At 37.4% G+C, this 57,671-nt stretch carries 59 protein-coding genes and 1 riboswitch; of the genes, 21 read left to right on the forward strand and 38 right to left on the reverse strand.

What is annotated here, in order from left to right; genetic code table 11:
* Positions 1 to 289 precede the first annotated feature (289 nt).
* From DS031_RS14525 to DS031_RS14545, 5 genes are read right to left on the reverse strand one after another with little or no spacing between them, the layout of a single operon-like run.
* The gene (locus tag DS031_RS14525) at positions 290 to 535 is read right to left on the reverse strand and encodes a hypothetical protein (RefSeq protein WP_113806799.1); all 246 of its coding nucleotides are present in this window, start codon (positions 533 to 535) and stop codon (positions 290 to 292) included.
* 14 nt (positions 536 to 549) lie between these two features.
* The gene (locus DS031_RS14530; RefSeq protein WP_113806800.1) at positions 550 to 1,146 is read right to left on the reverse strand and encodes an HMA2 domain-containing protein; all 597 of its coding nucleotides are present in this window, start codon (positions 1,144 to 1,146) and stop codon (positions 550 to 552) included.
* A gap of 2 nt (positions 1,147 to 1,148) precedes the next feature.
* Positions 1,149 to 3,260, reverse strand: coding sequence for a heavy metal translocating P-type ATPase (locus tag DS031_RS14535; protein ID WP_113806801.1), 2,112 nt, complete (start codon positions 3,258 to 3,260; stop codon positions 1,149 to 1,151).
* The gene (locus DS031_RS14540; RefSeq protein WP_113806802.1) at positions 3,261 to 3,788 is read right to left on the reverse strand and encodes an HMA2 domain-containing protein; all 528 of its coding nucleotides are present in this window, start codon (positions 3,786 to 3,788) and stop codon (positions 3,261 to 3,263) included.
* A gap of 24 nt (positions 3,789 to 3,812) precedes the next feature.
* Positions 3,813 to 4,118, reverse strand: coding sequence for an HMA2 domain-containing protein (locus DS031_RS14545; RefSeq protein WP_113806803.1), 306 nt, complete (start codon positions 4,116 to 4,118; stop codon positions 3,813 to 3,815).
* A 284-nt stretch (positions 4,119 to 4,402) separates the two neighbouring features.
* Here DS031_RS14545 and DS031_RS14550 point away from each other — a divergent pair, with 284 nt between their 5' ends.
* From DS031_RS14550 to DS031_RS24480, 4 genes are all read left to right on the forward strand, one after another.
* On the forward strand, positions 4,403 to 4,792 hold the full coding sequence (locus tag DS031_RS14550) for a GtrA family protein (protein ID WP_113806804.1): 390 nt from the start codon (positions 4,403 to 4,405) through the stop codon (positions 4,790 to 4,792).
* A gap of 450 nt (positions 4,793 to 5,242) precedes the next feature.
* Complete coding sequence (locus tag DS031_RS14555) at positions 5,243 to 6,283, forward strand: M48 family metalloprotease (protein ID WP_113806805.1); 1,041 nt, start codon at positions 5,243 to 5,245, stop codon at positions 6,281 to 6,283.
* The gene (locus DS031_RS24475; protein ID WP_142675780.1) at positions 6,199 to 6,495 is read left to right on the forward strand and encodes a M48 family metalloprotease; all 297 of its coding nucleotides are present in this window, start codon (positions 6,199 to 6,201) and stop codon (positions 6,493 to 6,495) included. Before DS031_RS14555 ends, DS031_RS24475 begins: the two co-directional genes overlap by 85 nt.
* Before the next feature lie 89 nt (positions 6,496 to 6,584).
* Positions 6,585 to 6,710, forward strand: coding sequence for a hypothetical protein (locus DS031_RS24480; RefSeq protein ID WP_281269128.1), 126 nt, complete (start codon positions 6,585 to 6,587; stop codon positions 6,708 to 6,710).
* A gap of 183 nt (positions 6,711 to 6,893) precedes the next feature.
* Here DS031_RS24480 and DS031_RS14565 read toward each other — a convergent pair whose 3' ends face one another.
* From DS031_RS14565 to DS031_RS14585, 5 genes are all read right to left on the reverse strand, one after another.
* Positions 6,894 to 8,099, reverse strand: coding sequence for a type III PLP-dependent enzyme (locus tag DS031_RS14565; RefSeq protein ID WP_113806807.1), 1,206 nt, complete (start codon positions 8,097 to 8,099; stop codon positions 6,894 to 6,896).
* 20 nt (positions 8,100 to 8,119) lie between these two features.
* A complete protein-coding gene (locus DS031_RS14570; RefSeq protein ID WP_113806808.1) occupies positions 8,120 to 10,168 on the reverse strand; it encodes an IucA/IucC family protein in 2,049 nt (682 codons plus the stop codon).
* A 4-nt stretch (positions 10,169 to 10,172) separates the two neighbouring features.
* A complete protein-coding gene (locus tag DS031_RS14575; RefSeq protein ID WP_113806809.1) occupies positions 10,173 to 12,164 on the reverse strand; it encodes an IucA/IucC family protein in 1,992 nt (663 codons plus the stop codon).
* Between the two features lie 83 nt (positions 12,165 to 12,247).
* Positions 12,248 to 13,468, reverse strand: a complete 1,221-nt coding sequence (locus tag DS031_RS14580) for an MFS transporter (protein WP_113806810.1) — start codon at positions 13,466 to 13,468, stop codon at positions 12,248 to 12,250.
* Positions 13,469 to 13,746: 278 nt separating this feature from the next.
* A complete protein-coding gene (locus DS031_RS14585) occupies positions 13,747 to 16,875 on the reverse strand; it encodes an efflux RND transporter permease subunit (RefSeq protein ID WP_113806811.1) in 3,129 nt (1,042 codons plus the stop codon).
* A 177-nt stretch (positions 16,876 to 17,052) separates the two neighbouring features.
* On the opposite strand from DS031_RS14585, the gene DS031_RS14590 reads away from it, so the two are divergent.
* The 4 genes from DS031_RS14590 to DS031_RS14605 all read left to right on the forward strand — a co-directional run bounded on the left by DS031_RS14590 (position 17,053) and on the right by DS031_RS14605 (position 21,634).
* A complete protein-coding gene (locus DS031_RS14590; protein ID WP_113806812.1) occupies positions 17,053 to 17,925 on the forward strand; it encodes a TetR/AcrR family transcriptional regulator in 873 nt (290 codons plus the stop codon).
* 210 nt (positions 17,926 to 18,135) lie between these two features.
* Entirely contained in the window at positions 18,136 to 19,749 is a 1,614-nt protein-coding gene (locus DS031_RS14595) for an MDR family MFS transporter (protein WP_113806813.1), read from the forward strand.
* Between the two features lie 191 nt (positions 19,750 to 19,940).
* Positions 19,941 to 20,828: an ABC transporter ATP-binding protein gene (locus tag DS031_RS14600; protein WP_113806814.1), complete on the forward strand. Its 888-nt coding sequence runs from the start codon at positions 19,941 to 19,943 to the stop codon at positions 20,826 to 20,828.
* Positions 20,825 to 21,634, forward strand: coding sequence for an ABC-2 family transporter permease (locus DS031_RS14605; protein WP_113806815.1), 810 nt, complete (start codon positions 20,825 to 20,827; stop codon positions 21,632 to 21,634). Before DS031_RS14600 ends, DS031_RS14605 begins: the two co-directional genes overlap by 4 nt.
* Positions 21,635 to 21,815: 181 nt before the next feature.
* Here DS031_RS14605 and DS031_RS14610 read toward each other — a convergent pair whose 3' ends face one another.
* Complete coding sequence (locus DS031_RS14610) at positions 21,816 to 22,244, reverse strand: DUF1801 domain-containing protein (protein WP_113806816.1); 429 nt, start codon at positions 22,242 to 22,244, stop codon at positions 21,816 to 21,818.
* 110 nt (positions 22,245 to 22,354) lie between these two features.
* Positions 22,355 to 22,579 (reverse strand): hypothetical protein, encoded by a 225-nt coding sequence (locus DS031_RS14615; protein ID WP_113806817.1) that lies wholly within the window; start codon positions 22,577 to 22,579, stop codon positions 22,355 to 22,357.
* A gap of 182 nt (positions 22,580 to 22,761) precedes the next feature.
* On the opposite strand from DS031_RS14615, the gene DS031_RS14620 reads away from it, so the two are divergent.
* Complete coding sequence (locus DS031_RS14620) at positions 22,762 to 22,992, forward strand: hypothetical protein (RefSeq protein WP_113806818.1); 231 nt, start codon at positions 22,762 to 22,764, stop codon at positions 22,990 to 22,992.
* Positions 22,993 to 23,133: 141 nt separating this feature from the next.
* Here the strand turns inward: DS031_RS14620 and DS031_RS24485 are convergent, their stop codons facing one another.
* From DS031_RS24485 to DS031_RS24490, 14 genes are all read right to left on the reverse strand, one after another.
* On the reverse strand, positions 23,134 to 23,268 hold the full coding sequence (locus tag DS031_RS24485; protein ID WP_281269130.1) for a hypothetical protein: 135 nt from the start codon (positions 23,266 to 23,268) through the stop codon (positions 23,134 to 23,136).
* A gap of 13 nt (positions 23,269 to 23,281) precedes the next feature.
* Positions 23,282 to 23,425 carry a BH0509 family protein gene (locus DS031_RS14625; protein WP_113806819.1) on the reverse strand — a complete coding sequence of 48 codons (144 nt, stop codon included), beginning with the start codon at positions 23,423 to 23,425 and terminating at the stop codon, positions 23,282 to 23,284.
* A 298-nt stretch (positions 23,426 to 23,723) separates the two neighbouring features.
* The gene (locus DS031_RS24675; RefSeq protein ID WP_181833177.1) at positions 23,724 to 23,876 is read right to left on the reverse strand and encodes a hypothetical protein; all 153 of its coding nucleotides are present in this window, start codon (positions 23,874 to 23,876) and stop codon (positions 23,724 to 23,726) included.
* Positions 23,877 to 23,972, reverse strand: a complete 96-nt coding sequence (locus DS031_RS24680) for a Fic family protein (protein WP_425451972.1) — start codon at positions 23,970 to 23,972, stop codon at positions 23,877 to 23,879.
* Positions 23,973 to 23,983: 11 nt separating this feature from the next.
* Entirely contained in the window at positions 23,984 to 24,175 is a 192-nt protein-coding gene (locus DS031_RS14635; protein ID WP_113806821.1) for a hypothetical protein, read from the reverse strand.
* A 207-nt stretch (positions 24,176 to 24,382) separates the two neighbouring features.
* Positions 24,383 to 24,468: riboswitch (cyclic di-GMP riboswitch) on the reverse strand.
* 290 nt (positions 24,469 to 24,758) lie between these two features.
* A complete protein-coding gene (locus tag DS031_RS14640) occupies positions 24,759 to 26,432 on the reverse strand; it encodes a ribonuclease J (protein ID WP_113806882.1) in 1,674 nt (557 codons plus the stop codon).
* A 206-nt stretch (positions 26,433 to 26,638) separates the two neighbouring features.
* Positions 26,639 to 27,298, reverse strand: a complete 660-nt coding sequence (locus tag DS031_RS14645; RefSeq protein WP_113806822.1) for an O-methyltransferase — start codon at positions 27,296 to 27,298, stop codon at positions 26,639 to 26,641.
* Positions 27,285 to 27,626 (reverse strand): antibiotic biosynthesis monooxygenase family protein, encoded by a 342-nt coding sequence (locus DS031_RS14650; protein WP_113806823.1) that lies wholly within the window; start codon positions 27,624 to 27,626, stop codon positions 27,285 to 27,287. The genes DS031_RS14645 and DS031_RS14650 overlap by 14 nt, the downstream gene beginning before the upstream one ends.
* A gap of 105 nt (positions 27,627 to 27,731) precedes the next feature.
* Positions 27,732 to 28,703 (reverse strand): siderophore ABC transporter substrate-binding protein, encoded by a 972-nt coding sequence (locus DS031_RS14655; RefSeq protein WP_113806824.1) that lies wholly within the window; start codon positions 28,701 to 28,703, stop codon positions 27,732 to 27,734.
* Between the two features lie 58 nt (positions 28,704 to 28,761).
* Positions 28,762 to 29,520, reverse strand: a complete 759-nt coding sequence (locus DS031_RS14660) for an iron ABC transporter ATP-binding protein (RefSeq protein WP_113806825.1) — start codon at positions 29,518 to 29,520, stop codon at positions 28,762 to 28,764.
* Positions 29,514 to 30,464, reverse strand: a complete 951-nt coding sequence (locus DS031_RS14665) for an iron chelate uptake ABC transporter family permease subunit (RefSeq protein WP_113806826.1) — start codon at positions 30,462 to 30,464, stop codon at positions 29,514 to 29,516. The genes DS031_RS14660 and DS031_RS14665 overlap by 7 nt, the downstream gene beginning before the upstream one ends.
* Entirely contained in the window at positions 30,457 to 31,407 is a 951-nt protein-coding gene (locus DS031_RS14670) for an ABC transporter permease (protein ID WP_113806827.1), read from the reverse strand. The genes DS031_RS14665 and DS031_RS14670 overlap by 8 nt, the downstream gene beginning before the upstream one ends.
* Before the next feature lie 356 nt (positions 31,408 to 31,763).
* Positions 31,764 to 32,138, reverse strand: a complete 375-nt coding sequence (locus DS031_RS14675; RefSeq protein WP_245947441.1) for a MarR family winged helix-turn-helix transcriptional regulator — start codon at positions 32,136 to 32,138, stop codon at positions 31,764 to 31,766.
* Positions 32,139 to 32,196: 58 nt separating this feature from the next.
* Positions 32,197 to 32,325, reverse strand: a complete 129-nt coding sequence (locus DS031_RS24490; RefSeq protein ID WP_281269131.1) for a hypothetical protein — start codon at positions 32,323 to 32,325, stop codon at positions 32,197 to 32,199.
* 77 nt (positions 32,326 to 32,402) lie between these two features.
* Here DS031_RS24490 and DS031_RS14680 point away from each other — a divergent pair, with 77 nt between their 5' ends.
* The 3 genes from DS031_RS14680 to DS031_RS14695 all read left to right on the forward strand — a co-directional run bounded on the left by DS031_RS14680 (position 32,403) and on the right by DS031_RS14695 (position 34,193).
* A complete protein-coding gene (locus DS031_RS14680; protein WP_113806829.1) occupies positions 32,403 to 33,176 on the forward strand; it encodes a HipA family kinase in 774 nt (257 codons plus the stop codon).
* A gap of 122 nt (positions 33,177 to 33,298) precedes the next feature.
* Entirely contained in the window at positions 33,299 to 33,553 is a 255-nt protein-coding gene (locus DS031_RS14685) for a hypothetical protein (protein ID WP_113806830.1), read from the forward strand.
* Between the two features lie 382 nt (positions 33,554 to 33,935).
* Positions 33,936 to 34,193: a hypothetical protein gene (locus tag DS031_RS14695; protein WP_113806832.1), complete on the forward strand. Its 258-nt coding sequence runs from the start codon at positions 33,936 to 33,938 to the stop codon at positions 34,191 to 34,193.
* A 118-nt stretch (positions 34,194 to 34,311) separates the two neighbouring features.
* On the opposite strand, the gene DS031_RS23765 is transcribed toward DS031_RS14695, so the two are convergent.
* On the reverse strand, positions 34,312 to 34,455 hold the full coding sequence (locus DS031_RS23765) for a hypothetical protein (protein WP_181833178.1): 144 nt from the start codon (positions 34,453 to 34,455) through the stop codon (positions 34,312 to 34,314).
* 42 nt (positions 34,456 to 34,497) lie between these two features.
* Positions 34,498 to 35,781 (reverse strand): ATP-binding protein, encoded by a 1,284-nt coding sequence (locus tag DS031_RS14700; RefSeq protein WP_113806833.1) that lies wholly within the window; start codon positions 35,779 to 35,781, stop codon positions 34,498 to 34,500.
* Positions 35,782 to 36,180: 399 nt separating this feature from the next.
* Here DS031_RS14700 and DS031_RS14705 point away from each other — a divergent pair, with 399 nt between their 5' ends.
* Entirely contained in the window at positions 36,181 to 37,803 is a 1,623-nt protein-coding gene (locus tag DS031_RS14705; RefSeq protein WP_245947443.1) for an ABC1 kinase family protein, read from the forward strand.
* Positions 37,804 to 37,896: 93 nt separating this feature from the next.
* On the opposite strand, the gene DS031_RS14710 is transcribed toward DS031_RS14705, so the two are convergent.
* Positions 37,897 to 39,090, reverse strand: a complete 1,194-nt coding sequence (locus DS031_RS14710; protein WP_245947445.1) for an MFS transporter — start codon at positions 39,088 to 39,090, stop codon at positions 37,897 to 37,899.
* Positions 39,091 to 39,403: 313 nt separating this feature from the next.
* Entirely contained in the window at positions 39,404 to 41,647 is a 2,244-nt protein-coding gene (locus DS031_RS14715) for an ATP-binding protein (protein ID WP_113806835.1), read from the reverse strand.
* Positions 41,648 to 42,173: 526 nt separating this feature from the next.
* On the opposite strand from DS031_RS14715, the gene DS031_RS14720 reads away from it, so the two are divergent.
* The 4 genes from DS031_RS14720 to DS031_RS14735 all read left to right on the forward strand — a co-directional run bounded on the left by DS031_RS14720 (position 42,174) and on the right by DS031_RS14735 (position 44,145).
* Entirely contained in the window at positions 42,174 to 42,563 is a 390-nt protein-coding gene (locus DS031_RS14720; RefSeq protein ID WP_113806836.1) for a sporulation protein, read from the forward strand.
* 25 nt (positions 42,564 to 42,588) lie between these two features.
* Positions 42,589 to 42,873, forward strand: coding sequence for a YkvA family protein (locus DS031_RS14725; protein ID WP_113806837.1), 285 nt, complete (start codon positions 42,589 to 42,591; stop codon positions 42,871 to 42,873).
* Positions 42,874 to 42,899: 26 nt separating this feature from the next.
* Positions 42,900 to 43,685, forward strand: coding sequence for a TerC family protein (locus DS031_RS14730; RefSeq protein ID WP_113806838.1), 786 nt, complete (start codon positions 42,900 to 42,902; stop codon positions 43,683 to 43,685).
* Between the two features lie 238 nt (positions 43,686 to 43,923).
* Positions 43,924 to 44,145 (forward strand): hypothetical protein, encoded by a 222-nt coding sequence (locus tag DS031_RS14735; RefSeq protein WP_113806839.1) that lies wholly within the window; start codon positions 43,924 to 43,926, stop codon positions 44,143 to 44,145.
* A gap of 92 nt (positions 44,146 to 44,237) precedes the next feature.
* Here the strand turns inward: DS031_RS14735 and DS031_RS14740 are convergent, their stop codons facing one another.
* The 6 genes from DS031_RS14740 to DS031_RS14765 all read right to left on the reverse strand — a co-directional run bounded on the left by DS031_RS14740 (position 44,238) and on the right by DS031_RS14765 (position 51,240).
* Entirely contained in the window at positions 44,238 to 44,501 is a 264-nt protein-coding gene (locus DS031_RS14740; RefSeq protein WP_113806840.1) for a hypothetical protein, read from the reverse strand.
* A gap of 113 nt (positions 44,502 to 44,614) precedes the next feature.
* Positions 44,615 to 45,334 carry a pyruvate formate-lyase-activating protein gene (gene pflA / locus DS031_RS14745; protein WP_113806841.1) on the reverse strand — a complete coding sequence of 240 codons (720 nt, stop codon included), beginning with the start codon at positions 45,332 to 45,334 and terminating at the stop codon, positions 44,615 to 44,617.
* Between the two features lie 5 nt (positions 45,335 to 45,339).
* Complete coding sequence (pflB, locus tag DS031_RS14750; protein WP_113806842.1) at positions 45,340 to 47,610, reverse strand: formate C-acetyltransferase; 2,271 nt, start codon at positions 47,608 to 47,610, stop codon at positions 45,340 to 45,342.
* 94 nt (positions 47,611 to 47,704) lie between these two features.
* Positions 47,705 to 50,308, reverse strand: a complete 2,604-nt coding sequence (gene adhE, locus DS031_RS14755; protein WP_113806843.1) for a bifunctional acetaldehyde-CoA/alcohol dehydrogenase — start codon at positions 50,306 to 50,308, stop codon at positions 47,705 to 47,707.
* A 218-nt stretch (positions 50,309 to 50,526) separates the two neighbouring features.
* Positions 50,527 to 50,676 carry a Fur-regulated basic protein FbpA gene (locus DS031_RS14760; protein WP_113806844.1) on the reverse strand — a complete coding sequence of 50 codons (150 nt, stop codon included), beginning with the start codon at positions 50,674 to 50,676 and terminating at the stop codon, positions 50,527 to 50,529.
* A gap of 129 nt (positions 50,677 to 50,805) precedes the next feature.
* Positions 50,806 to 51,240, reverse strand: a complete 435-nt coding sequence (locus tag DS031_RS14765; protein WP_113806845.1) for a universal stress protein — start codon at positions 51,238 to 51,240, stop codon at positions 50,806 to 50,808.
* A gap of 243 nt (positions 51,241 to 51,483) precedes the next feature.
* Here DS031_RS14765 and DS031_RS14770 point away from each other — a divergent pair, with 243 nt between their 5' ends.
* Positions 51,484 to 51,966: a universal stress protein gene (locus DS031_RS14770; protein ID WP_181833179.1), complete on the forward strand. Its 483-nt coding sequence runs from the start codon at positions 51,484 to 51,486 to the stop codon at positions 51,964 to 51,966.
* A gap of 562 nt (positions 51,967 to 52,528) precedes the next feature.
* On the opposite strand, the gene DS031_RS14775 is transcribed toward DS031_RS14770, so the two are convergent.
* Positions 52,529 to 53,284: a Crp/Fnr family transcriptional regulator gene (locus tag DS031_RS14775; RefSeq protein WP_113806847.1), complete on the reverse strand. Its 756-nt coding sequence runs from the start codon at positions 53,282 to 53,284 to the stop codon at positions 52,529 to 52,531.
* A gap of 389 nt (positions 53,285 to 53,673) precedes the next feature.
* Between DS031_RS14775 and DS031_RS14780 the strand changes: the two genes are divergently transcribed.
* The 3 genes from DS031_RS14780 (at position 53,674) to DS031_RS14790 (ending at position 55,985) form a co-directional block, all read left to right on the forward strand.
* On the forward strand, positions 53,674 to 54,111 hold the full coding sequence (locus DS031_RS14780; RefSeq protein WP_113806848.1) for a GAF domain-containing protein: 438 nt from the start codon (positions 53,674 to 53,676) through the stop codon (positions 54,109 to 54,111).
* A gap of 118 nt (positions 54,112 to 54,229) precedes the next feature.
* Positions 54,230 to 54,883, forward strand: coding sequence for a response regulator transcription factor (locus DS031_RS14785; RefSeq protein ID WP_113806849.1), 654 nt, complete (start codon positions 54,230 to 54,232; stop codon positions 54,881 to 54,883).
* Positions 54,876 to 55,985 carry a PAS domain-containing sensor histidine kinase gene (locus DS031_RS14790; protein WP_113806850.1) on the forward strand — a complete coding sequence of 370 codons (1,110 nt, stop codon included), beginning with the start codon at positions 54,876 to 54,878 and terminating at the stop codon, positions 55,983 to 55,985. The genes DS031_RS14785 and DS031_RS14790 overlap by 8 nt, the downstream gene beginning before the upstream one ends.
* Positions 55,986 to 56,112: 127 nt before the next feature.
* Here DS031_RS14790 and DS031_RS14795 read toward each other — a convergent pair whose 3' ends face one another.
* On the reverse strand, positions 56,113 to 57,531 hold the full coding sequence (locus tag DS031_RS14795; RefSeq protein WP_113806851.1) for an NAD-dependent succinate-semialdehyde dehydrogenase: 1,419 nt from the start codon (positions 57,529 to 57,531) through the stop codon (positions 56,113 to 56,115).
* Between the last annotated feature and the right edge of the window lie 140 nt (positions 57,532 to 57,671).

Below are 57,671 nucleotides of genomic sequence, written 5' to 3' on the forward strand. Positions count from 1 at the left end.
TTATACCAAACATTTGTTCTTGAATGAAGGTTCAGGAAGCTTTTTCTAAAAAACAAGGAATAAGACCTATGAAGACCTGTCCATTCACCCCCTCCTTATCGTTTTCACGCTTGAAGAAGGGGTACTCTGGAAACCCTTGATAGAATAGACAACACGCTTAGGAAATTTTCCTAAGCGCGTTTTATGCTGCCCTCGTTTATTTTACAGAAATTCGTCTAAATCATTTTGCCTTATGTCAGGCATACATAATAAAAAGCAGAAGGCGTTATTTGTACCTTCTGCTTCACCATCACGACTTTGAATTTATCACTGATTTTTCAGCGATTAAATCTTCAAGGCGTTCTTTTTGTTCCATTAACTGCTCAATTGTCGGCTCTTGTCTTACCGCGCCTCCGTTAAAGGAAAGCGGAACATGCTGATTTGGCTGAATAAGGCGCTGCAGCTGGGCACCATTTTGTTCATAAACGCGATAACCTACCGCTCCAACAACTGTTCCCGATAAAAAACCCATTAAAAAATCTTTATTAAATGTCATAATCATTCCCCCCTTCAGTTTGCTGTTTGCATATAAAAAGAAGTATTTCTACTTCTAGTTATTTCATTAAAAATCTCTAATACATTGACAGCCCACGTGACCATTGAAACGTGAAGCATATTTTGCGCCCCTAGAGACAGCATACTGACAATGCCTGTTAACACATCTGGATGCTGGAGGCGTTTTTTACCATGATTTAAGACGGTATACGCGGTTGAAATTAATGCTGCATAATCTAAAACGTGCGGTGTTGGGTTCGCAATTTTTCTCGTATAAGCCACAAGTAAAATGACGCCGGTGACAAGCGAACGAATTAAATCTTTACGAATGTGCGGCTTCACCTGCATGAGGACTTGATCTAATGGATCATAACCGCTTTGCTGAAAAAAGATATTTAAATAGCGTAAAATCGTATTTCGCTTAATGACACTATGATCATATTCAACCGTCATCGATTGAATAACCGAGACAACTTTTACAGCTTTAATGCCTGATAAAGAAGAAAACATATTTTCAATTTCTTCGTGCTGCTGTTTATCCCACAAGGCTGGAATAATAACACGAAGACGCCCAGGGATGTCATGTGCGATATAATAACTCTGCGCGCTCATATCTAACTCTCCTTCATCCATAAAATTTTCGCACTGTTGGCGACAACCCCAATCGTTGCTGCATTATGAATGCCCGCTCCAACAACAGGTGAAATAATGCCTAACGCTCCTAAAAGAATCGCTGCACTATTAATTAAAATGGTGGCCGCAAAATTTCGCTGAATTGTCTTCATCGTTCGTTTTGATAAACGGACGACTTCAGGAAGCATTAGCGGATCATCTGATGAAATAATCACATCGCTTGCTTCGACGGCAATATCGGTTCGTTTCGCGCCAATCGTCAGCCCAATATCCGCATAAGCAAGTGCGGGTGCATCGTTAATCCCTTCACCAACCATCATCACCGTATTGTTTTTTTCACGAAACGCTCTGACAAACTCTGCTTTTTCTTCCGGCAGTACTTCTGCTTTATAACTGTCAATTGATAGCGAACGCATTAAGCTTTTTGCCGCTTCTTCTTTGTCGCCTGTTAACATCAGCACTTCATCGACTCCAGCTCGGCGCATTTGATAAATCGCGCGGTTCATCCCAGGACGAATTTTATCTTCTACTGTAATGACGCCGATTAATGAGGAGTTACAGGCAACATAAACAGAATTGCCCTGCTTATTTAATTTGTTTTCTAGCTCTTCCATGACGGGAAGCTGGACACCTTCTTCTTTCATATACGCCATGTTTCCAACTAATAGTACCTGCTTCTCCACAACAGCACGAATTCCTCTTCCAACGACCATTTCAATTGACTCATGATCATGCTCAGGAACATCGACTTTCCACTTTTCCGCCTGTTTGATAATCGCATGGGCTATCGGATGGGACGAATGTTCTTCAGCCGATGCTGCATAGCGAATCACATCTTCTTTTGAAAAATCACCATAAGCGATCACATCTTTTACAATCGGCCTGCCTTCTGTAATTGTTCCTGTTTTATCTAGTATTAACGTATCCACTTTTGAAAGCTTTTCTAAATAGTGGCCGCCTTTAATTAACATTCCTTTTTGCGCCGCTTTTCCAATTGAAGCAGAGATCGCTGCCGCGGTTGAAAGCTTAATGCCACAGACAAAATCAATGACCAGCATGTTTAACACCCGGTCCCAGCTCCGCGTTGTTAAATAAATAAGTCCAGCAATCGCAAACGATACCGGGACAAGCTTTTCCGCGGTGCGATCGGCATACATTTGAATCGGCGCCTGCTTCGTTTGTGCTTCTTCAATTAAATGGATAATTCGGTTTAACGCGGTCGCATCGCCAACTTTTTCAACTTTCATGACAAGCATCCCGCTTTGAAGCACACTTCCGGCAAAAGCAGGAGCGCCAATTCCTGCTTCTTTCGGCAAATACTCACCCGTAATTGGTGATTCATCAAGTGTGCCGTATCCATTTATAATCGTACCGTCAACTGAGACCTTTTCACCTTCAAATACGGCAATGACGTCACCAGGTTTCAGTGAATCAACCACTACTTTCGTTTCATTTCCGTCTTCATTGACTAACCATGCGCACGGCGCATCAAGCGCTAACATATCACGCACATATCGTCTCGTTCTGTACATCGTATACTGTGTTAACAGCTCGCTGATGCTTGACATAATTTGAATCATCATCGCTGAACGAGGACTGTTTTTAAGAAGAGAAGCTGCAATCGCCGCCGCTGAGAGCGTATCGGCGTTTGGCTTATGCTCAGCTATTAATGATTTAATGCCGTTTTTAAAAATTTCCCGTGAAGCGAATAAGGCAAGAAGCGTCGGCAGCTGTGCGGCGATTCCGAAGCGGCTTACAAATAGCGGCGACGATTTTAACACAACATCTAAAAGCAGTGAAGCAGACGCAATGCCGACAGTAATCATTTCATGCTTTGTAGAAAGCTGTTCCGACTGCTGCGGTGTCTTTTCGTTTTCTTGTTTTTGCTTTGATAGTAAAAAGAGAAGATCAGAACTCGTAAGTGCATCATCATGATACAAAAGCAGTGAACGTGTTACTTCAGAATAAAGAGCGGACGTAATAAATGGAAACGTTCGGAAATAATACTCAATTTGGTATGATGGAAGATTCGTAGGTGAAAGACGCAGGCGTGTTCTTCCGGGCAGGCTGTGTAAAACTTCAAAACTGACCATTTACGTCCCCCTCTCTTTTTGGAGGAGGTTGTAGGCCCAATACAATAAACTGCTTGAAAAAGCGGGATTCCCTTTAAACCCTGAAATTCCTTTCCCAACTAGTAATAAAATAAGGAGGGCATCAATATCGACAGTACCTGCTGTTTGTTTTTTTATATTTTCATCAACGCGGTTCACAGCGCCGCGCATCGTTTTTGTAACTTTAGAATCAATTTGCCCATACGTCTCAGTCGTCGTCTGGACCGCATGCTGAATGAGTTCATCAAATTCTTCGGCGCTTAAATGCTGCACTTTAAATTCAAGGACAAGTGTGCCCGTAACAGGATTAGCCCGCACTGCTCTGACAATATTCTTTGCCTCGAGCGCTTCTTCAAGTGCCTTCGTAATCTCAGCATCTTTCCAGCGATCGCACTGAAGCCGTACTCTTCCCGGCATGGCATGAAGCACCTGCACGTTGTGATGCTGAATGTTTTTCATTAACTTCGCAGCCGCAAACGACGCCCCTAATCCTAAAAAAGATGACAGCATAATCCCTTCACCTGCTCTCTTTGTCTATATATACTGTTCGTGCAGCACTTCTAGGAGCGTAATCCACTCTATGAGTTCATTTTCATCGTGATGAACAGAAGCTTTATATTCAATAAGCAAACTGCCCGTTTCTTTTGTAAAAGCAGTATGATAAATTTCAGTATGAGCGTTTAACCTTGTGATGATGTGTGTCATTAATGAGGAGTTATTCTTCCAAAGCGGAGACGTGAGCCGAATTCGCCCCGGCATCCAATGCTTTAGCGTAATCTGATACTTCTTCCCAATTTTCCTCGCATAAATCGCAAGCTTGGCATTTTTTAAGAGTGTCAAACCCGCATCCACTCCATTTCATCTTGTCTTTTTTAAAAGCCTATATACATATATTAACATCCATTTCGAATTTTCGAAATATTAATATTATTTATTTAGACCTTATTTCCTAAGCGCTTACAAAAACAAAGTAAAGATTCACGTTTTAATAGGACAAACCATAAATTGTAGGAAGTATCGTCCTCTTCACGTGGACAAAATTAGCAATATGTCCACGTGCGGAGTCAGACTCCTATTAAGCATGTTATAATGTTTTTGATTTTGGTAGAAAGGATCTATTTTCTATGATTAATAGCAAAAAAATGCTCATGAAATTTTCTACTTATAGTATAGTTGGTATTGTTAGTGTGGCTTTTTATTTTCTTTCAATCTTTATTTTTGTTGAGCTTTTCCACCAGGAACCTGTCTTAAGCTCTGCTTTAGCTTTTCTGTTAATGACACTAATCTCTTACTTTCTGAATAAACGCTTCACATTTAACAGTGCTTCTTCAAAAAAAACGTTTATAAAATATTTAGCTGTTTCAGGACTTGCTTTTGTATTAAACAGTACGATTATGTATGCAGTTGTTTACATTTTTTCTTATCACTATTCAATAGGTGAAATCGTTACGACTCTCATAATTCCGCTTATTAACTTTATTCTTAACAACTATTGGACATTTAAAGAAAAATAAAAAAGAGCTTAAAGAACAGTGAGCAATGGAAACACGGTTCTTTTACTCTTATTTGTGTTAACTTTCAAGGAGCTCGGAACAGTTGGTTTGATTTCGTATAAAACTGTAAAAAATCATATAAAATCGAGAGGAATTGGTTTTATATAAGCTGTTCCGTGCTTTCAAGCCTCAGTGAGTGTAGTCTAAGGAGAACAATCCCCTTTCCGAAGGAGGCTGACCAGAGAAGGTGGGGTTTTACCATTCGTTTTTGTATACTATTTCTATTGCTTTTCAGCCTGCTATTTTAGCTGTAATCTCCAATGTTTTTTGACATTTTCTCCACCGTATTGGACCTCTTTATCTTTTATCTTTATATGGATAAGCTTTTTTCTTATGTATTCCTTCCTTAATCATGCCATTTGGGGCAATTTTTTAATATATTTATTTTTTACATAAAGGAGAGAAGTCTCATTGAAAAAATTTTACGTAATCTTTACAATTTTTTATCTTTTGTATGCAGGAGCCATTGCGGTTTATTTGCTGCAGCTTGAACCAGGGTACGTTCCGGAAATGTATAAAGGAACAGCTTCTGATCCTGCTCAGTTTATGACTGCAGGAGAAATAAAAGAAGCGTATCATCTGCAGTTAATTGAATACTTCACCTATTTTTTATCCACTCCACTTGATCTTCTTATTCTCATTCTTATTATGGCATTTTCTGTGAAAATAAGAAATAAAGCGATCAACATTGCGAAAAAATCAAGATGGCAGCTTGCGTATTATTATACGGTTCTGACGATTGCAATGACGCTTTTATATCTTCCACTTGATTTGTTTTTTTATCATTTAAACCTGCGATATGAGTTAAGCAGCCAATCATTTTTATCGTGGAGTATCGATTTTGCGATCGGATTTGCACTTGAACTCGTATTAGGATTTTTGTTTTTGTTATTTTTATATTGGTTAATTGCCAAGCAGCCTAAGAAATGGTGGCTTACAATGGCATTTTTATCGCTCTCTTTCAACATTCTCATTCTCTTTTTGGCACCGGTTGTGTTTATGCCGCTCTTTAACGATTATCAGCCAATTCAAAATCAAGAATTAAAAGCAGAAATCCAAGAGCTCGCCAAAGAAAGCGGCATTCCAAATGCAAAAATTTTAGAAATGAACATGTCTAAACAAAGCAACGGCATTAATGCGTTTGTTACAGGAATCGGCAGCAACAAAATGATAGTCTTAGGCGATACAGCGATTGAAAACATGACAACAGAAGAAATTAAATTTGTCATTGCTCATGAAATTGGGCATTACAAATTAAATCATATTTATAACTCGTTAATCCTCGCCTTCATCTTATCATTTCTTTTTGGGTACGGTACGTATAAAATTTATCACGTTCCCTTAAAAAATTCGGGCATTATTGGGGCGTGGAAAAACAAACTGATATTGCAGCGATGCCGCTGCTTTTCTTGTCGCTCTTCCTCATTACAATGCCTGTTTCACCGCTTATGAATGTCATTTCACGTTATGAAGAACGACAAGCCGATCGCTATGCAATTGAAATGACGGAAAACAAGGAAGCCGCCGTTACTGCTTTTCAAAAACTTGCAGCAAGTCATAAGTCAACCGGATACAACCCAGATTTGCTGCATTATCTATTAAGCTCGCATCCTCGCATTCCAGATCGCATTCATGAAGTTTCTCTTCATGAAGAAAAATATTGAGACTACAAATCATTATTAATATTACTGAATAAAAACAGCTGCCTTGGAGGAAAATGACCATTATAAACGGTACTTCAAGGAGGATAAAAATGAAGAAAGCACCCAAACACGAAAAGAATGTAGTAGGCACTTCGATACCAAAAGAAACAAGAAAGAAAATTACCGCTTTTGATGAAAACGAAAATGCAAAAAGGCTGACGAAACGACCGCAGTAGTGAGAATATATAATTGAAAAAAAGATTACAAAGTAGAAAGCAAAACCGTAAGCTTTCTACTTTTTTATTTTGTAAAACAAGTCCTTAAAAGTTTTTATAATGGAGAAGGAATTTAATAACTTTCAACAACGTCCTTCTCATATGGACAAAATCAGGGTAATGTTCACGCGCAGGGCCTGACTCCTACAGAAAGAAGTGTTCTGGATTGGGATGACTTAAAAACTGTTGATGAGAAATATCCCAGCCATAAGCACCGGTATAATGAAATAATAGAATATCACCAATGCGCACTTTTGGTACAACAACATCGCGGGCGAGCACATCATTTGGTGTGCACAGTTCACCTGCCACTGTAATGGACGTATTTTCCAGCTCTGTTCGTTCAAAAGGATAACGCCATTTCTCAACCGGTACAACGGTGAACGGATGATTATGCTTCCAAGCTGCTGGGAGACGAAAATGGTGTGATCCTCCCCTCAATATAACAAAGTGCTTGCCGTGATTTTGTTTCATATCTACTATTTCTGCCGCGTAATATCCGCAGGAAGCGGTTATATAGCGTCCGCATTCAAACACAACATTCCATTTCACATGGTTAGGATTATTAAGAAGTTCATGAAGCCGCGCAATAAAATCATCCCAATCAAACTGCTTTTCTACATAATCATAATTCACACCGATGCCGCCACCTGCGTTAATGTAGGATAAAGAAAGATTAAATTCTTTTTCCCATGCTTCCGCTTTATTCATGCAGTGAGATACATACATGACATGTTCCTTAGCATCAAGGTTATTTGACATGCCGTGAAAATGAAAGCCTTTAAGACTTACATTTGTTAACTCCTGACATAACTTAATAACGACTGGAATTTCTTTTTCATCAATTCCAAACTGTGTTGGCACGCCTGTCATTTTTAACCGCGCATTTGGAACCGAATGACGCAAATTAACGCGAAGCAAAATCCTTATCATAACGCCATGCTGACACGCAATTTCGTTTACGCGTCTTAATTCATGAACACTTTCAACATGAATAAACTGAACACCATAGTTTATTGCCCCGGCAATTTCAGAATCCTTTTTCGCCGGGCCGCCAAATAAAATCGGAATCGTGTTATTAACACTTCGTACTTTTTCAATTTCTCCTATCGAGGCAGCTTCAAAACCTTTCACAACTGGCGCTAACTCTTCTAATATACGAATATTAGAATTTGCTTTTACCGCATAATATAGCTGGCAATTACTAGGAAGAGAAGCAATCATACGGCTCACATGAGTGTGTAAAGTATTCAGGTTATAGAGATAAGCGCAAAACGGCTCGTCGCGATCTTCTTTCAGTGATAAAATCGTGTCTTCAATACTTACTTTTTTTAATACAGCTTCAGTCATTGTCTGTCACCTCAACGAGTTTAGTAGTTTTCTGATAGCGGATTTGGTACCGATACATAACAGTAGCCTTGACTTTCAGGGGCGAGCCTCATTTTCGTTAAGGCTTTATGTTCAACCGTTTCTTTATATAATGCGCCGCGATCTTCTAATACAGCGTCATTATATTCTTCATTAAAGGCGAGATGATTAAAAGTTTCATCGCTGATGCGGCGGATTTCCTTCCAAAATAACGCTTCATCTAAATTGAAATAGTGACAAAGTTGAAAAATAAGTTCACCAAATTGATTTTGAAACACCGTATAAAACACTTTATTTTGCATTTCCTTTACATCGTCCGTAACCGTTACAGAACCAGGGTAAAATTGGGCGGAAAGATCTTGCTTCTTTAACCGCTCTCCATAAATTCTTACCCCGCCCCAATCACGAAACAGCACCCGAACAGGCTTACCATTTTTAAAAACCGGTACACTATTTTGCAGGTGTCCTTCAAGGCCAATTCCGTACTTTACCATGAAAGTAAGAAACCCTGGAATCGCAATCCTTGCATACTGTGATAAAAATTGAAAAGCCGCTTTTGATAACGATGTTTCTTGTAATTCTTTGGCATACGCTTCAATAAGTTCAATTAAAACAAGCTTTCCTGTAAAAGGTGATTCTGCGTAAAGTGCCGAGCCAACAATCGCTGTTTCATCCTTCCCTACAAAATTTTCGATATTTTCTCGTAAGACAGCTGATAGATTTCTGCTTTTTAACGAGCTGCTGGCTTTAAAGTTGTATCCGGCAATTTCATAAATTGGTACAAATGTATCCGCAAGCTTGCTTTCTCGTTTCATCACTTTTTTAATTAATTCCGTCATTTTCACGGCATTGTTCGTTGTATTCGCAGAAATGGATCTTACGGTAGACGTCATTTGACTATTTACCGCCGCTTTCACGGCAATTCTGTTTCTTCTTCCCTCTTTAAAAGGGATCATCGTTCGAAATGAAGACGTTGCCCCACTTGAAACGAGCGCACCTTCAATTGGAATCACAATCTGTTTCTTAAGCTCTTCACCATAAATAGTTGAAAGCATATACTCATACTGCCACGGATGAACCGGAACAACTACATAATCATCGATGTTTAAATTTTTTTCGCTAAACTCTTTTAAAATTGCTTCCTCAACTGCGGGAAACTCTTTAAAAAGAAGTTCATTTGGATTGCTTCTGTCTTGTAACAAACTCCACTCCGCATGTTCACGATGAATACCAACAAATCGAATGTTCGTCACACCTTCAAATTCTGGCGCATAGCGGTACACATCTTCCGGTTTCATACCCATTTTTGTTTTCGCGCCTGGATGAAGATTATGTCCTTCGACTGAAAGCTGTTCAAAAAATAAACTGCCGTCAAAGCTTTCATTTTGATTTTTTTGCTGCAGTACATAATCGATCGCACTTTCATAACCGAAGTTCCGCAGACGATTTTTCTTTTCATTAAAATATGTATACGAAAGCGCTAAATTCGCACTGCCGTTTTGCAGTTCTTCAATCAGCTTCTCCCAAGCATGTTTAGCTTGTGAAGATCCTTCCTTTAGGCGAATGAAATAAAGAAGATCTCGAGCATCCTTCACTTCTCTTATTTCGTTTTTATTGACATATAAAATGGTTCCCGTTATTTCTAAGCGTCTAAATGCATACATCCGACTTACAGGAATGAGCAGATATTCACCATTAAAAAGAGCGTATACCTTAAAGGCTGATCCTTCTTTTAGCGGATATGTTTGAATTTGTTGAATGAGCTGACTCCAATCGTTATCGACATGCGGAATGTTCATGGCGTACACAGCGCCAATCACTCTTAAATCATAAGATGCTGAAGATAGACCTGCAATATCTTCCCTTAATAGCGCCGCTGTTAGACGGTTAAGAATGCCTTGTCTTCCTTGTCGAACAGCATTTAAATAAAGTGGTAATTTTTCAGGAGCATCTGTTGATAAAAAGTGAAAACAATCCAGCTCTTCTTTATGCAGTTGTTTTTCTACATGATTCTCTACTCTATTTAAAATATTTTGTTCAAGTATACTCATCTTTTTATTCCCCTCCATTTATCATATACATCGGATTTGGAACTTTCGTATAGCTGTAATCAGTACTATCGTCTAGTAATCGCATTGTGGCTAACGCTTTTAAATCAAGCATAGGTCTAAAAAGCGATTTTTCATCTTCTTGAGCCTGTTCTTTTATAAGAGAATCGCGCTTTAATTCACGAAATATATTTCTACACACTGTAAAAATCGGCTGCCAAAGCTCTTCTTCTTCGATATCTATCACCCGAACAAGGCATGCAATCATTTCTCCTAAATGATTTTGGAAAATCGCGTGTGACAGAACAGTTCTTAGTTCATTGGCATTTTCTGTTAAGATCGTTGAATTTGCAGCTAGATCAATTGAAAGGTTCTGTTTCTCTAACCGTTCTTTTACAATCCGGATTCCCCCGTAATCTCTGACAATCATTTTCACTAGGGCTCCGTTTTTAAAAACAGGTACACTATTTTGTAAATGACCTTCTAAACTAATACCGTAACGAGACATCATCGTTAAAAAGCCGGGTAACGAATTTTTCGCATACCGCTTAATAAACGCAAGCGCAGCTTCTTTTTGATCGGAAATCTGATTCAATGCCGCAAATTGTTCAATTAATTCCTCGATCACATATTTCCCGCTAATCGGTGATTTTGCGATTAAAGCCGCTCCCGGCATTAAAATTTCATCATCTTTTAGATGTTTTTCTGGATTTTCACGAAGAATCGAAGCTAGATTTTTGCCAAGCTTTGTTTTTTCATCCTCTGAAAGGTTTTTATTTAAAGGTGTGTAATAGATGCCGGCGCTTTCTTCAAGCATAAGAAATGTTTCATTAAAGCGATTTTCTTTCTTTAAAATGTGTGTGAATGTCTTAGAAAGCTTTGGTCCATTAATCGTCGATGCTGGTGAAACGGTACGAACAGCACTTGTTGTTTGGACATTGATCGCTGTTTTAATATGATGTTTTTGCTGAGACCTTTTTTGTACTGGGGCAAGTGAGCGAAATGAAACCAATGCCGCAGCTTTAATGCTAAAATCAGTAATCGGTACAATATCACAAGCTCGAATTGCTTCCTCATAAAGGTGCGGCAGTGTATTTTCAAGCTGCCATGGGTGAACAGGCACTAACTCATAATCAGCGGCTGATACCCCTTTTTCATGCAGCTTCATAGCGACATGTTCTTTTAAGCCTGGATATTCGTGATAAAGAAGATCACTTGGACATTTATCTTTTAACACCGTTAGAGTGCAGCACGTTTTTCGTACGGCAGTTAACATAATTTCTGGATGACTACCCCATTCAGGAGAATATTGAATCACGTCAGAAACTGCTAGTCCAAATTTTGTTTTCGAACAAGGATGAATTGTATGCCCATCAACTACCCACTGCTCATAAAACGAAAGTGGGCTAAACCAAGGATCTCCCGCTATTTTTTGCTGTACCCACTCTAGTGATGAGGCAATAGCAGTGCCGCTAAGCTCTTTCGCTAACTCCTTCGTTCGCTGTTCAGCACCAGCTAGTGCTAACGCATAGTTTGCGGAGCTATTTTGAAGTTCTTTTCTAAATCTCTGAAACTGTTCTTCTTTTATATCTCCTTCAATAGCATCATCTTTCTTCAACAAATCTAAGAACTTTACAGGATGCTCAATAACAGTTGTATCATCTTCGTCGCGTAAAATAACCTCTCCCTCAAGATCAAACATGCCAAGTAAATGTGTTTTCTTTACTTGTACTTGTAATGTTTTCTGTTGAGAAAGATGAAGATGAAGAATTTTTCCTTTTTCATTATTGCTCCACGAAATTCGCTTCGTATCAATAAGATGTTCTCTTACAAGAGCTTGCAGAAGACGATTCAAAATGCCTCGACGGCCATTTTGAATATTTTTTACATAGTCGTGTTCAAGCTCTTCTCGCTCACTGCGCAAATAATTTAAAATCTTTACTTCTTCTGGATCTAAGTTTTCCGTATTAGCAGATGAATGATGATCTAATGTAATCATATTTCTTCCACTCCCTTATTAAATAATCGTTCAAAATATTGATTTTGATAATCATTATCAATATAAAATAAAAAATATAGGGCCTATCCCGTATTCGTATGCTTTTGATTTTTCCTGAATTCATTCGCAAATCTACTTCTTACGTTTTGGACACATGCTTTTATTAATAAAGCCACAATTGGTAAAAGAGAGCACAGCGCCATTATCATAAACGTTTCAACAATCCCGAACTTTCCTGTTAAAAAACTAACAATCATTGCACCAAGCGGAATCATGCCTCGATCCATTAACACAATGCTCATGACGCGGCCTCGCTCAGCTTCTGATACATGATTTTGAAAATAGATTCGATTACTCGAACGAAGCCATTGACCAAAAAAGCCAATAAGAAAAAGTCCGATAAAAAACAGCGAGCGATACTCAAAAATCGTTATGTATAAACTACCTGCAAAAATGATTAAGCTGCTGTAAAATATTTTTTCTTCCTTCATCACTTTCAAAATGCGCGGTAAAACCACCGCGGCCATAATCGCGCCGACTGCGGCAGATGACATCGCTATCCCAAAAACTGCCGGCTGTCCGACAAATTGATGATCAACAAGTACCGGTAATATCGTATTATAGGAAAAACCGAATGTCATTACAACAAGCGATGAATAAAAAATCGATGATGCAAAGCGCGTTTGTTTAAATACTTTTTGAACGGCTTGAAGCGATGATGAACTCATCTTTGACGTTCGCTTCACCCTTCTCTGAATATTAACAGGCAGAATAAGCAAAAATGAGATTAATAGAAATAGAGCCTGCAGATAAAAGGTTACCGGCAATAATGATCTCGCGATGAGGAAACCTGCTGCTGCCGGGCCAATCGTTCGACAAACATTAATGATAAACGCATGTGCGGAAACGAGTTCACTAATATTTTTTTCCTTTGCTAAGTCAGGCAGTATACTGTTTCGATTTGGTGTTTCTAATGCGCTGATGATTCCTTGTAAAAACGTTAAGAACAGCAAAATTGAAATTGATGGTTCAAATACTGCAATCACAACAGCTAAGCATAATGCAATAATAAAGCCTAACAATCCGTACGTCTTTAACAGCAAACTTCGTGCATATTTGTCGCATAGTTTCCCTGCCCAAAAACTAAACAGCACAATTGGAATTAAACGGGCAAAGTTAAGATAACCAAGATAAATGGCACTATGATACGTTTCAAACACAAACCAGTTCAGCGCCGTAATCCCAAACCAGTTACCCATAAATAAAAAAAATGAACTATAATAAAACAACCGTAAAATTAACATTCACCCCCTAGTCCTTTGTTTTCTCTTAAACGTTAAATAAATGCAGTTATCGCTGATAATGATAATTATTATCAACGATACTTACTATAACTTGTTCTAATTTTTTTGTAAAGGCTAAATTGATATAATTTACACAAAACAATGAAATTTAAGCCGATTTCCCTAATTAACCTTTTATTACCAATTGGCCTTTCCATATGGACAAAAATGCTTCAATGTCCATTTGTAGGGTCAGACCCCTCATAAAAAAGCGCTGCAGATGCTACAGCGCTTTTTGCTTATTTCACAAATTTCTTTTTAATATTCATCATTGTTTCATACACAATTGGCACGATAAGAAGTGTTAACAGCGTGGAACTTGTAAGACCACCGATAACAGTCACACCAAGACCTTTTGAAATCAGTCCGCCGCCTTCTAACCCTACTGCAAGTGGTGCAAGAGCGCCGATTGTGGCGATCGCCGTCATAAGAATTGGACGAAGACGCGTGCCGGCTGCTTCTAGAAGCGCTTCGCGTGTTGAATAACCTTCATTTTCTTTTTGAATGACGCGGTCAATGAGTACGATCGCATTTGTAACAACGATACCGATTAACATTAACGCACCAATCATTGCTGATACACTTAACGTTTCGCCTGCGATTAATAATCCTAACAGTCCGCCGATAATTGTAAACGGCAGCGAGAATAAAATCGCAAATGGTGCTAACCCACCGCCAAATGTAATCACAAGAACGAGATAGACAATTGCAATGGCCGCAAGCATCGCAAGACCAAGCTGTGTGAACGATTCATTAATATCTTCTGTGACACCGCCCATCGATACTTCAACATTGTCTGGAAGCTCTAATGCGCTTACCTCACTATTTAAGTCGGCTGAAACTTTTGCAACATCTTTTGTCGTAATTTCCCCGCTCACATCAGCATAAATACGTCCGTCTTTTCTTGTTACCGTATCAGATGTTTCCCCTTCTTTTACAGTTACAACGTCTTTAATCGCAACCTCCATTCCAAGAGGTGAGGTAATCGTTTTGTCGGTAAGATCATCGATACCGCTGTATTCATTCTCTTCGACCTGAACATACACGTTAATTTCTTCACCGTTATGCTCAATCGTCGTTAACGCGCTGTTCAGACCGCTGCCCATAAGTTCCATCCCAATTTGTGCAGCAGATAAACCGAGCTGACTTAATTTCTTTTGATCAGCAGTGAGCGTGTATTCATCGTACGTATCTGAAATACTCGATTTGACATTTGTAAGAGATTCATTTTCTTTAAAGATTTTTTCGATTTTTTCAATGACAGGTTCGATGTCGTTCATATCTTCACCATATACCTGCATCGAAATCGCATTGCTTGAGCCCATACCGCTGAAATCTTGACTTGCCCACTCTCCTTTAGAGGTGAGTGCTTGTAAGTCCTCGATCACAGCTTCTTGTTCTACTGAAAAGTTTTTCGTATCTTCTTCATACTGTACATAAAACATTGCCGAATTCGATTGACCTGGGTTCATTGGGTTTTCACTGCCAACTGAAAATTGAAGCGACTCTACGTTATCGCGGTTCATTAACAGCTCTTCCGCTTCTAATGCAATCTCTTCCACTTCATCAAGCGTTTGCCCCGGCTCTGGTTTATATGTGGCAATGACCATTTTTTCTTCATCGGACGGTAAGAAGCTTACACCGATAATTGGCACAAGAAACAAACTTCCCACTAAAAGAACAACGGCAATTCCTGATGTAATGACTTTATGATTTAATGTCCAGCCTAAAAGTTTTCGGTATCCCGCTGCTAGTTTGCTAGGTTTTTCTTCGCTATGCTCGTTTTTAACGGAAACTCCTTTTTTAAAAAGCGAATGAGCCATCATCGGTACGATCGTAATCGCTACTAGAAGTGAAGCAAGTAATGCAAACACGATCGTTAACGCAAACGGTAAAAACATTTCCCCAACCGGCCCTTTAACTAATCCGAGCGGTAAAAATACTGCAATTGTTACAATTGTTGATGAAAAAATCGGCATAAACATTTCTTTTGTTGCGTCAATAATGAGATCTTTTCCTGTTAGTTTCTCGTTTTTTAGCGCCATTCGTCTAAATATGTTTTCAATGACAACGATCGAATCATCGATCACACGCCCAATCGCAACGGTCATTGCGCCAAGCGTCATAATGTTTAATGTAATATCCATTTGTTTTAATAATAAAATCGCGATTAACAGTGATAATGGAATTGAAATAACCGAAATAATTGTCGTTCTTACATTGCGTAAAAACAGTAAAATAATAATCATCGCAAAAATTGCCCCGAAAATCGCTTTATTAAGCATCGTTGACACCGATTCTTCAATCGGCTTTCCTTGGTCAAAAATTGGTGTCACACTCAACCCATCAATCTCGGACTCTAGTTCTGCTAAGCGATCTTTTACTCCATTTACAACGTCTACCGTATTCGCATCAGTAGCCTTCACAATTTGAACGCCAATTGATGTTTCACCATTCGTTCTCGAAATCGATTCCGCTTTTCCGATTACTTCAATTGAAGCAATGTCCTGAAGTGCAACTGTCGGAATGCCTGTTGGCGCTTGAGCTTGAGTCTGTGCATCAGCTTCTAGCTGTACGGCTGCATTTTGTCCTGCACTCTGTCCCTGCATTTGTCCAACTCCACTTGGCACGGCTGGAATTTTTAACTCTTTTAAATCATCAATCGTAATAATGTTTCCATCGACAACAACTGATTTTTCGGTGTTATCAAACGTATATAACCCTAATGGAAAACTAACATCCGATCCTTTAATGATATTTTTAACCGTTTCTTCGGTTAAACCGTACTCTTTCATTTTATCTTGATTAAATGTTAACTGTACTTCTTGGATTTGCTTACCAGAAATTTGCGTGGAAGAAACTCCTTCAATCCCTTCAATTTCAGGAAGAATCGTTTCTTCAACTGTTTTTGTTAATTGTGCGAGTGACTGCTCGCTGTTTGAAATGCTTAGTGACATAATTGGAAAAGCATTAATGCTTAAGCGCGAAACATCCGGCTCCTGCACACCGTCTGGAAGCTCAAGACTATCCAGCACTTCCTTTACTTCATTTTGTGCTTTCTCCATATCTTTATCAAAATTGTATTGAATTTGAATCGATGACGCGTTTCGGAATGATGAAGAGCTGACAGACGTGACACCGTCTAAATTTTGAACACGTTTTTCAATCGGTTCCGAAATTTTATCCGCAACCTCTTCTGGTGCCGCCCCAGGATAAATCGTCATCACACTTACTAATGGGGTATTAATATTGGGAATTGTTTCAAGCTTCATGTTTAGCCCTGAATATAAACCTGCAGCTGTAATTAAAATTGTTAACAGCCAAACTGCAAATTTATTTTTCAACGAAAATCGAATGATATTCTTCAACGTTTCCACTCCTTTTCTCAATCCTTTTCCTTATATTGACCATGTAGTCATCACACGATATAATATAACTGACCGGTTAGTCATAAGTCAACAACAAAATGTGGTCAGGACCTTCTCTTGACATTACATTTTTAACTATGATAATGGTTTATAGAAGCAACTTGGGAGGTTTATACGTTGAATGAAAAGAAAAAAGCAATTGTAGAAACAGCAATCAACCTTTTCGCGCAAAAAGGATTTTCATCAACTTCTGTCCAGGAAATCGCTAGTGAAGCAGGCATTTCGAAAGGAGCCTTTTACCTTCATTTCAAATCAAAAGATGCTCTGCTGCTTGCGATTCTTAATTATTATTCTGAGACGATTCGCGAAAAAGTCTCTGCAATTGACAACAAACCGCTGGCTCCAAAGGAAAAGTTTACCCAGCAGTTAACGGTTTTAATTGAGACACTTGTCAAACATAAAGAGTTTTTAATAATGCAGTCGAGGGAACAAGCGATTCCACTAAATGAAGATGTAAAAAAATTGATTTTCAAAATGCATCGTGAAACACATACTCTCTATCAAACAAAATTAACTGCAATTTATGGAGATAAAATTACCCCATATTTATGGGATTTGTCCACCCTTTTAGAAGGAATGTTCCAAAGCTACCTAAAGCTGATGTTGTTCAATAATCAGGCCTTTCAATTTGAAGAAGTCGCAGCATTTTTATTAAATCGCATTGATAATATCGTTCAATTCTTTCTTAAAGGAAAAGAAGAGCCTCTGTTAACAGAAGCGAAAGTGAAAGACATTCAAGCACAGTTTCAACAATTTTTTATGAGTAACCAAGATACGATTGAAAACATCTTAACAAATATGAAAAAAGAGATTGCTACCATGGGCGATCGAGAAGATTTAACCGTTTCTCTTGAAGTATTAGAAGGAGAAATTTCAAGCGATAAACCCCGAACAGCAGTCATTCAGGGCATGCTGTCGAACTTTAAAAATATCCCTGCATTTGAAAAATATATTCTCCAAATAAAAGCAAAGTATAAGCTGAACGTCTAATCATTCAGCTTATACTTTGCTTATAAATAAAGCTTTTGCGAATATAAAATTTCCTGCTTCTTTGACCACACTCAAAGAAAGCCGCTTCGCTTGCTGTTTTTCTGCCTTTGAAATATTTCCATTTTAATTTTATTGACTGACTGGTCATACAGGAGTATACTACTCAAAGTTAGGATTTATATGTCAACCATCTTTGAGAGGAGCTACTATATGGAAACAAAACATACCGGCATCAATAAAAAGCTTGTCTTAACTGGGCTTATTATCGGCATGTTTTTCAGTGCGCTCGAGCAAACAATCGTTGGAACGGCAATGCCGACGATTATTGGTGAGCTAAACGGCTTTACGATTTTCGCTTGGGTAACAACAGCATACTTAATTACATCGACAACAGTCGTACCGATTGTTGGGAAGCTTTCCGACCTTTACGGAAGACGCTCTCTTTATTTAATTGGTACAATTCTTTTCATTATCGCGTCCGGTCTTTGCGCAACAGCAGAAACGATGGAACAGCTTATCCTTTACCGCGGTCTGCAGGGAATTGGCGGCGGGATGATTATGCCGCTTTCGCAAACCATTATTGGCGATATTTTTACAGCAGAACAGCGTGCGAAATGGCAGGGTGTGTTCGGGGCATTGTTCGGTCTCAGCTCTGTGATTGGTCCTTTTTTAGGCGGCATTATCGTCGATACGATCAGCTGGCACTGGATTTTCTTAATTAACGTACCAACAGGATTATTATCAGCGATTTTAATTTTTATCGGCTTAAAGCAGGAATTTATTGCACCGAAGTCAAAAGCAGCAATTGATTATCTTGGGATTGCGACACTCGTTCCTGCGTTAGTGCTGCTGTTACTTGGCTTAACGTTTGCAGGTGATAAATTTGAGTGGGTCTCTTCTACTTCCTTGTTTATTTTCGGCGGTTCGCTTTTATTAACAGTTGCATTTGGTATTGTCGAATCAAAAGCAGCAGAACCGATTCTTGATTTAAAGCTGTTTAAAAACCGTGTGTTTGCCGTGACAAATGCGTTAGGTTTTTTACTTGGTCTTGGTATGTTTGGTGCGATCATGTTTGTACCGATGTTTATGCAGGGCATTTTCGGCGTCTCGCCAACACAAGCTGGCTCAACAATGACACCGATGATGATTGCGATGATTACAGCAAGCATTATTGGCGGAAGTCTTCTCTTAAAATTCCGCTTCCGTACAGTGTTAACGTCAGGAATGATTTTAGCATCTGTTGGTTTCTTTTTAATGAGCACAATGAATCTCGAATCAAATGAGTGGACCGCATACTTCTACATGGTCGTGCTTGGTCTTGGAATGGGGCTCGTGATGCCAACTTTAATGATTGCCGTTCAAAATGAATTTCCAAAATCACAATTAGGAACGGTGACATCCGCTTCGACCTTCTTCCGTTCGATCGGCGGCACGATTGGGATTACGATTTTAAACGCGGTCATGAACTCCAATCTGCAGAACAATATGAATGAAGCGGCAGCCGCTGCAACCGAACCGATCTTAGCACAAACACTAGCGCTATTAAAAGAAAAAACCGATTCTCTGTTTGGGATTCTGTTAGAGCCTAGCATACTGCAGCTGCCAGAAGCAGTGCTGACGAGTGTTGTGACAACGATTCAAACATCATGGTCTAATGCCTTTTCGACTGTTTTCTTAACAGGTCTGATCTTTATCGGCGCCGGCATACTCGCTGCTTTATTTGTTGGTGATTCAAAGATTAAACGCGATAAAGAAATTGAAGATGAGAAGCAAGAAGATACAGAAGCACCTCTTACAAATGTAAACCCTCAGTCTTCGCACTAAACATCAAAAGCACACGGAACTATTAACCCCCGTGTGCTTTTCCTTATAGTTTAGCTCCTGCCCATAAAACCACAAATCAATCATTTACCATTAGAAAAAACTATCAATCTCTTATCTTTCTTTTGTTTTTCCAATCATACTATAATGAACGTATACATTTATTTCACATCTTCAGTTAAGGAAGTGATCTTATGATCAAGGTTCAAGCTCTTACCCAAACGTTTTCAAACGGAAAAGGCATTTTTGACGTTTCCTTTGAAGTGCAAAAAGGCGAAGTATTTGGCTTTCTTGGACCGAATGGTGCCGGTAAATCAACAACAATTCGGCATTTAATGGGCTATATGAAGCCGCAAAAAGGAACAGCGATAGTAAATGGCTTTAATGCGTGGGAGGAACAGGAAAAAGCACGTAAATGTATTGGCTATCTGCCTGGAGAAATTGCTTTTTTAGACGGCATGAACGGGTTGGAATTTATTACAATGATGGCCGGCATGCAGGGGATAAACGACCATAAAAGACGCGATGAACTGATTGAACGCCTCCAGTTTAATCCAAAAATTGCAATTCGAAAAATGTCAAAAGGCATGAAGCAAAAAGTCGGTATTGTCGTCACCTTTATGCATAACCCAGACATTTATATTCTCGATGAACCAACATCAGGTTTAGATCCATTAATGCAGAAAACATTTATCGAGTTAGTGCTTGAAGAAAAAGCAAAAGGAAAAACGTTTTTAATGTCTTCGCACAGCTTTGCCGAAATTGAGAAAACATGTGACCGGGCCGCGATTATAAAGGATGGCCGGATTGTTACTATTAAAGATATCCATGAACTGCAGACAATGCAGCGCAAGCTTTATGATATTACGCTTCAACATGAAGAGGATATTAAAAAATTACAAGCCTCAAACTTAATGATAGATTCTATAAACGGAAATACGGTTCGAATTGTCATTCAAGGAAATTACAATGAATTTTTTACCGAGCTTTCGAGCTACAGCATCGTAAACATGGGCATCGGCAATCAAAATTTAGAAGATGTGTTTATGAATTATTATGACAAAAAGGGGGCGGCACAATGAATTTCGCCTTATATAAAACGATGATGAAATCAAATATAAAAGGATTTTCAAGCTTTGGCTTCGGCTCCGCAATGTACGTTGCCCTTATGACCGCCCTTTACCCGATGATTGCTGATAACGCCGCGGAAATCAACAAATTAATGGATGTTTTTCCAGACGCACTCAAACAGGTTATCGGCGTTGAATCGTTAAGCTCATACGGCGGCTTTATTTCAGCTGAATATTTTGGACTGTTTTTTCCAATCATTTTAGGTATTTTCAGTGTGATGACCGCATCCCAGCTGTTAGCAAAACTCGTTGATCACAGATCGATGGCTTATTTACTTTCAACAAAAGTAAGCCGCGCTCAAATCGCCTTTACCCAGGCTGTTGTTTTAGTAAACGGATTGATTTTAATTGTGCTGTTAACATTTATCGGCGGTGTTCTTGCTGGGAAATTTCTCCTCGATGAGCAGTACTCCATTGGCTTGAAGACGTTCTTTGAAATGAACTTAGTTGGCTTTTTACTCTTTTTCGCTGTTGGCGGCTATTCTTTTCTCATCTCCTCGCTTTGTAATGATGAGAAGCTGGCACTTGGGATTGCTGGAGGATTCACATTCGTTTTGTACGGACTAGATATGATTGGAAAATTAACAACTGATTTTGAATGGCTCCGAAACCTTACGCCATTTTCGTTATTTGAGCCGAGTCTAATCTCAAGCGGCGAAGCGAATGTGCTGCTGTCTTCCCTTGTTCTATTTGGAATTGGCCTTGTAACGTACTTAGGTGCAGGTGTGGTTTTTAAACATCGTAACCTGCCACTGTAATTATCCCAAAAATTCACAAGTAAAAGAAGCTTGGATCTATCCTCCAAGCTTCTTATCTCATACCAAACTCTCGCTCTTACTTCCCTCTTCCGCCACAACTTTTACACGCTCAACAAACTCTACGACAACCATTACAAAGATTTTTGCAAACCATTTTAACGGTTTGTTTGTCGCCCTGCATTTACTCACAATCAGGATACGTTTCTTTTAAAAAGGTAACCGACTGCGTAATTAGTGCTTTTAAAACCTCACCATCAATATCGGCAATTTTATTAATGTACACACACGCTTTTCCTGTTGTATGCTTTCCAAACTGCTTTAACAGTTCCTCACGCTTATCGTCTCCTGTCGCAAAATACAAGCTAATCTTTGCTTTACGAGGAGAAAATCCAACAAGCGGCGCATCACCTTCATGACCAGTTGCATACTTATAATGATATTTCCCAAAGCCAATAATACTTGGTCCCCACATTTTCGCCTGGTATCCAGTTGTTTCAGTAAAAATATCTAGTAATCTATAAGCATCTTCACGTTTCTTAGGGCTTTCAACAGCTTCAATAAATTCAATCACACTGCTGTCATCTTCTTTTGTTTTCAGCTCGTAAACCATACACTCTTCTCCTTCCGCATCTCTAGCCTCTACCTATGTAAAGATGCATTTTCCTATACAATTATACTTTAATGACTATTATCCTGCCGCTTTCTTTCATTTACTCTTTTCTACAAATCCAATCCCCTGCCGATTAACAGCTTTCTATATAAAGCAAGTACTGCCTTATTTTCTTCATTCGGTTTCGCTTTTTTCATCATCGAAATATCAAATTCGCTTTTCAGTTCATCCATAAGCGCCTCATAATACTTTTCTTTTTTGCCTTGAGAAATTTCCATTAATTCGATGTCTTCATATGCCTGCTTAATTTCATTAAAGCGCTGCTGTTTATCCATCCTGCCGCTCCTTTCCTTTTCATAATCATTCAACATAAGAGGTAACTGTTCCTTTTTATTACTTCCCTAATTATGCATGAGATAATAATTCCTTCCCTTTTATAGAGGCATTTTCCTCCTATTTCTTTTAATAAACACATGTTATTATTATGGTAAAATACGGGAAAGGAGATGATTCATTAATGAAACATATGCCGTACTATATGTCTTTTCTTGGATTCTTTTTAACGTTATTATTCTCAGGTTTAATTGGAAGAGTTCTAGATATCAATTGGTTAATGTTTTACTATTATAAAGAAACACCGTCTGACGGGATAATCTTTGAAGCAGGCGTTTCTTGGCTGCCAATTATCTTATCGTTGATCGTTAGTTATTTAAGTTGGAAACTAGGAAAAAGAAAATTTCCTAATTAATAACTTGGCTCATAACGTCAAGTTATTGTTTGCTGCAGCGATATAAAAAGCCATCTGTTCCCCTATTATCTAGGAAAAACAGATGGCTCAGATTAAAACCCCAGCATCACTATTCATATTTTTCAACTCCGGTTACTATTTTTAAGCTTCCCTTACCAGCATTTCAACTTGTTCATCTGTTACTGTTTTAATAAATTCAACCATATCAATTGTATGAATTCCAAACATTGCGCATTTTTCACTATATCTCTGATAAGCTTTTGTATACATTTCCATTTCTTATTCTCCTTTACTCTGCAATTTGTTCTTTAAAGTAGATCGTTTCATAAATATATTCAATATCTGCATCTGTCATATAAAGCATTTCATGGTGAGAAATTCCTTTCATTCGTTCAATATACTCAATCATGTTTTTGCGCTCTAATCTACTCATTTTTATTCTCCCCTTTTTATAACTGTATTATAACAATATTATTATTTATTATATATTATATAACAGTTTTTCTTTTTATGTCCATTATTTTTTAAATTTTTTTACAATAATCTTTTTCTAATCAATATTGTTATGAATTTTTTCCATAAAACCGAATAAGTTTATTTTTCACATAAAAGATAGACCATACTATCCAACACTTCATAAATAGTGGATAATAATGACCTATCTAGAGTAAACTACATGGATAAAGAAAAAAACGTTTCTGGATTTAACAGAAACGCTTTTAAAAAGATTGTTAATGCTGTGCACTTAAATAGAGATCTAATAAATCTTCCACTTCCATTATGACTAACCTAATAAAACCATCGTAATCTTTTTGTGTATGTGCTTTATCGAATGCTTCATAATAAGCTAAGCGGTTTGCAACTTTAATGACAAGCTGCGGCAACTAATCTTTCATAAGCTCTAAATTCCACAGTAAACGTGATGTACGACCGTTCCCATCAATGAAAAGGTGAATTCCGAGAAATATTGCATGCAGCATAATTGATCCGCTCACGAAATTCCTTTTCGATTGCTGCTGGTAGAAGATATTTCCCTCTTTTTTTGCTCATCAAGTTTTGCTAATAAAACCTTAATAGACCGATTACGAAGGCGAATTCCTTTCATCAGTTTAAAAATAATGAACACAAACCCTATATTGATCCCCACCATTAACCACAGTAAAAAAAGCAATAGATTTTCCATTTTTTCTCCTCTCATAAAGAAAATGAACATGCTTATTTTTTAATCATTTCAAACTCCCATTTATGAAAAACCTGATTGATAATTTCCATTTCTAATGAAAGAAATGATCTTTTTTAAAATAAAAAGAATTCTTACAACCTAAGAAAAATTAGATTGCAAGAATTCTTTTTACCAAACACAAATAAATAAACGTATCGTTTGGTGTTCATCTGCAACCCAGCCGCCGTAATGAAACTCATCTTAGGCCTGTGGCTTTGCGTCATCGCTTTTCAACGATTTTGCCTTTTATCTATTTATTTTTAAAGAAAGGCATTCCCTGCTTCTAGTTGTATTAAAACAAATCCACTCTTTGCCTTATATAATAAAAGCTGTCTTTATCCCTCCTAGACTTTATTAATACTATATACCCTTTTTATAAGAAAATAAAACAAAAAATAGGTATAATTATGTAATATTAATAAAAATTAAGGATGCCCATTTGTACCAATTGGCATCCCTAAACAACATGCAAGGCTCACCTCTACATGATCAGCTGTTTTTACTACTTCTTCAATTTTTAAACAGCTTAAATCCAAATCCTCCGTTAAATCTCAATAATAATCGGCAGAATCATTGGCTTACGCTTCGTTTTCGTAAATAAATACTGCCCAACTGATTTTTTAATCGCTTGTTTGATCACATTCCAGCGGTGTATGTTTTCTTCCTGAAGTTCGGTGACTGTATTTGTAACAAGCCTGTTTACTGTTTTGATAAGATCTTCAGACTCGCGGTTATAAACAAAGCCGCGCGAAATTGTATCTGGACCTGAAACAATTTTTCGTTCTGCTTTACTAAGCGTAATCACAATGACAAGCATACCGTCTTCAGAAAGCTGTTTGCGATCTCTAAGTACCACGTCCCCAATATCGCCGACACCAACACCGTCTACATAAATATCACCGGCAGCAACTTTACGCGTCTGCAGTGCCTCTCCGTTTTGAATGTCAACAACATCGCCATTTTTGACGATAAACGTATGACCGCTCTCTACCCCCACCGATTCTGCGAGCACCTTATGATGATGCAGCATTCTAAATTCCCCGTGAATTGGAATAAAATATTTTGGCCTCATCAATGTCAGCATCAGCTTTAATTCTTCTTGATAAGCATGACCGGATACGTGCATACCTGATGAGCTTCCCGAGCCGTAAATGACTTTAGCTCCAAGTGTAAACAAGTTATCAATAATTCGTGTGACATTGCGCTCGTTCCCAGGAATCGGTCCTGCGGCAAGAATGATTAAATCGTCAGGTAAAATCGCAACATCACGGTAGCTTGCCGTTGATAACCGCGAAAGTGCTGCAAGCGGCTCACCTTGACTTCCTGTACATAAAATCGTAACTTTTTCGGGAGAAAGTTCATTCACATCGCGCGCATCAACGAGCATCCCTTCAGGAACATTTAAATAGCCGCGTTCAATTGCTACTGAGACAACATTGACCATACTGCGGCCGAGAAGAGCGAGCTTACGATTCGTTTTAATCGACGCATCAACAACCTGTTGAACGCGGTTCACATTCGAGGCAAACGTTGAAACAATTACTTTTTGCTCAGCTTTTTTAAACGCTTCTTCGATATGCTCGCCAACAATGCGTTCGGACGGCGTTGAGCCAGGTCGCTCCGCATTCGTGCTTTCTGATAAAAGCGCAAGCACACCATTTCTGCCGATTTCAGCCATTTTATGAATATCAGAATACTGATTATTTACAGGTGTTAAATCAAATTTAAAATCGCCTGTATGAACAACATTTCCTTCTGGTGTATGAAATACAATCCCGAGACAATCCGGAATGCTGTGGTTTGTTTTAAAAAAGCTTACACTAATCTTTTCAAACTTCAACTTTGATTCGGCATCAATTTGAATACATTCTGTTTCACGAAGCAGTTTGTGTTCATCTAATTTAATTTCGATTAAACCGAGTGTAAAGCGCGTCGCATAAATCGGCACATTTAATTTTTTCAAAAAGTAAGGAATGCCGCCGATATGATCTTCATGACCATGTGTGACAATTAAGCCGCGAATTTTATCTTTGTTTTGTTCTAAATAGGAAATATCCGGGATAATTAAATCGATGCCAAGCAAACTTTCATCAGGAAACTTGCCTCCGCAGTCAATAATGAGAAGATCGTTTTCATACTGCAGCACATACATATTTTTTCCGATTTCATTGACCCCGCCTAAGGCGAAAATCGATAATGTTTGTTCTTTTGCCTTCAAACTCATCCCACCCATTTTAAAAATTTCCCTTAGTATTCCCCGTTTGGAAACTTTTATTGTTATAAACATTACCGTTGAGTGAGTATTTTTATTTTTTATACGTAAAAGAATGGTTTCGCATATAAAAAAAGCACCAGCCTTTCTGAATTCAAACAGAAAAGATAGTGTTTTTCAATCATTTCCTTACCTTCAAAAGAGGCAATTTATTATTTAACAATTCCTAAAGCAAAGCCGTCATACCCTTTGCTTCCTACCGTTTGAATAGCAGTTGCGTCAATGCGTGGTTCATTTGCTAATACATCAATAAAGCGTTGAATCCCCTGTACTCTTGGATCTTCAGCATCAATTACTTTGCCATTGCGAACAACATTATCAGCAATAATAACTGTCCCTGATTTTGAACATTCAAGCGACCACTTAAAATACTGCTCATAGTCCTGCTTATTAGCATCAATAAAAATGAAATCAAAGTCAGCATATCCCTTTTCTTTAAGGACCGGCAATGTTTCAAGTGCGTCTCCTACAATGACTTCAATTTTATTTTCTAAGCCCGCTGTTTTAATATTGTCTCTTGCTACTTCAGCATGCTTTTCTTTAAATTCGAGCGATACAAGCTTACCGTCCTCTGGTAAAGCATGACCAAGCCAAATCGTGCTGTAGCCGCCAAGTGTGCCAATTTCTAAAATGTTTTTTGCACCTTTCATTTTTGCTAATAAATGAAGCAGTTTTCCCTGATTTGGTGACACGTCAATGCTCGGTAAGCCTGCTTCTTCATTCACCTTTAAAATTACATCCATCTCAGGAGAATCACTTAGTTTTTCTTTAAAATATTTCTCTACATCATGCCATGTTTCAGATAACATCATTTTTTTGCCCTCCTATACCTTGTTTAACCGCCTTTACTTCATATTTCGCTACTTCTGTATTAATAATATAGTCGGGCTTTGGCTGGTTACGTTTTGCTTTATGTCCAGCGATATGAACATCACTTTTTTCCCACTGCTTCCAATAGTCTTCCGATTCCCAGTTGACTAAGATCATTACTTCTTCTTCGCCGCGACGAATCTTTTTTACCATCACTTTAATATCAATCACTCCCTCCTGTTCTTCCAATATTCCTTTCTTACTAAATTGATTCACGACTTGTTTCGAGTTTCCTTCTGTTACTGTGATTTTTCTTACTTGAACGAACATCATGTTATCTCCCTTTTTGTTTAAAATTTTTAAAACGAATGATTAAAAGAGAAGTGCCTTGATAAATTCAAAACAAGGCACTTTCCACTTCACTAATTAGCTTTTTTATTGAATTGCTGTTTCTATTTCTTTTGCCATTTCAACCGCTGAAATTAATCCACCGCCAGACAGGTACCAAACGCTCGGATCAAGATAAATAACCTTGCCGTTCTTTGCTGCGTTCGTGCCGTTTACAAGTTCATTGTTAAACACTTCGCTTGCTTTTGCTTCGCCATTTACAACTTGATCGCGGTCAATGACAAAAAGGTAATCCGGGTTCTTTTCGGCGATATATTCAAAGGAAACGCTCATGCCATGCGTCGATGCTTCAATATTTTCATCAGCTGGCTTTACACCGAATACATCATGAATAACCCCAAAGCGTGAACCACTACCATACGCACTTACTTTACCGCCATTTGATAAGACGATTAACCCGGTTTGATCGCTTGAAGCTGCTGCTTCATTCAGCGCTGAGATTGACGCATTAATACTTGCAAGCTCTTCTCCTGCTTGCTCTTCTTTTTCAAAAATCTCTGCTAATGTGTTCACATTTTCTGTAAATGATTCCATATAATTTTCATAATCGAGGCTGATATATAAAGTTGGTGCAATTTTACTTAACTCTTCATACGCTTCTGCTTGTCTTCCAGAAATCACAATTAAATCCGGGTCCATGCTGTTAATTTTTTCGAAATCTGGTTCTTTTAAGCTTCCAACGTTTTCATATTTTGTATCTTCATATTTTGATAGATAACCTGGAAGTGCACTTGCTTTTGGAACACCTGCAGCTTCTACGCCTAACTGATCTAACGTTTCAAGTGCCCCAAAATCAAACACGACAACCGTTTCAGGATTTTTTGTTATAACCGTTTCGCCTAATTCGTGGGTAAGCGTTATTTCAGCTGCTTCTGCTTGCTGTGCTTCACCATTTGCTTCTGCCTCTACTTCCGTCGTTGTTTCTGCTGCACCCCCGCAAGCTGCTAAAACGAGCAGGAGTACAGCCATTAATAAGAATGAAACTACATTTTTCTTCATTTTGATCACTCCTAAATATTTTTTATATGTAAAATGTTTAAAACATTTTACATCCTAATCATGTATAAAACACACAAATTTTCTTGCCATTAACCTGTTCAATCTGAATATCCATCTCATAAACTTCTTTTAATACAGGGCTTGTAATAATTTCATCTGTCGGTCCTTCTTTAATAATCGTGCCGTTTTTTAAGGCGACAATATAATCGGAATAGCAGGAAGCAAAATTAATATCATGAATAACAATTACAACGGTTTTTCCCAGCTCATCTACCATCTTTCGCAGTGATTTCATAATTTGGACAGAATGCTTCATATCTAATTTATTAAGCGGTTCATCAAGCAAAATATAGTCGGTGTTCTGCGCAATCACCATTGCAATATACGCTCTTTGAAGCTGACCACCGCTTAATTGATCAATAAACTTCTCCTGCATATCACTAAGTTCCATATATTGAATCGCTTCATCTACATAACGCCAATCTTCTTTCGAGAGTTTCCCCTGCGAATATGGAAAGCGCCCAAAACTTACTAAGTCGCGAATCGAGATGCGAATGTTCACATTGTTTGACTGCTTCAATGTTGACAGCATTTTCGCAAGATCATTATTTTTGTACGATTTAATTTCTTTACCATCGAGATACACATCACCTTGATCACGGGGAATAAGCCGGCTTACCATAGACAGCAGCGTACTTTTCCCTGCCCCATTGGCACCGATAAACGAAGTAATTTTCCCTTTCGCAATCGTCAGCGACACATTATCGACGACACATTTATTTCCGTAGTTTTTTGAAAGATTTTTCACTTCTACCATGATTCATTCTCCTTTAACAGCAAATAAAGAAAGTACACACCGCCAACGAAATTGACGATCACACTAACGGTCGTCGAAAATGTAAACAAGCGCTCGACGATAAACTGTCCACCAACTAATGCAATAATGCTAATTAATATTGAGCCGAGTATTAAATAGCTGTGGCGATATGTTCGTAAAAACTCATGCGCAACATTGACAACGAGAAGTCCTAAAAAGGTAATTGGTCCGACTAATGCAGTTGCAATCGAAACAAGAACGGCAATAACGACTAACAATTGTTTAACAACCGCATCATAATCGACGCCTAAATTTAAAGCATGATCTCTGCCAAGCGAAATCACGTCCAAATATTTTATAAATCTCATAAAATAAAGCGAAACAAGGGCAAGCAGTACAACTGAGATGAAAAGAAGATTTGTATTGACATTGTTAAAACTTGCAAACATTGAATCCTGTACAACTAGAAATTCATTCGGATCAATTAACAGCTGCATAAAGGAAGAAATGCTTCCAAAAAACGTGCCGAGTACAATACCAATTAATAATAGAAAATAAATGTTTCGCCCTTCTTTTTTAAATAGAAACGTAAATAAAAGAACCGCAAACAACACCATAATTCCAACTGATAATAAAAAGTGACTTTCACGATTCATCATCGTCAGCGTCATTCCACCGAATAAGAAGACAATCACGGTTTGAATTAACAAATAAAGTGAATCAAGTCCAATTAAGCTCGGCGTTAAAATTCGGTTGTTCGTAATCGTTTGAAAAACAACTGTTGAAAACGCAATACAGCTTCCAGTTAACACAATTGCCAAAATCTTCGTCCCTCGTCTCGGCAGCGCATAATCCCAACTCCCGCTAAGATCCCAAAATAAAAACAGTGCAATAAATAAGAATGACAATCCAGTTAGAATAAGTAATTTTGTTTTATTAGGCATAGGCTCTTCTCCTCATCAGTAAATAAAGGAAAATGCCGCTTCCAATCACACCAACAGTAAGGCCGATTGATACTTCATATGGATAAATAATCACTCGGCCAAGAATGTCACAAAACAACACGAACAAAGCGCCTAATACTGCAGTATGATGCAAACTATTTTTAAGATGATCGCCTTGATAAATCGTTACGATATTTGGGATAATCAGTCCTAAAAACGGAAGCATTCCGACTGTGAGTAAGACAACAGATGAAACGAGTGCAACGAGAATTAATCCGATATTTACAATGTGTTTATAGTTAAGTCCTAAGTTCACCGCAAAATCTTCACCCATGCCGGCGATTGTAAAGCGGTTTGCGAATATGTAAGCCGCAATAACGGCAGGAACACTGATATATAAAAGCTCATATCGTCCTTTTAAAATCATTGAAAAGTCTCCATGCAGCCAGGAGCCGATGCTTTGAATCAAATCATATTTATACGCAAAAAAAGTGGTCAGCGATCCAACGATGTTTCCAAACATTAAGCCAACGAGCGGAATAAAAATGGCGTCTTTATACTTGATTTTGTCTAATATTTTCATAAAGAGAAACGTGCCAGCTAATGCAAAGCCAAAGGCAACCGTCATCTTCTCAAACATTCCCGCTTCAGGGAACAAAAGCATCGCCGCTAAAATGCCTAGCCTTGCTGAATCCATCGTTCCTGCCGTTGTGGGCGACACGAACTTGTTTCGGCTCAGCTGCTGCATAATTAATCCGATTATACTCATGCTCATCCCCGCAATTAAAATACTGATTAAGCGGGGAATTCTGCTTACGAGTAAAATGTTAAGCTGATCTTCACTTAACGAAAAAAGATCAAAAATTGACACATTCGAAACGCCGACAAACAGCGACGTAATCGATAATAAAATTAATAAAAGTATTAAATATCTTAGTTTCATAGACTCTTCCTAACCTCTACCAAATGTAAAGAAGTTTTATAACTAATAATTAATAAAGATAATCATTATCAATTATTAAGTAAAAAACTCTCCTTCCCTTTATTTTCTTTCTAAATAAACAGTCTTTGCTTTATCGCTTTTAACCATTAAATATATACTTGTTTAGACAAGTATATATTTAAAAATAATGGATTGTTTGATCTGTCCAAATGATAACAATTATCATTATCGGTTGTCAATGCTAATTGTTATTTTTTTTGATAATTGTTATCAATTCTTTTTAAAAATCAGGACTTATTTGTGTGATAAAATACTTTCACGACATAAATAAGTCCTCATAAAATCGGTGTTTACTCTCACTTTAAATTTTCTCTAACTTGATCAAGTACTCTTAAACATGTTTCCATCTCTTTTTCATCAATTCCATCCGAAGCCTGTAAAATCGTTTTAAAAGCTAAACTTTCAAGCTCATGTTGAATTTGTATACTTTCCTCTGTTAAGTATACAAGGTTTATTCGACGATCATGAGGATGCGAACCTCGTTTTACTAAACTGCGCTTCATCATATTGTCAATGAGCCGTGAAATACTTGGCTGATCTCTTTCGTTAAGAATGGCCAATTGATTTTGCGTTTGACCGTTCTCCTCATAAAGGCGGCTTAAAATTTGCCACTGCTCATATGTAACAGGAAAATCGTTCTGTTTAAAGTTTTGATTTAGCCGCGCACACATTAAGCGTGACGCATGAAACAATTTGTACCCAAGCGAATCATCAATTTGATATTTTTTATTAGTAATAATTGCTCTCCCCTTTTCCTTCTCCTGCTGGAAAATTAACTTCTACCTTTCTTTTTCCTATTGTAATCACTTTTACAGAAAATGATAAGCATCCTGCTGGAAATTCCCTTTTTTTCATCATTTCTCATCCACTCAAATTTGTTTTTGATTCATACACTATATAAGAATGAACAGATTTGAAAGGAGGGCTTCCTTAGTATGACAAAATCATTAAAGCCTGTTCAGTTTATTCGATCTCTCGATGGGAAATCAAAACCACAGCTGCTTTTATTTAACGATTCTCTTACATACGTCGTAAAGTTTAAAAATAACCGCCAAGGCACAAGAGTTTTAGTAAATGAATATGTTGTCGGTCGTCTTGCTCAGCTGCTTTCCCTGCCCGCAGCTCCCTTTAAGGTTGTCTCTATCTCACAGGAATTTATTAAAACCTCTTCAGAAAAAACGGCCAAAAAATTTAAAGCAGGAAACCAGTTTGCGAGTGTGTTTATCCCAAACTGCACCGGGCTGTCACGCGTTCCGCCAAGACCTTTAAGAGAGGAAATAGAAAACATTGAAAACATTGCCGGAATGGTTGTTTTTGACCATTGGGTGAATAACACTGATCGCGGCTCAAACAATATCCTCCTTGAACCACTTCCAAACAGAAAATATGATCTTCATTTAATCGATCATGCGAACTGCTTCCCAAATGAATTTAAATGGACCGAGGAAACAGTAAAGGAAAATCCAAATCAAGTTGTCCACCGCACTGTTCACAAATGGGCCGCCTCCCTTCTTACTGCGAAGGAACTGCAGCCATATGTAGAAAAAATCATTGCTTTGTCCAATCAGTCTATTTATAAAGTAATTCAGTCCATTCCGAATGATTGGGAAGTATCGCCTTCTGAGAAGGCAGCCCTGTTTGCTTATCTTGTGGACGCAAAGAACGTTCTTCCTCATTTAATTGAGAAATTTACGCGTAAATATATGTAAAAAGGTTAACTCAACTCTGATCAGCCTTATTTCTACAAAAGCAAAATTTTTTTATGGAATAACATAGGCATTTATGAAGAGATAGTTGTTTGGGAAGAATAAACAAGAAGGAGGTGAAGATGATGGCTTTACACTTTAAACTAGCTCATAAATCGTTTGGATGTACGTTAGAATATAAAGTTAGTCCTGCAATCCACGATGAAGATCCCTATAACAGTGCCATTAAAAATGCCAATCACTTTATCGAATCATCTGAACTATTTTGCGGATCATTATCCATTGAACATGTTTTTAAAGCAAATAAAGAAATGAGTAGAAACTTAATGGCCAGTCATAAGCTCGAAAACAAATACTGGGTTCTGGAACATCGAGATTAAGTACATATCAAACTTCTGCAGTATTAAGAGGCTGTTCTAAAAATATAGAGTCAGCCTCTTAATACTGTATTGTTGAGTATTTATGTTAGTTCTTTTATTTTCATACTTCATGTTATACATGTTTTTATCTGCTATTTTAATTACCTTATCCAATGTTTTGCCCTCATTCGGATGTGCTGCTTCCCCTATCGATACACCAATATTTATATTTTTTATAGCACTTCCCTCTAACTTAGGCCTTTACACGATCACCAGCAAATTTCCTATATCCGCCCTCCATACCTGTCCAATCTCTACCATAAACTTTTCATATATTAATAGGGAGGATGTTATGATCTCAAAAGATTAAGCCTATCAACATGATAGAATGAGGAGGGTTAAAATGTCTTATCATGACTATTATCATGTATTTAATGATCATATCGGAGAGTGCATAGAAATAAGATGTTACGATGGCAATGTGCACCGCGGTTATATCGAGCGCTGTGACGAAGAAAATGTTTACCTTCGACCACTTGGAAATGAAAAAGAAGATTTTGGCGGACACGGCACTTACTTTTTCGGGTTTGGGCTCGGCATCGCAGCCATTGCGTTAGCTACAATCGCTGCCTTTAGTTTCTCACCATTTTTCTTTTGGTAAAAATATCGTGAATAAAATTCACATACAAAAAGCTTGGAAACAATCCAAGCTTTTTTGTATAACTATGTTTTCAAAATAAAGTTACACTATCATTAGCCTGCCAATTTAATAATTAAAGTTAAAGTATATTTTTAATAAAGCGAATCATTAACCTTGGAATAAGCGTTAGAATCCACCACACTACTTCAAACAGAATGGTGTCGCGAATCTCAATGAAAATCCCTTTCAGAAAACTACCTTTAACTCTCTTGTTCTTTTTCATTTTCTAACTCCTAACGAGTTGTCATATTCCTCTATCCGCCCCCTAAAACTGAAAACCAACACTTTGAGAATTCAATTCAGAATCCCAACTGCGCTTTTTATTATTTTTATTATCTGCTTTAAGCTCCGCACATAATCCATCAATATTTACAGTTCGATCATAGTGCCACTGCAGTGCAATAGAGGTATATAATTCATTAAGCTGTGCAAAGGAAAATCCTTTTGTTTCCTTTACTACTTTCCCGACAGCTTCTTGAGAAATAAACTGCGTGATTTCTTTTTTGAGTAAATACTCATAACGAAGCTCTTCTGTTGGCAGTTTTATTTCATAGGCGCGATCAAACCGGCCGGCACGATTTATAAGGGCGGGATCGATTTTTTCCGGATAATTTGTCGTACCGATTAAAAAGATGCCTTCTTTTGAAGTGGCCCCGTCTAACGTATTTAGAAAAACTGAACGAACATCTTCTGGCATCGAATCGATATCTTCAATGACAAGTACCATCGGCGCCATTTTCGCAACGGTTGAAAATACTTCGTGAATCGAATAGCTTGACGTAAATTCTGTAATCTGCCAGTACGCTACCGGAGCAGAAATGCTGTTGGCAATTGACTTCACCAGCGTTGTTTTTCCGTTACCAGGCTTTCCGTATAGTAGTATTCCTCTTTTATAAGGAATATTGTAAGTTTTGAAAAAACCGCCGCTTTCCGAGAAAAACTCATCGATCGAGCGATAAATTTCCTTTTTTAAATTTTCTTCTAAGAAGACGTCATCTCTTGTAACTAAGGTTGTGATTTTCTCTTTTTTACTGTCCACGCCATCTTCCATATCAGTAAAGACCGTTACATGGTTACGAATATACTCTCTTTTTCGCTGTAAAATATACGCAAGAAATTCAACCATACACATATCATCTTTTGCGAAAACTAAATCATGATTCATGTCGCTGTGGCTTTGAAAAATAGGTGACTGCGCTAACGCCACGTTGAATTTTGGATAATAATAAAGGCCATTTGTAATTCTTGGCTTAAGAACAAATTCTAACTTTTCGTCCGTATGATTAGACGAAATGGTCACCGTTTCTATGCCGTCAAATATATGAGAAATTAACGTTACTTCAGTGTTGTTATGCTGAAGATCTCCCTCTAAGATCTCCCAAATTTCATTTGTCGTTTCTTCATCTGCATACATTTTAAATTCAAAGCCAAACTCCTCAAACAATTTCGTTTTAATACTATTAATCACAAATCCATACTCATAATAATTTGGAACTGTATTAGAATTGATTTCATTAAATTTAATAATATGATTTTGTTTCTTTATCAAGTTTTTTTCTCCTATACGTTAATGGATTACCTATCTTTATTTTACTTCTAAAAACGTCACTAGAATAGCTGTAAAAATACCCACAAACCAATATACTTTTTAAATTCTTCAATGTTTTAAACATACTCTAACAAATTCCGAGTTATGAGAGAGAAAAAAATGCGGTTCATTCTTGTATTTACAGTTCTATTAGCGATGTTTTTTCCATCATCCTCCTCCACACCCCGAGAACAATATGTACAAGCAGACTTTATGAGAGAAGGAAATTTATAGCCTTTTCCTAATGGCAAGGAATCTCTTATTTTTATGCTTTAGTTGAAACTCCTTCAAAGGTTTATCCTTATAAATAAAGAATATTTCTAGAGAGTTAATTTAATAAAGAATAGAGATGATCAATCATTGAAAAAAGAAAATAAGTTCGTTCGAATGTGGAAAATCCTTTCAATGGCATTTCTTACCTTCATAACAGTTTACTCCTATAAATTGCGAAAAAAGCCTGAAGCAGAATGGGTAAAACTTTGGGAGAAAATTGGTGGGGATTTTCGAAAAACACTGTTTGAATTAGAGGGATTACTTATTAAAGTAGGCCAGTTATTAAGCATTCGCTCTGATTTGCTTCCAAATGCGTTTATAAGCCAAATTCAAGATCTTGTTGATAAAGTTCCCCCTTCCCCATGGCCAGAAATCAAAAAAATTTTAGAACAAGAATGGAACGGTCCAATTGAGAACACCCTTCTTTTCATTCATCCAGAAGCAGTTGCCTCCGCTTCAATTGGAGAAGTGTATCAAGGCGTATTAAAGAACGGAAAAAAGGTGGCAATTAAAGTGCAGCGTCCAAACATCGCTTCAATTGTGCAAACAGATTTTCGAACACTTGCAATTGTTATTTGGCTTGCGCATCATTTCGCTCCTATTCCAAAACGATTTATTAACTTTAAAATGCTGTTCAAAGAACTGAAACAGGTGATTGAAAGAGAACTAGACTTTACAAAAGAAATGGAAGCTTCCCTCTCATTTCAAGAACGTTTTAAAAACAATCATGACATAAGAATTCCTAAAGTATATCAAGAGTTTAGTACATCGAAAGTATTAGTCATGGAATGGGTGGAAGGCGTTAAAATAACAGATGTAGATGCCTTAGATGCTCTTAAAATAAGCCGCAAAGAGCTAGCGCAGCGTCTTATCGGAGTATTTCTTCCACAGTGGCTCGAGGCGGGAATTTTCCACGCCGATCCGCACGCTGGGAACGTACTAGTCGGAAGCGATGGTAAAATCATCTTACTTGATTTTGGAATGGTTGGTGATATTTCAAAAAAAGATGCCGCCAACTTCCAAACATTAATTGAAGCACTACTTGCAAAAAATTACTCAAAAGCAGTAAACTGTTTCTCACAATTAGGATTTTTACTTCCAGACGCGGAAACAAAAACGATCGAACACCTTTTAGCTGAAATGATGTCCTATCATCCTTCCCAGCTAAAAGAAATGGATCTTTTGTCTGTAAAAAAAGAAATGAATGATCTCGTTCAAGCACTCCCCATTCAAGTGCCAACACGTTTTGCCTTTTTAGGACGAGCTTTTGTCACAATTGAAGGGATACTTTATACGATTGCTCCACATGAAGAACTAATTGAGGTTGGAAAACCCGTTTTTTTAGAATGGGTAAAAGACCAGGGCAAAAACAAATGGAGTTTTGTTCTGTCATGGTTAAACGCTCAGCCTCTTTTTAAACTGCTTCATTCGGCTGCAGAATTCTTAGAAACACCACAGCGCTTAGAAAAGTTAAAAGAAACCGAGCAGCGAAGAAGCTTTACTTTTACTATATATGAAAATCAAAAAAAGCAGCTCTTTCAATTAAGTTTTTTAGGAGTGCTCGGCACACTAGCAGGCATTTATATGAATCATACACTAATATGGCAAATATCATTAGGAACAGCAGGACTTTCTATTATCAGCTATTTCATTTGCAGCCATAAACAAAGAAAATGGTTAAAACATATGCCGAAAAAACGAAAAGGTTAACAACCTTCAGAGCAGCCGCAATAAAGAAGCTCACTGTATGTTTTACAGTTAGCTTCTTTAATCTGCTTGACTTCATTTTTGCATTATTAAAACCTACCGATTTGTCCACAGCTTTTTCTGCGCATGAGGTGCTGTATGTTTCATTTGATTATATCGGTAAAACAGAAAGATTAACACTGATGCAGCAAACGTCATGCCAGCCATAAGCTGATACAGTGTTTGTGAGCCTAAATGATCTAACGTCCAACCGCCGCCGGTCCCACCAATTGCTCCCCCGACTCCGAAGCATATCGACGTTAAAAGCGCCTGACCTGTGCTTCTTAAATGATCTGGAACAGTACGAACAGCCATCTGCATCGCAATCAGCCAAAAAAGACCAAAGGTAATGCCTTGAGAAACTTGCAGGAACGTCACAATGGACGGAGAGCTAATAAAGCCATATAAAAGCCAGCGTATGGTGTATAAGGCAGCAACAATTGATAATAAAAATAATTCATCAAACGCTTTTATTTTTTTCGCAAGATAATAAAATACTGGAACTTCACTTAACGCAGCTAAGGACCAGGCAAGACCAATCCAAAATGTTGTCGCACCAAGACTTTCTAAATGCAGCACAATCATCATGTCATTAATCCGATGTGGAATTAACACAAGTAAACATAATAATAAAAAAGACATAAATAAACGATTCTTTAAAATCTCACCTATAGACTTCAAATTTACTGGTGCAGATGAAGTATCTTGATCTCTTAAAAACGATAATACGATTAGAGTGAGGAGAATCGTAACTAAAAACGGAAAAAATAATCGTTCAATTCCAATCGATTGCAAGATCGGACTAGAAACGAATGCAATGAAGAAAAAACCAAGTGATCCCCATAAACGAATTTTTCCATATTCATGTTTATTAGCCCCAAGACTCTTTAAACTCATACTATCAATAAGCGGAGTACAAGGTGATAAAGCAAAATGAAACAACAAAAAAGAAAGAAAGACAACCAAAAAAGAGTCATGAAAAAAGACCCCAAAACTGGAAGCGATTACACCAAAATATAAAAAAATTAATATTCTTTTAACTGTTTTATATTTATCACTTATAAATCCTATAATAGGCTGTGCTGCAATACTAATAAGCGGTGCGACCCCCATCACCGTCCCTATTTCTACAGAGCTAAACCCTTTTATATGTAGAAACAGCGGCAAAAAAGGAAGAATTGTCGCCTTACCGCCAATATGAAAAAAACTAAGAGCTTTTAAGAAAGAAATTTGTTTTATACGCTCTTCCACATATCTCCCCCCATGTTTTATTTCGAATGTTTTACATTTTACCATTAATTAACTAAAATAACACTTATTATGCTTGTCCGCTAAAATGAGATAAAAAACTTATTTATTCTTCAATTAATTCATATCGACTAATATACTAACCTTTTTAAAAGAAATCGACACTATCTGGCAAAGCATTAACACAGCAAGCATCCTCTATAAAAATAAAGAAGGTAGCGGTCACCGCATCAGGGAAGCAAACATACAAAGAAGCCAAAGATCTTTGGCTTCTTTCGTTAGAAAAACATCGATTTATTTACTTTTTTCAATCCTTTTATGGGTTTTGTTTTCCCTTCTCTTCCAATGGTAATGTGATTTTAAAGACTGTTCCGTCATTATTAGAAGAAACAAGCTCAATACTGCCCTCATGACTTTCAACAATTTGCTTAATAATTGTTAAACCTAGCCCTGTCCCAGCTTCTTTACTACTTACAAAAGGTTCAAATATGTTAGCTTGTATCTCCTCAGGTACCCCTTTTCCGTTATCTTCTATAAAAATGTGCACTTTATCTTGCTCGAGCTGTGAAGAAATATGAATTTCCCCTTTTTCATTTATCGCCTGAATACTGTTTATAATGAGATTAAGAAACACTTGCTTCATTTGATTTACGTCCATATATACTGTCACTTGATCTAAGTTAACTTGAATCGATGTATTAGACGAGTAATTCATATGAAGAAGCGGCATAATTTCTGCTATTACTTCATCTAAAGAAGCCTCTTTCATGTTTAAACTAGGTTTCGCTAACACCAGCATATCGTGAACAATTTTATTAATACGCTCTATTTCTTTTAATATAAGAGATGTATGATGTTTATGACGCTCTTTTTCTGAGAGTTCTGCATTCATAAGATGGATAAATCCTTGAATAACAGCTAATGGATTTTTTATCTCATGTGCGGCTCCTGATGCTAATTCCCCAACCAGAGCTAATTTTTCTGTACGATGAACTCTTTTTTCTAATTGATCAATTTCAGATACATTAATAAAATGAAAAATTCTACCTATTATCTTTCTATTGTCATCAACTAGAGGAGATTGGGAAACTAAAAACTTATACGTGTTTTCTGATATCTTAAATGATATTTTCCGTGTTTTGAAAAACTCTTCAGAACAAAGCAGATTCCAAAACTCCGTGTTTACTGAACAAGACACTTTTTCTGTGCAAATCCTTTTTATTTCTATTGCATCTAATTGTGTTAACTCTTTTGCCTTCCCATTTAATTCAATTTCATTCGTTTGATTATGAATCGTTATAATACCTATTGGAAGAGAAGCTAAAATTTGTTCTCGAAATAACTTTTCATTTAAAAGCTTTTCAAATGATTGATGTAAGCTTAAAGACATCTGATTAATAGAGCCTGTCAGCTTTTTAAATTCATATTGTCCATCTGAAACAGCCGTTAACCCATATTCTCCTTTAGAAATACGCTCTACTTTTCCGACTAGAAGGTCGATATTTTTATAAATACGTTTAAAAAAATTAGAAGTTAAAAGATATAAGACAAGCAATGAAATAAATCCTGCTAAACTAATAAGAATGGATTGACGAATGAGCGGTTGACTCATTTCTCCATAATCAAAAGCCATATAAATTACTTGGTTCTCTTCAACAGGAAGAAACACTTTATATAATTTTTTTCCGTTAACCTGCTGGATATAGGAGACCTTCTTAGGATTGTTAACCATACTTTTTAATGCTTTTAGGTCTCGTTCACTTTGATAGTCAAATGTTCCATGTACAATTTTTTTTGCCGGAGGATATAGCTGCTGCTCCAATAAAGGGTTAACAAAAACTTTCGGATTTAAAATGGCTACTTCATCTAAATAAGAATTTTTAGTTTTCATCTGAGCAATCGAAGAACTAGGTCCTACTTCATTAAGAAATTGATACACTTCATCTGCTTCAATATATGGATTGATAATATAAGAAGCTTGAGGCGAATGATAATAAGCATACTTAAAAAAGACTGGTTCGTTTTGATGGGATCCAGACTGGGCAATAGGAAGAACAATCATGTTTTTCTCAAGGAAGGTCGCTCCCTCTATCACAGCTTTTTCACCCTTTAACAGCATATTAATAGTTTCATAAAATCCAAATTCCTTTGAACTAAATCCAACCTCCACAGGATCTGTTGATCTCATACCTACAATGTCATCTTCTTTTCTTGCAAACAAAGTAATTCCAGCTAAACCTAACTCTTTCTGTACAGCTAACAAATCTTGATTTGTAATGTCATCTATACTTTTTCCTTTTAATATTTCTGCTGTATATTTTGCATAAGAAATTAGTTTTAAATCAATTTGATGCTCCAAGGATTCAGCCGCCAAATTAGTATTTTCAATTTCACGCTTTATGTTTTGAGCAATAATATGTGACTGCTTATCCACTTCATCATTAATTTGTCCATTAATAAAATATAATTGAATTGCTTCAGATAACAAAACGATAACAAGTAATGCTAAAAGAACCCGTATTAAAAACAAGTTTCGTAACGTCATATTTTTATTAATCATAAAAATCTTCCTTAACACTCTCTCACAACACTCTCATTTAATAAATTATTTTCACCTTATTCCCTACTATTGTACTAGGATTATATCATACAACAGATCAGTAAAATAACAAATAAAAAATAACCATTGACAAATTAATATAAAATATTTTATGATTGATTTATTAAATTGAATAGTTCTCCTAAAGGGGAGTAGCTTTTACAGCATAGTCGTCATTTCAGAGTGTTTACACTCTCGGCTGTGTTGGCAGCATTTATGTTGTTAGCAAGACCTTTACCTATTTATTGGTAAAGGTCTTTATTTGTCTTTAAAACCTTTACCAATAAATAGGTAAAGGTTTTTTCTTTTTTCTAAATCAGTAAAAACTATTAAACAGAAAGGAATTAAACGAGAGTAAAAGTGAAAAAAAGTTTCTTTAAATCCTTTAATGGGAAGAAACAAATAAGCAATTATAACAAATAAAGGACAAGTAAAAAATGTTTTAAAGACACTATTGTAAACCATAAATAATGGAAGGTGATATGCATTGATATTAAGAAAAGCAATGTCTTTATTAGGAATAGGTTCAGCAAAAATCGATTTAATTTTAGAAAAAGAAAGGTTTCATCCAGGCGAAGATGTTCACGGGTATTTCTTATTAAAAGGCGGAACAATTGAACAGCAGCTTAAACGAATTGATTGTGATTTAGTGATGGTTGATAAAAAAACTGGAATAGAAGAAATCTTAGATTCAGCAACTATTTTAACGTCAAAACTTATCGAAGCAGATGAAGAAAATAAATTACCTTTTACATTTAAAATTCCAGACACGATTCAAGGGTCAAACCCAAATGTCTCTTACCGCTTCAACACAAAGCTCACTTTTAATCAAGGTGTTGAAAGTTTAGACGAAGATGTGATTCATATTACTTCTTAAAAATCGGTAAGGAGAAATGATTTCAATGAAACTAGCAAAGTATTTCAAAAGATTAAAATTCATTTTTAAAGTTAAGAAGTTTATTCCTTTCTTAAAAGAGTTCTTTCTCTCAGGAGAAGTGTTGTTCCAGAAAAAAGTGATAAGCGTCTTCATGATACTCGCTTATGTTTTCTTTCCATTTGATTTGATCCCTGATTTTCTATCGTTCTTTGGAATCATTGATGATGTGGTGATTGCGACCTTTCTATTAGAAAGAATGATCAAAATGGCACCGCAGTCTCTGAAAGAAAAATACGCTTTATTTGATTAATAAATTTAAAAAGAGGTGGGTAAATTATGGAACTATCGGTTTTATTTGAATACAGCTGGGTTTTGCTTCTATTAGTTGCGCTTGAAGGCCTTTTGGCAGCTGATAATGCACTTGTGTTAGCCATTATGGTGAAACACCTTCCAGAAGAAGAACGAAGAAAAGCATTGTTTTACGGACTTGCCGGTGCCTTTGTATTCCGGTTCACTTCACTGTTTGCCATTTCTTTCCTTGTCGATGTATGGCAGGTGCAGGCAATCGGAGCTCTCTATTTGTTATTTATCGCTATTAATCATATTGTTAGAAAAAAACTTTTAAATAAAGGCAAAGAGGAAATAATAACCAAAAAGAAAAAAGCAGGATTCTGGGGAACAGTTTTTAAAGTAGAATTAGCAGACATTGCGTTTGCAGTGGACTCGATTTTAGCAGCTGTCGCATTAGCCGTAACGCTTCCAAATACAAACCTCCCTCAAATTGGTGGACTTGACGGCGGAAAATTTCTCGTTATTTTTGCGGGCGGCTTAATCGGATTAATTATTATGCGGTTTGCGGCTAACTTCTTTGTGAAATTGCTTCACTCAAAGCCAGGATTAGAAATTGCGGCGTTTCTTATTGTTGGATGGGTCGGAGTGAAATTATCTGTTTATACATTATCACATCCAGCACTAGCCGTATTACCAGAAGGGTTTGCAAAATCACCTGCATGGAAAATCACCTTCTATGCTGTGCTTATTTTAATCGCCTTAGGCGGCTGGTTTCTATCAAAAGAAAACAAGGAAACATCTACTTCAGAAAAATCTAATAAAACAGGTTAATCTAAAAGATACTTTCTTGAAAAACACAGCTTAAGCATCATCACTTTTAATAGGTGGTGATGCTTTTCTTTATTTACACAAAATATTTAATAGGATGGTGTTTTAGCAGAAAATAAACAAGCAAGACCCTTAGCTCAGCCTTTTTTATCTCTTAAACAGTAAAATTCATTGACTCATTTCAACTCTTTTCTTCATAGACTACTAGCAAAGATAAATAAGGTAGAGAGGAGAACTGTAAATGAATTACTATCGACAAATGGCTTATATGTCCTCATACACTACCGAACAAGCAGCGCAAAACTTTTTAAAACATGCAGCTTTAGCAGAACATTATAAACGGTTAAAAACCGCGAACGCTAATGATCACTCAGCATATTACCGTTATGCCGAATTGCAGTATTATCACAAGTCCAGGGCAATCCACTTTAAAGGTTATTTTTCAGCTGCTTCTTTTATGTAAAAAAACTATTATAAATCATTAACTAGGAGCTGTCTCAAAAGCATAGAGTCAAACCCTATTGAGACAGCCCCTAGTTTTTGGATTTCTTCCTTTTAAGCTTTTAAAAGTCCAACTTTGTCGTTATCAGCTTGATACACCAGCTTTTTGCCATCATAAAGCCATGCATCATCTGGTTTAATGAAAAAGGTTACCTCGTTATATTTCAATTGATAATCAGTTGGCTCGCACTCGTCTTTTCGAACACCGAAGAAAAACCCTTCTCCTCCGCGAACGAAAAATCGTACAGCTTCTCCTTTTTGAACACCTAATTCTTCCTTATAAAAATTTGCTGCAGCTTTAGTCATTTCAAAATACATGGTCCTTACTCCCTTCATTTTAAAATAAATTTTTATCAGTTTTTATTGTAAAAAAATGCACTTGTGATTTATTTCACAAGAAACTGTAAATAAAGCTGGGTGTTAACTATTCCTCATCGTATAAGCTTTTTAGTAAGTAAGCGATAAGCCTTTTCAACTTCTTCGTTTGACGGCGGTGACAGCTCAGTTAATTGATTGTTCAACCCTAACGCTTCCCACTTATATTCACCCATTTTATGATATGGAAGAACTTCAACTTTTTGCACGTGATGTAGTGATGATAAAAAGTTACCAAGCTCGGTTAAATCTTTCTCATCATTTGTATAACCTAGAATCAGCACGTGGCGAACCCACATTGGGATTTCTTGTTCATCTAACAATTTCGCGAATTTTAATGTATTCCGGTTAGACAACCCTGTAATTTCTTTATGCTTTCTGTTATCAATATGCTTTATATCGAGCAAAACAAGGTCTGTTACGTTTAAGATTTCCTTTAAATTTGCCGGATGAACCGAGCCTGCTGTATCAAGTGTCGTATGAATTCCAAGCTCCTTACATTTCGTAAACAAATCAAGAACAAAATCAGGTTGGAGAAGCGGCTCACCGCCGCTTAACGTAATACCTCCATTAGAGAACTTCATATAAGGTAAATAGTCTTTCATTTCCTCTATTAACTCGTTCGAATCAACCACCTTTCCGCCTTTTGTATTCCACGTATCAGGATTGTGACAATAAATACAGCGCAGCGGGCACCCTTGTAAAAAGACGACAAACCGTAAACCAGGCCCATCAACCGTGCCGCATGATTCGACTGAATGAATTCTCCCTTTCATATTGATCATAAACTTTCATGGAATGTTCGATTAATCACATCGATTTGCTGTTCCCGCGTTAATTTAATGAAGTTAACTGCATAGCCAGATACACGAATCGTTAACTGTGGATACTTTTCAGGGTGCTCCATCGCATCTAATAATGTTTCGCGAACAAGCACATTGATATTCAAATGATGTCCCTTCTGTGCCATATATCCGTCTAATATAAAAGCAAGGTTATTAACTTGTGTTTGCGGCTCTTTTCCAAGTGCTTTTGGTACAATCGAGAATGTGCAGGAAATACCATCTTGGCATTCTTCATAAGGAATTTTTGCAACAGAGTTCAGCGATGCAAGCGCTCCTTTTTGATCACGTCCGTGAAGCGGATTTGCGCCCGGAGCGAATGGTTCCCCGGCTTTTCTTCCATCAGGAGTATTCCCTGTTTTCTTACCGTACACAACATTTGATGTAATCGTTAAAACAGATTGTGTTGGAATGGCGTTTCGATAAGTTGGCTGTTTGCGCAGTTTATTCATAAATGTTTTCACAAGATCTTGCGCAATTTGATCGACTCTTGGATCATTGTTGCCGTATTTCGGATAATCACCTTCAATTTCAAAATCAGTTGCGATACCATTTTCATCTCTTAACACTTTTACTTTTGCATATTTAATCGCACTAAGTGAATCAGCAACAACGGATAAGCCGGCAATACCGCAGGCCATTGTTCGAACAATATCTTTATCATGAAGCGCCATTTCCAAGCGTTCGTATGAATATTTGTCATGCATGTAATGAATCACATTTAATGTATTCATATATAACTTTGCTAACCAATCAAGCATTTCATCATAAGCTTGTACGACTTCCTCGTAGTTCAATACATCAGAAGTAATCGGTCGATATTTTGGCCCAACTTGGATTTTTAACTTTTCATCGACACCGCCGTTGATCGCATAAAGCAGTGCTTTTGCTAGGTTTGCACGGGCGCCGAAAAACTGCATTTGCTTTCCGATTCTCATTGCCGATACGCAGCAGGCAATGCCATAATCATCGCCATACTCTTCTCTCATAAGATCATCATTTTCATATTGAACGGAGCTTGTTTTAATCGACATTTTTGCACAATAAGCTTTAAAGTTTTCAGGAAGCTTCGTTGACCATAATACGGTTAAGTTTGGTTCGGGAGCTGGTCCTAAGTTATCTAACGTATGCAAAAAGCGGTAGGATGTTTTTGTTACTAACGTTCTTCCATCTAAGGACATACCGCCGATTGATTCAGTTACCCATGTTGGGTCACCGCTAAACAGCTCATTGTATTCTGGTGTACGCAAGAATTTCACTAAACGAAGCTTCATGACAAAATGATCAACAAGTTCCTGAATTTCTTCTTCTGACATCAGTTCTTTTTCGAGATCACGTTCAAAATAAATATCAAGAAAGGTTGAAACACGACCTAAACTCATTGCTGCACCATTTTGTTCTTTAATTGCTGCAAGGTAGGCAAAATATAACCATTGAACGGCTTCTTTAGAATTTCGTGCCGGATATGAAATATCATAACCATATGATGCGGCCATTTTTTTCAGTTCCTTTAGTGCACGAACTTGTTCTGATAATTCTTCACGGGCGCGAATGACTTCTTCTGACATAACATCTTGTTCTAGTAAAGCTAGTTCTTTTTTCTTTTCCTCTATTAAGCGGTCACCCCCGTAAAGTGCAACCCGGCGGTAATCACCAATAATTCGTCCTCTTCCATACGCATCCGGCAGTCCCGTAACAATACCAGCTTTTCGTGCTTTTTTCATTTCTGGTGTATAGGCATCAAAAACTCCCTGGTTATGTGTTTTGCGATAATCCGTAAAGATTTTTTCGATTTCGGGATCGAGTGAAAAGCCGTAAGCCTCACAAGAATCCTTCATCATACGAATACCGCCAAACGGTTGAATGGAACGCTTTAACGGTGCATCTGTTTGTAAACCAACCACTTCTTCAAGCTGTTTATCAATATAACCTGCATTATGTGATGTAATCGTCGAAACGGTTTTTGTATCGACATCAAGTAAACCGCCGTTTTCTCGCTCTTTAAGCATTAACTCCATTACTCGATTCCAAAGTTTTGTCGTTTTTTCAGTAGGAGCCATAAGAAAATCTTCATTTTCCATGTAAGGTTCCCAGTTTTTCACAATAAAGTCTCTTACATTTATTGACTCTGTCCAGTCTCCTGATTTAAACCCTTTCCAAGCGGCTTCCTGCACATAACCAGCATTCAAATGTCTTTCTTCTACTGACATTGTAATTTCCTCCTTTTTTATTTGTGTGAAGACTGTCTCAAAATAGGGATTGATCCCTATTTTGAGACAAATCCAATCTTCTAAACCGTTACTGTTACACACCTTTATAAGCGTTTTTATAAATTGCTGCCAATTCTTTTACGAGCGGCAGCCTAGGATTTGCTGTTGTACATTGATCTTCAAATGCACGCTCAGCTAAACGTTCTACTTTCTCTTCAAACTCTTTTTTATCAATTCCGCATGCTTCAATGCTTAATGGAATATTTAATTCTCTTGCTAGTTTAATAATCGCTTGGACAAGACTTTCAACACCTTCTGAAGTAGTATTAGCCCGAAGTCCTAGCATTCTAGCAATTTCAGCATAACGTTGGTCTGCAATAAAATATTCATATTTTGGAAATGATGTAAATTTTGTTGGCTTTTCCGCGTTATAACGTATGACATGCGGCAATAAAATCGTATTAGCTCGACCATGCGCAATATGAAATTCTGCACCTAATTTATGTGCCAAGCTGTGATTAATACCGAGGAATGCATTTGCAAAGGCCATCCCTGCAATTGTTGAAGCATTGTGCATTTTTTCACGAGCAAGTTCATCATTTCCATTGTGATAAGCTCTCGGTAAATATTCAAACACAAGCTGAATGGCTTTCATTGCCAATCCATCTGTATAATCATTTGCCATGTTTGACACATAGGCTTCAATCGCATGTGTTAATACGTCCATTCCTGTGTCTGCGGTAATATGCTTTGGAACAGTTTGCACATATTGCGGGTCGATAATCGCGACATCTGGTGTTAATTCGTAATCAGCAAGCGGGTATTTCATGTTCGTTTCCTTATCTGTAATAACGGAAAAAGATGTTACTTCTGAACCTGTTCCTGATGTTGTTGGAATTGCAACAAATTGCGCTTTTGTACCAAGAGTTGGATATTTAAAAACACGCTTGCGAATATCTAAAAATTTCTGTTTTAGTCCATTGAAGTCTACGTCAGGATTTTCATAGAAAAGCCACATTCCTTTAGCGGCATCCATTGCAGATCCTCCGCCTAGCGCGATAATCACATCTGGTTCAAATTGTTTCATTAACTCGGTTCCATTCATCACCGTATCGATTGATGGATCTGGTTCAACGTCTGAAAAAATTTCGCAATGCACATAATCTGGACGTTTTCGTAAATAGTAAAGCACTTTATCGACATAGCCGATCTTCACCATACTTGGATCTGTTACAATAAAGGCTCTTTTAATGTTTGGCATTTTTTCAAGATATTTTGTTGCGTTTTTTTCAAAATAAATTTTGGGCGGTACTTTAAACCACTGCATATTGACACTTCTTTTCGCCATTTTTTTCACATTGATTAAATGAATAGATGTGACATTAGCAGCAACCGAATTTCGACCAAAGGTTCCGCATCCAAGTGTTAAAGATGGCATATAAGCATTATAAATATCACCGATTGCCCCTTGAGAAGAAGGGGAATTCACAATAATGCGGCTCGCCTTCATTCGTTTGCCGAATTCATAAATAACGTGATCATCATTAGAATGAATCACTGCTGAGTGTCCAAGTCCGCCAAATTCGAGCATGTCTTCAGCAAGCTTTAATCCTTCTTCTGTGTTATTAGCTTTATAGCAGGCAAGTACCGGACTTAACTTTTCTCGAGACAGCGGATATTTAGAACCGACTCCCTTCAGTTCAGCAATTAAAATTTTTGTATCTTCTGGAACTGTGACCCCTGCCATTTCGGCAATTTGATAGGCAGGTTGTCCAACAATTTGTCCGTTTACAGCACAACTATTTTCATTAATTACAAGCTTTTCAACTTTGCTTTTTTCTTCTTCATTTAAGAAGTAGCATTTATTGCTGACTAGTTCATTTTTTACATCATTGTAAATTTCTTTATCAATAATAACTGCTTGCTCTGACGCACAAATCATTCCATTGTCAAATGTTTTGGACATTACTAGATCATTGACTGAGCGCTTAATGTCTGCTGTTTTTTCAATGTAACAAGGAACATTACCTGGTCCAACACCTAATGCCGGCTTTCCGGTGCTGTATGCTGATTTCACCATGCCGCTTCCACCTGTCGCGAGAACAATTGCGACACCATCATGGTTCATCAGCTGCTGTGTTGCCTCTACAGAAGGCTTTTCAATCCATTGGATGCAATCTTTTGGCGCCCCTGCTTTTACTGCGGCTTCTAGTAATGTTCTTGCCGCTTCAGCACTAGACTTTTGTGCAGAAGGATGAAAAGCAAAGATGATCGGATTGCGTGTTTTAATAGCAATTAACGCTTTAAACATTGTTGTTGATGTAGGATTTGTGACAGGTGTGACACCAGCAATAACACCGACCGGTTCAGCAATTTCGACAATGCCTTCATGCTCATTTTCATTAATCACACCAACTGTTTTATCATATTTAATGTTGTGATAAATGTACTCGGTCGCAAATAAGTTCTTCATAATTTTATCTTCATAAACGCCTCTTTTTGTTTCTTCCACTGCAAGTTTCGCTAAGACCATGTGTTTATCCAACCCTGCTAACGCCATTTCCTTCACAATCTTATCAACCGCTTCTTGATCAAACGACATAAACTCCTGATGCGCTTTTTTAGCGGATTGAACAAGTGAATCAATCATTTTGACGACATGCTCTTTGGTGTCCATTACCTTTTTGTCTACTGCCATTTTTATCCCCCCTACACTTTTGTGAATAACTTCACAATATTATGTAAAAAAATATGTTTTGTGAATTTATTCACAAGTTTTGATAAAATTGTTTTGAAAAGACTATTCTGATCTGTAATAACCTTTTCTATAAGGCAATTATATGAGTAGTCAGTTACGGATGCTGTGATATTTATCACACCTTCTCATATTTTTTTAAAAATTAATAGATTGTTTATTTAATGATTCATAATGATATTTTTATATGCTGTTTCCAACTCATTTAAAGAAGCTTCATAAAGGTGTCGTCCATCATTCATTTTATAAATCCCATATGCGATAAGATTATTAATGATTAACTCCTTTCCTAATTTCAAAGATTGATCCATTGTCTTCTCTCTCCTTTCACTGTTTCTTTTTTAATATGAAATTTAATTTAAAAGAATATAGAGGTTTGCATCAGGTTCAAACCTTCTGATGAAGAGGGGTTGAACCTATGCTTTTGAAACAGCCTCTCGTTAGCCTTTTACAACAAGCACATCACACTTTGCATAGCGAGTAATATGTTCAGATACACTTCCGATAAAAAGACGGTCGAGACCGTGAATGCCGGTTGCACCGCAAACAATTAAATCAATTTCATGTTTCGGGGCAATTTCTTTGGCGATTTTTCGTTTCGGTGAACCGTATTCAATAATTGTTTCAACCTTGACAATATCTTCCTCTTGAGCTTCTTTCCGGTATTCTTCCATTATCTTGTTTGCACGATCCTCAGCGCGTTCTGTTGCAATATTGTAGAGTTCAAATGCGGAATAATCGGTTGTATCAATAACATGCACAATCGTAAGAGAAGCTTCATGCTGTTTTGCAATTTTTAATGCTTTTTGAAATGCTTTTTTAGCAGAATCCGATCCATCAACAGCAGCTAAAATATGATTATAATCGTTTGCCATACTTTCCACTCCTTTTAATAATTCCTTGATTTATCTTGATTGTATTCTCTTTCATTTATAAAAACTGTTAGAAATATCACACTTTTATTATCTTTTTTTCACTAAAATGTGTTCTATGTCACAGTATCGTCATTTATAAAAACCTACAATAAATATAGAAACTAACCATTAAGAAAGTACATCGAATCTATCAATACAATGTTTAGAAGGAACAATCTACTAGTTAGAAGGGCGGTAAAAAAAATGAACAAATCTATTTTAGTTGGAATTGATGGATCAGAATATTCACTTCATGCCTTACAAGAAGTGATCTCTCTAGCAAAAAAATTAGATGCAGTCCTTACTCTTGTTAATGTGCAGCCAAGTTTTAATACAATTCATACGAGATTATTTTTTAGTCACGAGACGATTAAAGACTATCAGCACCAGCTATCTCAAGAAGCGTTAAATCCAGCAGTTGAATTACTTCAAGAAGAAGAAATGGAATATGAGACAGTCGTTCGCATAGGAGAGCCAAAACATGAAATTTGTGAATTAGCTGATAAGATGAAAGCGGACTATATTGTGCTCGGTTCACGAGGAATGGGACCTGTCAAAGGGCAAATTTTAGGGAGTGTATCGTATGGTGTTCTCCATGATTCAATATCTCCTGTTATCATTGTTCCTTTGAACAACAAGAATAACCAAACAAATAAAACAATCAAACGATTTTCAGAATATGTGTAAAAAGAATATAAAAAAGGATCAAACCATTGGATGAATACTCCTCCCACTTAGCTACGCTTGAAGTGGGGGTTTCTAACGTATCGAACATTTCTGAACGCTTAACGTTAGTGGAGTTGACACATTGGCGGTCTAAATACGCCCAACTCCTCTATCCCATTGGTCTTGCCTTTGGGACTTCTTTTAATAAGCCTACTGCACCATTTTCACACGTTGTGCTAGTCATGTATCACGCATCTTCGGCTTCTCTAGGCTTGAACATTTTACGCAGCAGAGCGTCTTTTCCTGCTGCAACCTTATATGTTCAGTTTTCAATGAGCATGTACAAGGATGTACAACTATTATGATATCATTTATTACGTACTTGCGTTCGTAATAAATGATGGAAATTCACCCCCTCCCTACTTATTGGGCGATCGCCCTTCACATTCCTTGAGGAAGGGGTACTCTTTCCAAAAACGATAGAAGGCATACTCTGCCCTGTTTGATCCTTGCTTCCCTTTTTCAACACACCGTCTACTCTGGGCGATCATTATCATGCTAAATTTGTAAAAAAACAGCTGCATTAAATCCGGCAAACTTCCACCGGACAAACAGGACATGCCGGACAGTTACAAACGCTCCGTAAAGTCTCTAAACATAAAATCACAATTTTGCCGCCTTCAACCGTAATCGTTCCCTCTTCTTTCCATGCGTTTAATAATCGGTTTACGCTTTCCCGTGTTGTGCCAATAAAATCAGCAAGCTCAGCATTTGTTAACTTAATATTTAACTTAATTCCATCCTTAGACTTGCCTCCGTATGTGTTGCTTAAACGAATTAAGGTAGAAGCAAGTGCTCCAGCTTTGCCATAAAGCAGTAAATCCCGAAACTTTGATTCGTTCTTTCGGTAATTTACGCCAAGCCATTTCATAAACTCCACCGCAAACTGACCAGAATGAGCCAGAATTTCTTCCAGATCTTTCACCTTAATCACACCAATTTCTGCGTTTTCGCTAACTTCAGCGCTGCAGCTGTAAATCGTCTCGCCATGACCACCGTATTCTCCCACCAAATCACCTTTGTTTAAAATAGATAACATCAAACTTTTTCCATCTTCTGTCGATTTTCTTAGTTTTATTCTACCAGAGCAAACATAATACAATTTCTCTGCCGTGTCCCCTTCCCAAAATAGAAAAGTACCTGCTTTCACTTTTATAGTTTCCATCACACTTTGTAATTTATTTAAATGATCATTAGATAAAAATTCTCCAATACCATTACTACACGTCTTTATTTGTTTTTCATTATTTTTATTATTGTTGAGAAAGTTTACTGTCATCCGAACCTTCCTCCTTTAAATTTTATAGTCTTATCATACGCTTTACGACCGTTAAATAAAATCGGGGAATATCCTGAACTTTTAATTGAATTCCCTTAATTATGTGTGAGGTATATCACAGCAAACTTTCTGAAATACCTAAAATAATAAGAAAGTAAATACACAAGATATAGAGAGAAACATCGTAAGAATAAGCCATCGAAACATAGTTATACGGATTTTAATTCATAGAAAGCACACATCACTCAACATTAACACGATTTCTATAAAGGTGAGGATATGTAGAAATTTCCCCTATAAAATAATCAGGGAATATCCCGAATGTACAAGAGCCTAAAAAAAATTTAAAATAAAAGAAAAGTAGGACGGATAATGGGGATGATAGCTAAATGGAGACAACAAAAGCAAAAATTGAATCAGAACTGAACTCCCTGCGGATAAAAACGGCAAGTGATTTTACTGCCTTGGCTTGGCTTTATAAAGATAACCGCGAGATCCGCTGGAGATATGTTTCAGGGAATGGGAACGATCGCTATAAACAGATGGTAGGGAAAATAGGAAAAGGATTAGCCGGGATGACCGTTCTCCTTGGGTCTCCTATCATATTGGATAGCACAACTTCCGATCTCTCCCGTAAGCGGCTTGATTATCCTATTATGATTGCTGAAAACTTACTGTCTGCTGTTTCTGTCCCTCTTAAAAATAATGGCGAAATAGTCGGTGTCCTCCTTGCTGGAAGTAGAACAATGCGAACATTTACGCAAAATGAGATTCAGTTTTTCATAGAAACTGCTGAGAGAATGAGCTTGTCTATACAAAAACATTAACAATATAATGAAACAATTAATAAATCCATTGATAGGATTTATTTTTTTTAATACTATTAATGTGTGAGATAACTCACAGTTTGTTGTATACGGTATACAGCTGGGGGGAGTATAAAAAATGATTAAACTCATTATTGTGGACGATCATGCTGTCGTTCGATCTGGACTTAGGATGCTTCTAGACGGCAAAAACAATATCGAAGTTCTTGCGGAAGCTTCAGAAGGTGATGAAGCGATCAAAAAAGCTGTAGAGCTCAAGCCGGATGTTGTATTAATGGACTTAAGCATGCCTCATGGCAAGGACGGATTAACGGCCGCAAAAGAATTAAAAGAGCTTTTACCTGATACCGCAATTCTTATTTTAACGATGCATGATGACGAAGAATACTTATTTCAAGCCATTCATGCCGGTGCTTCTGGTTATGTGTTAAAAAGCGCTCCTCATGAAGAACTTCTTTCGGCTATAAACATGGTTTCGAGCGGGAGCGCCTATTTAAATCCGATTGCGACAAAACAGCTGATGGGTGAATATATGGAAAGCTTTAAAAATGGTGGAAATTCAAGCTCCTTACATTCGCTGTCTAATCGGGAGACAGAAATATTAGAATGGATTTCGAAAGGTTATACAAATAAAGAAATTGCTGAAAACCTTGTGATTAGTGTAAAAACGGTTGAAACACATAAAAGTAACTTAATGGAAAAACTCGGCTTAAAAACAAGACCAGAATTAGTGAAGTATGCGTTAAAGAAAGGACTGCTCAATTTTGACTAAGGGAAATCATTTTAATCAGCAGTGGAAAGCAATCGGAAAAAATGAAGAAGACCTGCTGGAGCAGCTTGACCAGCATATTACAAACCCTTCATTTCGCGTTGATTTAAAACACGCACTAAAAGAACTAACAGATCTTAAGTTTGCTTTAGATGAATCTTCCATTGTTGCGGTAACCGATCAAAAAGGCAGTATTCAATATGTAAACGATAAGTTTTGCCAGATCTCAAGATATTCCCGTGATGAACTGCTCGGACAGGATCACCGCATTATTAATTCTGGTTATCATAACAAAACCTTTATGAGAAATTTATGGCGCACCATTTCCTCAGGCCAAGTTTGGCAGGGTGAAATTAAAAATAAAGCAAAAGATGGTACCTATTATTGGGTAAATACAACAATTGTACCTTTTTTAGATGACAACGGACATCCCTATCAATATTTAGCAATACGAAATGAAGTGACAAAATTAAAGCACGTGGAAGAAGAATTAAAAGTAATGATGAACCGCGTAATGAGTATTCAAGAGGAAGAACGGAAACGCTTTTCCCGCGAGCTTCACGACGGAATTGGTCAAAGTTTATTTTCTTTACTTATTCAATTGGATCAAATGATCAGTGATCAAAAAAGCAGCGAAAAACTTGAAAAGCTCCGCAATGATGTGTCATTTATTATGGAGGATGTACGCAGCTTAGCTTGGGAACTTCGCCCATCTGTTCTAGACGATCTCGGTGTTGTTCCCGCTATACGTAAGTACATTGATAATTTTTCGAAGCACTATGGAATTTCCGTTCAGTTTACCTGCGATTGGAAAAAGCGCCTTCATATCCAAAAAGAAACAGCCATTTATCGTGTGATTCAAGAGGCACTCACCAATATCGGCAAATACGCAGATGTAGCTGAAGCAAACGTTACGTTAAAGGAAACAGACACACATGTAGTCGTCGATATTATTGATAAAGGAAAAGGCTTTATCCGAGAACATGATGGCAATGGTGTTGGCCTGTTTAGTATCGAAGAGCGCGTTCGAGGAATTGGCGGACAAGTTCAGATTGAAACAGCTCCAGGACGAGGAACTGCGATTACGCTCACTGTACCGAAATAATTGAATAAATACCTGCCTACTTGGTGTAAGAAAATTTGATAATAAACAACTTAAAAAGCGGCTGACTCTAAATAGAGTCAGCCGCTTTTTAAGTTTAATAGCTAATTTTACGTTCGTTTACAGCCTTTTACAAACCTAATGAAATGTATTTCACTTCTAAATAATCTTCAATGCCGTAATGGCCACCTTCACGTCCAACACCGCTTTGTTTAAATCCACCAAATGGCGCCTGTGGTGTGGAAGGAAGCCCATCATTTAAGCCGATGATTCCATATTCAAGCGCTTCAGTAATGCGGATGCCGCGCGAAATGTTTTCTGTGAACACATAAGCCGCGAGACCATAAATTGAATTGTTCGCACGCTCAATCGCTTCTTCTTCTGTTTTAAAAGAAGTGACTGGTGCTAGCGGTCCAAATGTTTCTTCAACCATACACGTCATGTCATCATGCACATTTGATAACACAGTTGGTTCCATATATAAGCCTTCTTTTATTTCGCCGCCTGTTTCGATTTTCGCTCCCTGCTTTACAGCATCCTCGATTTGTTTCTTCACTTTTTCAACAGCCGCTCCGTCGATAAGAGGACCTACCTGTACCCCTTCGTCAAGTCCATTTCCTACTTTAAGTTCATTTACTTTCGGAACAAGCTTTTCAATAAATGATTCATAAATCGATTCATGCACGTAAATACGGTTTGAACAAATACACGTCTGTCCGGCATTACGGAATTTTGAATTCACGACGCCTTCTACCGCCTTATCTAAGTCAGCATCATCCATAATAATAAAAGGGGCATGACCGCCAAGCTCCATCGATACTTTTTTTACTGTTTGGGCTGAGCCTTTCATTAATTCCTTTCCAACTTCAGTGGAACCTGTAAATGTGATTTTACGTACGCGCTCGTCTTCAAGCCACACTTGACCAATTTCCTTCGAGCTGCCTATTACTAAATTAACAACGCCTTTTGGAATACCAGCTTTCTCCGCAAGTTCGACCATTTTAATCGCTGTAAGCGGTGTTAAATTAGCTGGTTTAATCACGACTGTACATCCCGCCGCTAAAGCTGGTCCAACTTTACGCGTAATCATTGCCGCAGGGAAATTCCATGGTGTAATCGCCGCGACAACACCAACAGGCTGTTTATTGACGAAAAGACGCTTATTTCGTTGTGCTGCTGGAATTGTTTCACCATAAATTCGTTTTGCTTCTTCTGCGTACCAAGAAAAGAAACCATTCGCATACGTCATTTCTCCAAGCGCTTCTTGAAGCGGTTTCCCCTGCTCGGTTGTCATCGTTTTCGCGAGTTCTTCTTTGTTTTCATTAATTAAATCATGCCATTTTCGAATCAGCTCTGAACGCTCATACGCTGAATACTTTGACCATTCTTTAAACGCTTCATGCGCTGCATCAACTGCCTGCTTCGCTTCTTTTGCGCCTCCTTTTGGTACCGTGGCGATGATCTCGCTTGTTGCTGGATTTGTTACTTCAACTCTTTCAAAATCTTGTCCAATCCATTCACCGTTAATATAGATGCCGTAATTTTGCATAGTGAAACTCCTCTCTTGTATGTATAATGCTTTTCTATTCCTCACTTCTACACCTTTCGATAATTTTTTTTATATTCCTCTTATTCTTGTTTATTAAACGTTAACTTTCTGCATAACCATGTAGAAAAAACATTATAAAA

This window comes from Bacillus taeanensis (assembly GCF_003318295.1).
Taxonomy (GTDB): domain Bacteria; phylum Bacillota; class Bacilli; order Bacillales; family UBA6769; genus Maribacillus; species Maribacillus taeanensis.

Bases quoted from the DNA above. Each gene is read 5' to 3' on its own strand.
- DS031_RS14580 (WP_113806810.1), bottom strand. From the start codon at position 13,468: ATGTTAATTTTACGGTTGTTTTATTATAGTTCATTTTTTTTATTTATG.
- DS031_RS14785 (WP_113806849.1), top strand. From the start codon at position 54,230: ATGATTAAACTCATTATTGTGGACGATCATGCTGTCGTTCGATCTGGA.
- DS031_RS14550 (WP_113806804.1), top strand. From the start codon at position 4,403: ATGATTAATAGCAAAAAAATGCTCATGAAATTTTCTACTTATAGTATA.
- DS031_RS14645 (WP_113806822.1), bottom strand. From the start codon at position 27,298: ATGATGTTATCTGAAACATGGCATGATGTAGAGAAATATTTTAAAGAA.
- DS031_RS14600 (WP_113806814.1), top strand. From the start codon at position 19,941: ATGATCAAGGTTCAAGCTCTTACCCAAACGTTTTCAAACGGAAAAGGC.
- DS031_RS14660 (WP_113806825.1), bottom strand. From the start codon at position 29,520: ATGGTAGAAGTGAAAAATCTTTCAAAAAACTACGGAAATAAATGTGTC.
- DS031_RS14775 (WP_113806847.1), bottom strand. From the start codon at position 53,284: ATGACAGTAAACTTTCTCAACAATAATAAAAATAATGAAAAACAAATA.
- DS031_RS14675 (WP_245947441.1), bottom strand. From the start codon at position 32,138: ATGTGTGCGCGGCTAAATCAAAACTTTAAACAGAACGATTTTCCTGTT.
- DS031_RS14540 (WP_113806802.1), bottom strand. From the start codon at position 3,788: ATGCTGTCATCTTTTTTAGGATTAGGGGCGTCGTTTGCGGCTGCGAAG.
- DS031_RS14770 (WP_181833179.1), top strand. From the start codon at position 51,484: ATGAACAAATCTATTTTAGTTGGAATTGATGGATCAGAATATTCACTT.
- DS031_RS14780 (WP_113806848.1), top strand. From the start codon at position 53,674: ATGGAGACAACAAAAGCAAAAATTGAATCAGAACTGAACTCCCTGCGG.
- DS031_RS14735 (WP_113806839.1), top strand. From the start codon at position 43,924: ATGAATTACTATCGACAAATGGCTTATATGTCCTCATACACTACCGAA.
- DS031_RS14715 (WP_113806835.1), bottom strand. From the start codon at position 41,647: ATGATTAATAAAAATATGACGTTACGAAACTTGTTTTTAATACGGGTT.
- DS031_RS24485 (WP_281269130.1), bottom strand. From the start codon at position 23,268: ATGGAAATGTATACAAAAGCTTATCAGAGATATAGTGAAAAATGCGCA.
- DS031_RS14620 (WP_113806818.1), top strand. From the start codon at position 22,762: ATGAAACATATGCCGTACTATATGTCTTTTCTTGGATTCTTTTTAACG.
- DS031_RS14605 (WP_113806815.1), top strand. From the start codon at position 20,825: ATGAATTTCGCCTTATATAAAACGATGATGAAATCAAATATAAAAGGA.
- DS031_RS14535 (WP_113806801.1), bottom strand. From the start codon at position 3,260: ATGGTCAGTTTTGAAGTTTTACACAGCCTGCCCGGAAGAACACGCCTG.
- DS031_RS14725 (WP_113806837.1), top strand. From the start codon at position 42,589: ATGAAACTAGCAAAGTATTTCAAAAGATTAAAATTCATTTTTAAAGTT.
- DS031_RS14650 (WP_113806823.1), bottom strand. From the start codon at position 27,626: ATGTTCGTTCAAGTAAGAAAAATCACAGTAACAGAAGGAAACTCGAAA.
- DS031_RS14665 (WP_113806826.1), bottom strand. From the start codon at position 30,464: ATGCCTAATAAAACAAAATTACTTATTCTAACTGGATTGTCATTCTTA.
- DS031_RS14595 (WP_113806813.1), top strand. From the start codon at position 18,136: ATGGAAACAAAACATACCGGCATCAATAAAAAGCTTGTCTTAACTGGG.
- DS031_RS14795 (WP_113806851.1), bottom strand. From the start codon at position 57,531: ATGCAAAATTACGGCATCTATATTAACGGTGAATGGATTGGACAAGAT.
- pflA (WP_113806841.1), bottom strand. From the start codon at position 45,334: ATGAAAGGGAGAATTCATTCAGTCGAATCATGCGGCACGGTTGATGGG.
- DS031_RS14680 (WP_113806829.1), top strand. From the start codon at position 32,403: ATGACAAAATCATTAAAGCCTGTTCAGTTTATTCGATCTCTCGATGGG.
- DS031_RS14765 (WP_113806845.1), bottom strand. From the start codon at position 51,240: ATGGCAAACGATTATAATCATATTTTAGCTGCTGTTGATGGATCGGAT.
- pflB (WP_113806842.1), bottom strand. From the start codon at position 47,610: ATGTCAGTAGAAGAAAGACATTTGAATGCTGGTTATGTGCAGGAAGCC.
- DS031_RS14655 (WP_113806824.1), bottom strand. From the start codon at position 28,703: ATGAAGAAAAATGTAGTTTCATTCTTATTAATGGCTGTACTCCTGCTC.
- DS031_RS14625 (WP_113806819.1), bottom strand. From the start codon at position 23,425: ATGAGTAGATTAGAGCGCAAAAACATGATTGAGTATATTGAACGAATG.
- DS031_RS14670 (WP_113806827.1), bottom strand. From the start codon at position 31,407: ATGAAACTAAGATATTTAATACTTTTATTAATTTTATTATCGATTACG.
- DS031_RS24480 (WP_281269128.1), top strand. From the start codon at position 6,585: ATGAAGAAAGCACCCAAACACGAAAAGAATGTAGTAGGCACTTCGATA.
- DS031_RS14570 (WP_113806808.1), bottom strand. From the start codon at position 10,168: ATGAGTATACTTGAACAAAATATTTTAAATAGAGTAGAGAATCATGTA.
- adhE (WP_113806843.1), bottom strand. From the start codon at position 50,308: ATGGCAGTAGACAAAAAGGTAATGGACACCAAAGAGCATGTCGTCAAA.
- DS031_RS14730 (WP_113806838.1), top strand. From the start codon at position 42,900: ATGGAACTATCGGTTTTATTTGAATACAGCTGGGTTTTGCTTCTATTA.
- DS031_RS14635 (WP_113806821.1), bottom strand. From the start codon at position 24,175: ATGGAAAATCTATTGCTTTTTTTACTGTGGTTAATGGTGGGGATCAAT.
- DS031_RS14565 (WP_113806807.1), bottom strand. From the start codon at position 8,099: ATGACTGAAGCTGTATTAAAAAAAGTAAGTATTGAAGACACGATTTTA.
- DS031_RS24490 (WP_281269131.1), bottom strand. From the start codon at position 32,325: ATGATGAAAAAAAGGGAATTTCCAGCAGGATGCTTATCATTTTCTGTA.
- DS031_RS14610 (WP_113806816.1), bottom strand. From the start codon at position 22,244: ATGGTTTACGAGCTGAAAACAAAAGAAGATGACAGCAGTGTGATTGAA.
- DS031_RS14685 (WP_113806830.1), top strand. From the start codon at position 33,299: ATGGCTTTACACTTTAAACTAGCTCATAAATCGTTTGGATGTACGTTA.
- DS031_RS14740 (WP_113806840.1), bottom strand. From the start codon at position 44,501: ATGTATTTTGAAATGACTAAAGCTGCAGCAAATTTTTATAAGGAAGAA.
- DS031_RS14760 (WP_113806844.1), bottom strand. From the start codon at position 50,676: ATGGATCAATCTTTGAAATTAGGAAAGGAGTTAATCATTAATAATCTT.
- DS031_RS14575 (WP_113806809.1), bottom strand. From the start codon at position 12,164: ATGATTACATTAGATCATCATTCATCTGCTAATACGGAAAACTTAGAT.
- DS031_RS23765 (WP_181833178.1), bottom strand. From the start codon at position 34,455: ATGAAAAAGAACAAGAGAGTTAAAGGTAGTTTTCTGAAAGGGATTTTC.
- DS031_RS14530 (WP_113806800.1), bottom strand. From the start codon at position 1,146: ATGAGCGCGCAGAGTTATTATATCGCACATGACATCCCTGGGCGTCTT.
- DS031_RS24680 (WP_425451972.1), bottom strand. From the start codon at position 23,972: ATGCTGCATGCAATATTTCTCGGAATTCACCTTTTCATTGATGGGAAC.
- DS031_RS14525 (WP_113806799.1), bottom strand. From the start codon at position 535: ATGACATTTAATAAAGATTTTTTAATGGGTTTTTTATCGGGAACAGTT.
- DS031_RS14695 (WP_113806832.1), top strand. From the start codon at position 33,936: ATGTCTTATCATGACTATTATCATGTATTTAATGATCATATCGGAGAG.
- DS031_RS14615 (WP_113806817.1), bottom strand. From the start codon at position 22,579: ATGGATAAACAGCAGCGCTTTAATGAAATTAAGCAGGCATATGAAGAC.